Source organism: Kribbella sp. NPDC056951 (assembly GCF_042674205.1).
In the GTDB taxonomy this organism is placed as follows: Bacteria; Actinomycetota; Actinomycetes; order Propionibacteriales; family Kribbellaceae; genus Kribbella; species Kribbella yunnanensis.
The window spans coordinates 55,777-110,895 of sequence record NZ_JBHUQZ010000020.1 but is presented as its reverse complement, the minus strand read 5'-3'; the positions used below and the strand labels follow the sequence as shown (position 1 = coordinate 110,895).

55 protein-coding genes and 1 other RNA gene (1 of these 56 only partly in view) are annotated in these 55,119 nt (G+C 67.1%); 30 read left to right on the top strand and 26 right to left on the bottom strand.

Annotated features, from left to right (window positions below; all coding sequences use genetic code 11):
- Positions 1-1,286, top strand: partial view of an RNB domain-containing ribonuclease gene (locus tag ACFTSF_RS40790; protein ID WP_380160870.1) — the 3' portion only. Its footprint begins 151 nt before the window's first position; only the last 1,286 of its 1,437 coding nucleotides appear in the window; its start codon lies off the left edge, out of view; it ends in the stop codon at positions 1,284-1,286.
- On the opposite strand, the gene ACFTSF_RS40785 is transcribed toward ACFTSF_RS40790, so the two are convergent.
- Complete coding sequence (locus ACFTSF_RS40785) at positions 1,275-1,829, bottom strand: TetR/AcrR family transcriptional regulator (RefSeq protein WP_380160868.1); 555 nt, start codon at positions 1,827-1,829, stop codon at positions 1,275-1,277. The two genes, ACFTSF_RS40790 and ACFTSF_RS40785, sit on opposite strands and share 12 nt — an antisense overlap.
- Positions 1,830-1,881: 52 nt before the next feature.
- On the opposite strand from ACFTSF_RS40785, the gene ACFTSF_RS40780 reads away from it, so the two are divergent.
- Positions 1,882-2,358 carry a GNAT family N-acetyltransferase gene (locus ACFTSF_RS40780; RefSeq protein ID WP_380160866.1) on the top strand — a complete coding sequence of 159 codons (477 nt, stop codon included), beginning with the start codon at positions 1,882-1,884 and terminating at the stop codon, positions 2,356-2,358.
- Here the strand turns inward: ACFTSF_RS40780 and ACFTSF_RS40775 are convergent.
- Positions 2,355-3,512 carry a hypothetical protein gene (locus tag ACFTSF_RS40775; protein ID WP_380160865.1) on the bottom strand — a complete coding sequence of 386 codons (1,158 nt, stop codon included), beginning with the start codon at positions 3,510-3,512 and terminating at the stop codon, positions 2,355-2,357. The genes ACFTSF_RS40780 and ACFTSF_RS40775 overlap by 4 nt on opposite strands.
- Before the next feature lie 2 nt (positions 3,513-3,514).
- The gene (locus ACFTSF_RS40770) at positions 3,515-4,417 is read right to left on the bottom strand and encodes an aldo/keto reductase (protein WP_380160863.1); all 903 of its coding nucleotides are present in this window, start codon (positions 4,415-4,417) and stop codon (positions 3,515-3,517) included.
- 91 nt (positions 4,418-4,508) lie between these two features.
- Here ACFTSF_RS40770 and ACFTSF_RS40765 point away from each other — a divergent pair, with 91 nt between their 5' ends.
- Positions 4,509-5,006, top strand: coding sequence for an NUDIX domain-containing protein (locus ACFTSF_RS40765; RefSeq protein WP_344153752.1), 498 nt, complete (start codon positions 4,509-4,511; stop codon positions 5,004-5,006).
- 8 nt (positions 5,007-5,014) lie between these two features.
- On the opposite strand, the gene ACFTSF_RS40760 is transcribed toward ACFTSF_RS40765, so the two are convergent.
- Together ACFTSF_RS40760 and ACFTSF_RS40755 are read right to left on the bottom strand one after the other, a co-directional pair.
- Complete coding sequence (locus ACFTSF_RS40760; RefSeq protein ID WP_165952739.1) at positions 5,015-5,191, bottom strand: hypothetical protein; 177 nt, start codon at positions 5,189-5,191, stop codon at positions 5,015-5,017.
- Between the two features lie 63 nt (positions 5,192-5,254).
- A complete protein-coding gene (locus ACFTSF_RS40755; RefSeq protein WP_380160861.1) occupies positions 5,255-5,947 on the bottom strand; it encodes a helical backbone metal receptor in 693 nt (230 codons plus the stop codon).
- Between ACFTSF_RS40755 and ACFTSF_RS40750 the strand changes: the two genes are divergently transcribed.
- Both ACFTSF_RS40750 and ACFTSF_RS40745 read left to right on the top strand, forming a co-directional pair.
- Positions 5,898-6,191, top strand: coding sequence for a hypothetical protein (locus ACFTSF_RS40750; protein ID WP_344153760.1), 294 nt, complete (start codon positions 5,898-5,900; stop codon positions 6,189-6,191). The genes ACFTSF_RS40755 and ACFTSF_RS40750 overlap by 50 nt on opposite strands.
- 48 nt (positions 6,192-6,239) lie before the next feature.
- Positions 6,240-6,845, top strand: coding sequence for a histone H1-like repetitive region-containing protein (locus ACFTSF_RS40745; protein WP_380160859.1), 606 nt, complete (start codon positions 6,240-6,242; stop codon positions 6,843-6,845).
- A 70-nt stretch (positions 6,846-6,915) separates the two neighbouring features.
- Here ACFTSF_RS40745 and ACFTSF_RS40740 read toward each other — a convergent pair whose 3' ends face one another.
- Positions 6,916-7,113: a hypothetical protein gene (locus ACFTSF_RS40740; RefSeq protein WP_380160858.1), complete on the bottom strand. Its 198-nt coding sequence runs from the start codon at positions 7,111-7,113 to the stop codon at positions 6,916-6,918.
- Positions 7,114-7,160: 47 nt separating this feature from the next.
- Between ACFTSF_RS40740 and map the strand changes: the two genes are divergently transcribed.
- The 3 genes from map to ACFTSF_RS40725 are packed head-to-tail and all read left to right on the top strand — an operon-like array spanning position 7,161 to position 8,718.
- Entirely contained in the window at positions 7,161-8,009 is an 849-nt protein-coding gene (gene map, locus ACFTSF_RS40735; protein ID WP_380160856.1) for a type I methionyl aminopeptidase, read from the top strand.
- Entirely contained in the window at positions 8,006-8,389 is a 384-nt protein-coding gene (locus ACFTSF_RS40730; RefSeq protein WP_380160854.1) for a GNAT family N-acetyltransferase, read from the top strand. Before map ends, ACFTSF_RS40730 begins: the two co-directional genes overlap by 4 nt.
- Positions 8,390-8,418: 29 nt before the next feature.
- Positions 8,419-8,718, top strand: a complete 300-nt coding sequence (locus ACFTSF_RS40725; protein WP_380160852.1) for a hypothetical protein — start codon at positions 8,419-8,421, stop codon at positions 8,716-8,718.
- Here the strand turns inward: ACFTSF_RS40725 and ACFTSF_RS40720 are convergent.
- From ACFTSF_RS40720 to ACFTSF_RS40705, 4 genes are all read right to left on the bottom strand, one after another.
- Positions 8,693-10,186: a S10 family peptidase gene (locus tag ACFTSF_RS40720; RefSeq protein WP_380160850.1), complete on the bottom strand. Its 1,494-nt coding sequence runs from the start codon at positions 10,184-10,186 to the stop codon at positions 8,693-8,695. The genes ACFTSF_RS40725 and ACFTSF_RS40720 overlap by 26 nt on opposite strands.
- 67 nt (positions 10,187-10,253) lie before the next feature.
- On the bottom strand, positions 10,254-11,375 hold the full coding sequence (locus ACFTSF_RS40715; protein ID WP_380160848.1) for a ThuA domain-containing protein: 1,122 nt from the start codon (positions 11,373-11,375) through the stop codon (positions 10,254-10,256).
- Positions 11,376-11,385: 10 nt separating this feature from the next.
- Positions 11,386-14,202 (bottom strand): carbohydrate-binding protein, encoded by a 2,817-nt coding sequence (locus tag ACFTSF_RS40710; protein WP_380160846.1) that lies wholly within the window; start codon positions 14,200-14,202, stop codon positions 11,386-11,388.
- Between the two features lie 10 nt (positions 14,203-14,212).
- The gene (locus tag ACFTSF_RS40705) at positions 14,213-17,023 is read right to left on the bottom strand and encodes a hypothetical protein (RefSeq protein ID WP_380160844.1); all 2,811 of its coding nucleotides are present in this window, start codon (positions 17,021-17,023) and stop codon (positions 14,213-14,215) included.
- 212 nt (positions 17,024-17,235) lie between these two features.
- Here ACFTSF_RS40705 and ACFTSF_RS40700 point away from each other — a divergent pair, with 212 nt between their 5' ends.
- Both ACFTSF_RS40700 and rnpB read left to right on the top strand, forming a co-directional pair.
- Positions 17,236-17,604 carry a DUF952 domain-containing protein gene (locus tag ACFTSF_RS40700; protein WP_380160842.1) on the top strand — a complete coding sequence of 123 codons (369 nt, stop codon included), beginning with the start codon at positions 17,236-17,238 and terminating at the stop codon, positions 17,602-17,604.
- 8 nt (positions 17,605-17,612) lie between these two features.
- Positions 17,613-18,011, top strand: an RNA gene (rnpB, locus tag ACFTSF_RS40695) — RNase P RNA component class A.
- A gap of 397 nt (positions 18,012-18,408) precedes the next feature.
- On the opposite strand, the gene panB is transcribed toward rnpB, so the two are convergent.
- Together panB and ACFTSF_RS40685 are read right to left on the bottom strand one after the other, a co-directional pair.
- Positions 18,409-20,466: a 3-methyl-2-oxobutanoate hydroxymethyltransferase gene (gene panB, locus ACFTSF_RS40690; protein WP_380160840.1), complete on the bottom strand. Its 2,058-nt coding sequence runs from the start codon at positions 20,464-20,466 to the stop codon at positions 18,409-18,411.
- 176 nt (positions 20,467-20,642) lie between these two features.
- Entirely contained in the window at positions 20,643-22,415 is a 1,773-nt protein-coding gene (locus ACFTSF_RS40685; protein ID WP_380160838.1) for an NAD+ synthase, read from the bottom strand.
- Positions 22,416-22,541: 126 nt separating this feature from the next.
- On the opposite strand from ACFTSF_RS40685, the gene ACFTSF_RS40680 reads away from it, so the two are divergent.
- A complete protein-coding gene (locus ACFTSF_RS40680; protein ID WP_380160836.1) occupies positions 22,542-23,720 on the top strand; it encodes a DUF418 domain-containing protein in 1,179 nt (392 codons plus the stop codon).
- Here the strand turns inward: ACFTSF_RS40680 and ACFTSF_RS40675 are convergent.
- On the bottom strand, positions 23,672-24,328 hold the full coding sequence (locus tag ACFTSF_RS40675) for a peptidoglycan recognition family protein (protein WP_380160834.1): 657 nt from the start codon (positions 24,326-24,328) through the stop codon (positions 23,672-23,674). The genes ACFTSF_RS40680 and ACFTSF_RS40675 overlap by 49 nt on opposite strands.
- Positions 24,329-24,385: 57 nt before the next feature.
- Here ACFTSF_RS40675 and ACFTSF_RS40670 point away from each other — a divergent pair, with 57 nt between their 5' ends.
- A complete protein-coding gene (locus tag ACFTSF_RS40670; RefSeq protein WP_344153704.1) occupies positions 24,386-24,844 on the top strand; it encodes a hypothetical protein in 459 nt (152 codons plus the stop codon).
- Positions 24,841-25,752 carry a hypothetical protein gene (locus ACFTSF_RS40665; RefSeq protein ID WP_380160832.1) on the top strand — a complete coding sequence of 304 codons (912 nt, stop codon included), beginning with the start codon at positions 24,841-24,843 and terminating at the stop codon, positions 25,750-25,752. Before ACFTSF_RS40670 ends, ACFTSF_RS40665 begins: the two co-directional genes overlap by 4 nt.
- Here the strand turns inward: ACFTSF_RS40665 and ACFTSF_RS40660 are convergent.
- On the bottom strand, positions 25,678-26,079 hold the full coding sequence (locus tag ACFTSF_RS40660; RefSeq protein WP_380160887.1) for a hypothetical protein: 402 nt from the start codon (positions 26,077-26,079) through the stop codon (positions 25,678-25,680). The genes ACFTSF_RS40665 and ACFTSF_RS40660 overlap by 75 nt on opposite strands.
- Positions 26,080-26,199: 120 nt before the next feature.
- Here ACFTSF_RS40660 and ACFTSF_RS40655 point away from each other — a divergent pair, with 120 nt between their 5' ends.
- Complete coding sequence (locus ACFTSF_RS40655) at positions 26,200-27,540, top strand: glutamine synthetase family protein (RefSeq protein WP_132415057.1); 1,341 nt, start codon at positions 26,200-26,202, stop codon at positions 27,538-27,540.
- Between the two features lie 421 nt (positions 27,541-27,961).
- On the opposite strand, the gene ACFTSF_RS40650 is transcribed toward ACFTSF_RS40655, so the two are convergent.
- Together ACFTSF_RS40650 and ACFTSF_RS40645 are read right to left on the bottom strand one after the other, a co-directional pair.
- Complete coding sequence (locus ACFTSF_RS40650; RefSeq protein WP_380160830.1) at positions 27,962-28,537, bottom strand: peptidylprolyl isomerase; 576 nt, start codon at positions 28,535-28,537, stop codon at positions 27,962-27,964.
- Positions 28,538-28,582: 45 nt separating this feature from the next.
- Positions 28,583-29,116: a hypothetical protein gene (locus ACFTSF_RS40645; protein ID WP_344153690.1), complete on the bottom strand. Its 534-nt coding sequence runs from the start codon at positions 29,114-29,116 to the stop codon at positions 28,583-28,585.
- A gap of 159 nt (positions 29,117-29,275) precedes the next feature.
- Here ACFTSF_RS40645 and ACFTSF_RS40640 point away from each other — a divergent pair, with 159 nt between their 5' ends.
- Together ACFTSF_RS40640 and trmB are read left to right on the top strand one after the other, a co-directional pair.
- Positions 29,276-32,251: a bifunctional [glutamine synthetase] adenylyltransferase/[glutamine synthetase]-adenylyl-L-tyrosine phosphorylase gene (locus tag ACFTSF_RS40640; RefSeq protein ID WP_380160828.1), complete on the top strand. Its 2,976-nt coding sequence runs from the start codon at positions 29,276-29,278 to the stop codon at positions 32,249-32,251.
- A gap of 963 nt (positions 32,252-33,214) precedes the next feature.
- Entirely contained in the window at positions 33,215-33,919 is a 705-nt protein-coding gene (gene trmB, locus ACFTSF_RS40635; RefSeq protein ID WP_344153684.1) for a tRNA (guanosine(46)-N7)-methyltransferase TrmB, read from the top strand.
- Here trmB and ACFTSF_RS40630 read toward each other — a convergent pair.
- Positions 33,900-36,452 carry a family 78 glycoside hydrolase catalytic domain gene (locus tag ACFTSF_RS40630; protein WP_380160826.1) on the bottom strand — a complete coding sequence of 851 codons (2,553 nt, stop codon included), beginning with the start codon at positions 36,450-36,452 and terminating at the stop codon, positions 33,900-33,902. The two genes, trmB and ACFTSF_RS40630, sit on opposite strands and share 20 nt — an antisense overlap.
- A gap of 95 nt (positions 36,453-36,547) precedes the next feature.
- On the opposite strand from ACFTSF_RS40630, the gene ACFTSF_RS40625 reads away from it, so the two are divergent.
- From ACFTSF_RS40625 to ACFTSF_RS40600, 6 genes are all read left to right on the top strand, one after another.
- Positions 36,548-37,954 carry a M1 family metallopeptidase gene (locus ACFTSF_RS40625; protein ID WP_380160825.1) on the top strand — a complete coding sequence of 469 codons (1,407 nt, stop codon included), beginning with the start codon at positions 36,548-36,550 and terminating at the stop codon, positions 37,952-37,954.
- A gap of 52 nt (positions 37,955-38,006) precedes the next feature.
- Positions 38,007-38,120 carry a putative leader peptide gene (locus tag ACFTSF_RS40620; RefSeq protein WP_380160824.1) on the top strand — a complete coding sequence of 38 codons (114 nt, stop codon included), beginning with the start codon at positions 38,007-38,009 and terminating at the stop codon, positions 38,118-38,120.
- Between the two features lie 91 nt (positions 38,121-38,211).
- Positions 38,212-39,294, top strand: a complete 1,083-nt coding sequence (locus ACFTSF_RS40615) for an ABC transporter substrate-binding protein (RefSeq protein WP_344153675.1) — start codon at positions 38,212-38,214, stop codon at positions 39,292-39,294.
- A 24-nt stretch (positions 39,295-39,318) separates the two neighbouring features.
- Positions 39,319-40,125, top strand: a complete 807-nt coding sequence (locus ACFTSF_RS40610; protein WP_380160821.1) for an ABC transporter ATP-binding protein — start codon at positions 39,319-39,321, stop codon at positions 40,123-40,125.
- A complete protein-coding gene (locus tag ACFTSF_RS40605) occupies positions 40,112-40,987 on the top strand; it encodes an ABC transporter permease (RefSeq protein WP_380160819.1) in 876 nt (291 codons plus the stop codon). The genes ACFTSF_RS40610 and ACFTSF_RS40605 overlap by 14 nt, the downstream gene beginning before the upstream one ends.
- A 70-nt stretch (positions 40,988-41,057) precedes the next feature.
- Positions 41,058-41,471 (top strand): PLD nuclease N-terminal domain-containing protein, encoded by a 414-nt coding sequence (locus ACFTSF_RS40600; RefSeq protein ID WP_380160818.1) that lies wholly within the window; start codon positions 41,058-41,060, stop codon positions 41,469-41,471.
- Between the two features lie 46 nt (positions 41,472-41,517).
- On the opposite strand, the gene ACFTSF_RS40595 is transcribed toward ACFTSF_RS40600, so the two are convergent.
- From ACFTSF_RS40595 to ACFTSF_RS40575, 5 genes are all read right to left on the bottom strand, one after another.
- On the bottom strand, positions 41,518-41,808 hold the full coding sequence (locus ACFTSF_RS40595; protein ID WP_344153662.1) for a WhiB family transcriptional regulator: 291 nt from the start codon (positions 41,806-41,808) through the stop codon (positions 41,518-41,520).
- A gap of 188 nt (positions 41,809-41,996) precedes the next feature.
- Positions 41,997-42,362: a fluoride efflux transporter CrcB gene (gene crcB, locus ACFTSF_RS40590; RefSeq protein ID WP_380160816.1), complete on the bottom strand. Its 366-nt coding sequence runs from the start codon at positions 42,360-42,362 to the stop codon at positions 41,997-41,999.
- Positions 42,359-42,760: a fluoride efflux transporter FluC gene (locus tag ACFTSF_RS40585; protein WP_380160814.1), complete on the bottom strand. Its 402-nt coding sequence runs from the start codon at positions 42,758-42,760 to the stop codon at positions 42,359-42,361. Before ACFTSF_RS40585 ends, crcB begins: the two co-directional genes overlap by 4 nt.
- The gene (locus tag ACFTSF_RS40580; RefSeq protein WP_344153653.1) at positions 42,757-43,305 is read right to left on the bottom strand and encodes a histidine phosphatase family protein; all 549 of its coding nucleotides are present in this window, start codon (positions 43,303-43,305) and stop codon (positions 42,757-42,759) included. Before ACFTSF_RS40580 ends, ACFTSF_RS40585 begins: the two co-directional genes overlap by 4 nt.
- A 4-nt stretch (positions 43,306-43,309) precedes the next feature.
- Entirely contained in the window at positions 43,310-43,645 is a 336-nt protein-coding gene (locus ACFTSF_RS40575; RefSeq protein ID WP_344153648.1) for a hypothetical protein, read from the bottom strand.
- Between the two features lie 279 nt (positions 43,646-43,924).
- On the opposite strand from ACFTSF_RS40575, the gene ACFTSF_RS40570 reads away from it, so the two are divergent.
- Positions 43,925-45,004 carry a 3-deoxy-7-phosphoheptulonate synthase gene (locus ACFTSF_RS40570; RefSeq protein ID WP_380160812.1) on the top strand — a complete coding sequence of 360 codons (1,080 nt, stop codon included), beginning with the start codon at positions 43,925-43,927 and terminating at the stop codon, positions 45,002-45,004.
- Between the two features lie 88 nt (positions 45,005-45,092).
- A complete protein-coding gene (locus ACFTSF_RS40565) occupies positions 45,093-47,168 on the top strand; it encodes a phosphocholine-specific phospholipase C (protein ID WP_380160810.1) in 2,076 nt (691 codons plus the stop codon).
- Here ACFTSF_RS40565 and ACFTSF_RS40560 read toward each other — a convergent pair.
- Complete coding sequence (locus ACFTSF_RS40560; protein ID WP_380160808.1) at positions 47,158-48,156, bottom strand: LacI family DNA-binding transcriptional regulator; 999 nt, start codon at positions 48,154-48,156, stop codon at positions 47,158-47,160. The two genes, ACFTSF_RS40565 and ACFTSF_RS40560, sit on opposite strands and share 11 nt — an antisense overlap.
- A gap of 131 nt (positions 48,157-48,287) precedes the next feature.
- On the opposite strand from ACFTSF_RS40560, the gene ACFTSF_RS40555 reads away from it, so the two are divergent.
- The 3 genes from ACFTSF_RS40555 to ACFTSF_RS40545 are packed head-to-tail and all read left to right on the top strand — an operon-like array spanning position 48,288 to position 51,089.
- Positions 48,288-49,289 carry a substrate-binding domain-containing protein gene (locus tag ACFTSF_RS40555; protein ID WP_380160807.1) on the top strand — a complete coding sequence of 334 codons (1,002 nt, stop codon included), beginning with the start codon at positions 48,288-48,290 and terminating at the stop codon, positions 49,287-49,289.
- Between the two features lie 4 nt (positions 49,290-49,293).
- Positions 49,294-50,289 carry an ABC transporter permease gene (locus ACFTSF_RS40550; protein ID WP_380160805.1) on the top strand — a complete coding sequence of 332 codons (996 nt, stop codon included), beginning with the start codon at positions 49,294-49,296 and terminating at the stop codon, positions 50,287-50,289.
- Positions 50,286-51,089 (top strand): ATP-binding cassette domain-containing protein, encoded by an 804-nt coding sequence (locus ACFTSF_RS40545; RefSeq protein ID WP_344153631.1) that lies wholly within the window; start codon positions 50,286-50,288, stop codon positions 51,087-51,089. The genes ACFTSF_RS40550 and ACFTSF_RS40545 overlap by 4 nt, the downstream gene beginning before the upstream one ends.
- Here the strand turns inward: ACFTSF_RS40545 and ybaK are convergent.
- Positions 51,076-51,564, bottom strand: a complete 489-nt coding sequence (ybaK, locus tag ACFTSF_RS40540; RefSeq protein ID WP_380160803.1) for a Cys-tRNA(Pro) deacylase — start codon at positions 51,562-51,564, stop codon at positions 51,076-51,078. The genes ACFTSF_RS40545 and ybaK overlap by 14 nt on opposite strands.
- A gap of 185 nt (positions 51,565-51,749) precedes the next feature.
- On the opposite strand from ybaK, the gene ACFTSF_RS40535 reads away from it, so the two are divergent.
- Together ACFTSF_RS40535 and ACFTSF_RS40530 are read left to right on the top strand one after the other, a co-directional pair.
- Entirely contained in the window at positions 51,750-52,154 is a 405-nt protein-coding gene (locus tag ACFTSF_RS40535; protein ID WP_344151731.1) for a hypothetical protein, read from the top strand.
- Between the two features lie 59 nt (positions 52,155-52,213).
- On the top strand, positions 52,214-53,197 hold the full coding sequence (locus ACFTSF_RS40530; RefSeq protein WP_380160801.1) for a transposase: 984 nt from the start codon (positions 52,214-52,216) through the stop codon (positions 53,195-53,197).
- 9 nt (positions 53,198-53,206) lie between these two features.
- Here ACFTSF_RS40530 and ACFTSF_RS40525 read toward each other — a convergent pair whose 3' ends face one another.
- The gene (locus tag ACFTSF_RS40525; protein WP_380160799.1) at positions 53,207-53,881 is read right to left on the bottom strand and encodes a helix-turn-helix transcriptional regulator; all 675 of its coding nucleotides are present in this window, start codon (positions 53,879-53,881) and stop codon (positions 53,207-53,209) included.
- 75 nt (positions 53,882-53,956) lie between these two features.
- On the opposite strand from ACFTSF_RS40525, the gene folE reads away from it, so the two are divergent.
- On the top strand, positions 53,957-54,568 hold the full coding sequence (folE, locus tag ACFTSF_RS40520; RefSeq protein WP_344150130.1) for a GTP cyclohydrolase I FolE: 612 nt from the start codon (positions 53,957-53,959) through the stop codon (positions 54,566-54,568).
- 27 nt (positions 54,569-54,595) lie between these two features.
- Here the strand turns inward: folE and ACFTSF_RS40515 are convergent, their stop codons facing one another.
- Positions 54,596-54,907: a hypothetical protein gene (locus ACFTSF_RS40515; RefSeq protein WP_380160798.1), complete on the bottom strand. Its 312-nt coding sequence runs from the start codon at positions 54,905-54,907 to the stop codon at positions 54,596-54,598.
- Between the last annotated feature and the right edge of the window lie 212 nt (positions 54,908-55,119).

The following is a 55,119-nucleotide window of genomic DNA, read 5'->3' as shown; positions in this document are numbered from 1 at the left end:
CGGCGCTGGATCGGACCGATCTGGAGTTCGTGACGATCGATCCGCCGGACTCGATGGACCTTGATCAGGCATTGCACATCGAGCGTGCGGGCGACGGCTATGTCGTGCACTACGCGATCGCCGATGTCGCCGCGTTCGTCCAGTACGGCGATCCGATCGATGGCGAGACGCGTCGCCGGGGCGTCACGCTGTACGCGCCGGACAAGCGGACGCCGTTGCACCCGCCGGAGCTGTCCGAGGGCGCGGCGTCGCTACTGCCCGACCAGGTGCGGCCCGCGCTGCTGTGGACCGTCCCGCTCAACGCGCGCGGCGAGAGCACCGGCGTGACGTGCGAGCGGGCCCTGGTGAAGTCGCGCACCAAGCTCAACTACGCCGGTGTCCAGAAGGACCTCGATGCCGGTACGGCGTCCGAGTCGCTCCAACTCCTTCGTGAGGTCGGCAAGCTCCGCGAGCAGCTCGAGCTCGAACGTGGTGGCGTCAACCTGCCGATCCCCGACCAGGAGGTCGTCACCTCGGACGACGGGTGGAGCCTGGAGTTCCGCGCACCGCTTCCGGTCGAGGGCTGGAACGCGCAGATCTCGCTGCTCACCGGGATGGCCGCGGCCGACCTGATGGTCAAAGGCAAGATCGGCATCCTCCGGACCCTGCCGGAGGCCCGCAACGACTTGCGGAACAAGCTCGGCCACACCGCGAAGGCACTCGGCATCGACTGGCCGCACGAGACGACGTACGCCGAGTTCATCCACGGACTAGACCCGACTGTGCCGGCGCATGCGGCGATGCTCGCGGCGTGCACGGTGCTGTTCCGCGGCGCCGGCTACGTGACGTTCGCGGGGAGTGTGCCGGAGCATCCGCAGCATGCCGCGATGAAGGCCGAGTACGCCCATGTCACCGCGCCGCTGCGCCGCTTGATCGACCGCTGGGCCGGCGAGATCTGTCTCGCACTGTCAGCCGGGACCGAGGTCCCCGCGTGGGTGCGCGAGTCGATGGACGAGTTGCCGAAGATCATGGAGGAGGCGGACCGCCGCGCCAACGCCTACGAGCGCGCGATCGTCGGCATGGTCGAGGCCGGTCTGCTGCACGACCAGCTCGGCGCCGAGTTCGACGGCGTCATCACCGACGTCGACAACCGCGAACCGAACCGCGGCATCGTCGTCCTCTCCGCCCACGCGGTCGAAGGCCGAGTCAGCGGTACGGCGAACCTTCCGCTAGGCAAGGCGGTCCGCGTCAAGCTCGTCGAGGCCGACATCGTCAAGCGCAGTGTCACCTTCGAACTAATCTCGTAAGTAGTCCTCCACTGCGGCGGTCGTGCGATCGAGATCGCCGGTCGCCAGCAGGTCGATCAGCGCACCCCGCAACATCGCCAGTACGCCGGTACGTCGTGCCTCCGCAGCATCCGGCTCACTGGCCTTGAGCAGCTCAAGCCAATCCTCGACCGTCGACCGGCCATAGTCGGCCCACGGCCCGTCCGGCACGACCAGCGAGCGCCCGTACGCCTCCACCCAGAACGCCATCAGCGGCCGGCGTTCCGGGGCGGCCAACCACGTCCACAGTTCCCGCGCGACCACGGTCAGGCCGGGCGGTTCGTCGTACTGGCTCTCGATCTGTTGGAGCAGGTCGAGTTCGTCGGTGCGGGCGCGGGCGAGCAATGCCCGGATCAGACCGTCCTTGCTGCCGAACAGGAACAGCAGCACTCGCGGGCTCGAACCGATCGCGGTGGCGAGCGGACGCAGCGAGAGGTCGGCCAGCCCGTGGCCGAGCGAGTACTCGTAGGCGCGCTCGAGCAGTTCCTGCTGTCGCGCGGAGGGGGTTTCCTTCAAGGTCGGCACGTGCTTAGTATGGACTACTGAAACAGTCGTGTCAGTAGATAGGACGGGCTTGATGATCAGGAAGCTGGGTGTTCCGGGCGATCTGGGCTGGGTGGTGCAGTCGCATGCCGAGACCTATGCGGCCGAGTACGGCTGGGGGTTCGCCTACGAGACGCTGATCGCGCAGATCGTCGCGGCGTACGCGACCGACCACGACGACAGCCGCGAGGCCGCGTGGATCGCCGAGGTCGACGGCGAACGCGTCGGCAGCATCTTCTGCGTCCGCGGTCCCGACGAGACGACCGCCAAACTGCGACTCCTGCTACTGACCCCCGGCGCACGCGGCCGCGGTCTAGGCGCCGAACTCGTCGACACCTGCCTGGCCTTCGCCCGCGCGGCCGGTTACAAACGCATGGTCCTCTGGACGAACGACCCATTGGTTGCCGCTCGCCACATCTACCTGGCCCGCGGATTCCGCCTCACCGACTCCGAACCCCACAACGACTGGGGAGACGAACTCATCGGCCAGAACTACGAGCTGGACCTCTAGGACGCGCAGGCGGGGGCGCCCGGGGCGGGGGTGTTGCGGAGGGCGTGCGAGAGGAAGGTGGTGAGGTAGCCGTTCTGGACGGTGAGGGCGTGGCGGGGATCGACAGTGCCTAGTGCGAGGCGTTTTCGGAGGGGTAACGCCAGGTAGTAGGTGCCGTAGTCGGTGAAGTTGAGGTGCCGGGTGCCGGGGACGGTCGCGCACCACGAGGTGTTGGTGCTTGCCTTGAGCAACGATAGGGCTCGGGCCCGATCGGTGTCGGACTTGGCGTCCGGACCGCAGATGCTGGTCATGCACGAGTCGTCGGCACCGAGCAGCATGATCGGTGCCTGGACGCCCTTCTTCAGCACCTCACCGAACTGCCGGCCGTCCACGTCGACCGCGGCCGCGCAGCGCGCATCGGTCCGGCAGGCTTCCAACGCAGCCGCGCCGCCGAACGAATGTCCGACGTACGACGGGCCGAAGTCCGGGTCCACGCTGTCCGGGAACTCCTTCGCCACCTCCGCCGCCGCGAACCGCGCGTCGGCTGCCCAGGTGCCGACGAGATGATCGCCGGTCTGCAATCCACCCGGTGAGTTGTCCTCGGGCTTCGGCGGTACGGCGGCCGGCATGCTCTCGATCGTCTGCCCGCCGAGGACAGTGAGCTTCGCACTGTACGTCGGTGTGACGCCCGCGACGACATATCCGTGGCTCGCGAGGTTCTCGGCGAGTGTCGCGTACATCGGCGCGGACAGTCCCTCGCCGGGCAGCAGCACCACGACCGGGAACCGGCCCGGCGCGACCTCGGCATGATCGAGCGCAGGATCCCGCACGCTGTCGAATGGGCTTTGCAGGATCGAGAACGGCGCTTTCTCCCGCAGGCCGCTCCATTGCCCGGGCGCGTACGCCGCCTTGCGTCCGCTCACGCCCTTCGCCACCGGGTACCAGACCCAAACGGCCAGCCGCCGCGGCCCTGCGACGTACGGGTCCTTGCGGGCCTTGTCGGTCCACTCGAAGGTCTGCCGGCCCACCTGTAGCTTGCCGGTGGGTGTGGGCAGCGACACCGCTTCGGATCGCTGGACGAGCACCCAACCGATGTACCCACCGCCGCCGACCACGACTAGCAGCACCAGGATCACGAGCCCGGTGCGCATCTTCCGCAACCCCCTGCGCGCCATGGCTAGATCCAGGGGAGTGCTGAACGCTCGGTCCAGTACTCGTCGGGTTGCTGGACAAACTCGGTCAGCGGCCCGTCGAGACGGAATGTCAGATTGCTCTCGAGTTGTTCGGCGGTCGTTGCGCCACTGAGCACGACGTCGGCCCAGGGCTGCGCGGCCGCCGCACCGATCGCGAGCGAGTCCGGGGCGATGCCGTGCTTGCGAGCGAACACATTGAACGGCGTCTCGCCCGCCTTCGCGGTCAGTCGCCCGTTGGCGACCGCCTCCTTCACCACCACGAACCAGCCGGCGTCATGCGCTTCCGCCAGCGCGCCGCCGACCGAGGTCTCCAGCACGTTCCAGGTGGACTGGACCGCCGTGAACGGCCCGTCGAGCTCAAGTGCCTTCCGCAACGCGGCAGCCTGATGCGGTCCGCTCGTCGACAAACCGATCCGTACGCCGGTGTCCGCAAGCTCGCGTAACCGGTTCAGCAACTTCTCGTCGCCGAGCGCCGGGCTGTCCGTCGTCAGGCTGTGCACGAGATAGAAATCCGGTGCGCCACCCAATGCCTGCAGGGTCTCCGGCCATTGCCGCTCGAACGTCGCGAGCGCGTGATCCTTCACCTCGTGCGTCTCGGCGTCGTGCTGCCAGCCCGCGACGTACGTGTAGCCCCACTTCGAACCCACGGTCAGCTGGGAACGACGTTCCGGAGTCAGCCACTCACCGAGGAACTCTTCGGCAAGCCCGTACGAACGCGCGGCATCGAAGTAGCGAACACCCGATCGCCAGGCCAGTTCGAGCAGTTCGTGCGTGCGCTGCCGAAGATCCTCGACCGCCCTTCCGGCGGGCAGATCCTCGTCGTGACCGAGGTTGATGTACCCCGGCCGACCGAGCGCTGCGAGGCCTAGACCGATACGTGCTCCCATAGGTTCGATCGTAGATGTCAGCGGCAACAACTCGTGAGACTCGCCGCATTGCGCGGCACGAGGTGCCGGAAGTCGTCTAGCGTTTTGTGGTGTGAGTGAATCTCGGTTGCCACCTCCAGGTACCGTCGTCCGCCGGACGACGGCTCGTGTGCTGCCGGTGCGTCCGGACGGCAAAGTCCTGTTGCTGCACGGCTGGGATCCGCTGAAACCCCACGTTCCCTACTGGTTCACGATCGGCGGCGGCGTCGAGGCCGGCGAGTCGATCGCGGACGCCGCCTGCCGCGAGTTGCGCGAGGAGGTCGGCATCGTGCTGCCCGCCGACGCACTCGGTACGCCGGTCGCGTCGAACACGATCGAGTTCGAGTGGGGCGGTGCCCGGATGATTCAGCAGCAGACGTTCTTCGCGGTCGCCGTCGACACCGTCGACGTCACGTTCGCGAACCAGGAGGAGCTGGAACTGCAGACGATCAGCGCGCACGGCTGGTGGTGGGGTGACGACCTCGAGGCGACCGGCCAGGCCGCCCACGTCACGATCCCCGGACTACTCCGGCAGGCGGCCGACGCGATCACCCTGCGGCGCGCCTCGTAAACCGACCGTCAGCGCGAGCGCGCTTCCTTCAGGACCTTCTTCGGAACCTTCTTGTCGACCTTGTAGTGCACCCGGTCGAGCCGCTCCGCGCAGCCGGCATCAGCCAGCCGCTTCAGGACCACCGGGCACTTCTTACACCTCGGCTTGTCCTTGCAGCATTTTTTCTTCGCGGTCATCTCCGGCACGGGCCGAGCGTAGGTGAGGCAAACCTAACTGTCTAGTTGAGACGGCAGGGATCGTGTCGCATGTCACTCCAGCTGTCCGCTGAGTACTGAACGCGCCTCGACGAGTGACGGTCCGTACCAGGTCAGGTGCCGGCCCGAGACGCACTTCGCGGGCTGCTGAAATGCCTCCGGCCCGTCATCGGGTGCAAACGCATAAGGCTCGTCCGGTAACACCGCGACGTCGTACGGCGGCAATGTTTCGGGGTCGAACCGCGGATAGCGTTCGCCCGATTCCGCGAACACGTTGTCGACGCCGATGCGACTGAGCACATCACCGGCGAACGTGTCCCGTCCCAATGCCATCCACGGTCGCCGCCAGATCGGTACGACGGCGCGACGACGCGGACCGGAGTACGGCGTACTCCACACTGCTCGCGCATCGCGCAACCACTGCGGTACGTCGGCGGTGATCGCGACGAGTAGTTCGTCGAGTTGATCGAGTGCTTCGTCGACTGTCGTCGGTGATGTCATCCACACGTCGATGCCGAGTGCGCGCAACGCGTCGACATCGACCGCGCGATTCTCTTCGGCGTTCGCGATCACGAGGTCCGGTGCGAGCTCTTGGATCCGTTCGAGGTCAGGATTTTTGGTGCCGCGAACACGTGTCACGTCGAGCTCTGCAGGGTGTGTGCACCAGTCCGTTGCACCGACGAGAAGGTGTGCGTGCGTGACCGCGATCGACTCCGTCAACGACGGCACGAGACTCACTACACGCATCGCTTCGACACTCCCTCTCAACTCCGTTGCCAACGACAACACTGCGCCAAACGGCCGTTCGACACGACTTTTGCGCGCGTGTCGTGAAGAAATTCTGGAAGCCCTTCGGCGTACAGCAGGTGTCGCAGAAACCCTTCTGCACAACGCTTTTCGGAAATTCTTCGCAGTCGCGGCCGTGCGTCGCCTTGACCCGAAGGTGTTTCGGGTGCTTTACGAAGCCACCAAGTGTTGTCATCATCGTTGACGACGAGGAATCCACCGTGGTTTTCCTCAGCCGCACAAGGAGGCAGAAGTGCCAGCCAAGAAGGCAGCCGCAGGGAAGGCGACAGCCAAAAAGGCTTCTCCCGCCAAGAAGACTGTCGCGAAGAAGACCACCGCCGCGAAGACGACGACCGCGCGGAAGGTTGCAGCGAAGAAGACAGTCGCCAAGAAGGTGAGTGCGGCAAAGAAGACCGCCGCCAAGAAGACGGTGGCGAAGAAGGCCCCGGCGAAGAAGGCCACCGCCAAGAAGACTGTCGCGAAGAAGGCTCCGGCCAAGAAGGTCGCCGCGAAGAAGACGGTGGCGAAGAAGGCCGCCGCCAAGAAGACCGTGGCGAAGAAGGCTCCGGCCAAGAAGGTCGCCGCGAAGAAGACGGTGGCCAAGAAGGCTCCGGCCAAGAAGGTCGCCGCCAAGAAGACCGTCGCCAAGAAGGTGGCGAAGAAGGCCCCGGCCAAGAAGGTCGCCGCCAAGAAGGCCCCCGCGAAGAAGGCCGTTGCCAAGAAGGCTCCGGCGCGGAAGGTCGCGGCGAAGAAGGCTCCGGCCAAGAAGACGGTCGCCAAGAAGGCCCCGGCCCGCAAGGCCCCGGCCCGTAAGGCACCCGCACGGAAGGCACCGGCCCGGAAGGCCACTGCCCGCTGATTCCGTACCCGAAAACCCGAAGGGCACCGCCGTCACGGCGGTGCCCTTCGGTGTGTTCACGCACCTGGATTCAGTCGTCTTCCCAGTCCTTGTTCTGCTTCTCCCAGGCTTCGTTGCGTTCCTGGGCAATTTCCAGCGCCCGGGCCGCTTCTTCCGGTGAACTGTAGGGACCGAGCCGGTCGCCGGACTTGGCGCCCTGGTACGGCTCGACCTGGCCGGTCTTGGTGTTGTAGTACCACTCGTTCTCGTGATCGTCGCTCTTCGGCATGACCACCTCCCGGGAGTCTTGGCGTTACTCACTAAGATGTTCCCACCATGTCGATCCTCACTCCCGGCACCATCTCGCCGCGCCGCGAAGTTCCTGCCGCCATTCCGCGCCCCGAATACGTCGACAAGCCGGCACCGACGCCGTACGAGGGTTCGTACGTGACCGCGCCGGAGCTGGTGGACAAGATGCGCGTCGCGAGCAAACTCGCCGCGCAGGCGCTGCAGGCGGTCGGTGCGGCCGCGAAGCCGGGTGTGACAACCGACGAGCTCGATGCGGTCGGCCACGACTATTTGGTTGAGCGCGGCGCTTATCCGTCGACCTTGGGTTACCGCGGTTATCCGAAGTCGTTGTGCACCTCGGTCAACGAGGTGATCTGCCACGGCATCCCGGACGACCGCCCGCTCGAGGACGGCGACATCCTGAACGTCGACATCACCGCGTTCCTCGACGGCGTGCACGGTGACACCAACGCGACGTTCTTGGTCGGTGAGGTCGACGAGGAGAATCGTCTGCTGGTCGAGCGCACGCACGAAGCGCTGATGCGCGGGATCAAGGCGGTCAAGCCCGGCCGCCAGGTGAGCATCATCGGCCGCGTGATCGAGTCCTACGCAAAACGCTTCGGGTACGGCGTGGTCCGCGACTTCACCGGTCACGGCATCGCGACGTCGTTCCACTCCGGCCTGATCATCCCGCACTACGACGACGAGCGTTTCGACGACGTCATCGAGCCCGGGATGACGTTCACCATCGAGCCGATGCTGACGCTCGGGACGTACGACTACGACCTGTGGGACGACGGCTGGACCGCCACCACCAAGGACAAGTCCCGCACCGCGCAGTTCGAGCACACGCTGGTCGTCACCGACACCGGTGCCGAGATCCTCACCCTGCCGTGAACATCCAGCAGTACCAGCGCACGCATCTCGACGGCATCGTCGCGTTGTGCGAAGCCGAGGGCTGGCCGAGTTTCGGCGCCGACCTCGACCGTGCGCACGCGACGCTCACCGCGCCGGGCGTGACGAGTGTGGTCGCGCTGGACGGTGAGCTGCTGATCGGTTTCGCGTATCTGCTCAGCGACGGGCACATCGCGTCGTACCTGTCGATGATGGCGACCCACGTGAACTACCGCCGCAAGGGTGTTGGTCGTGCGCTGATCGACTACGCGCACCCGCTCACCGGTGCGCAGCGTATCGACCTGGTGACGGACACGGCCGAGGACTTCTACGCGTCGTACGAGCACCACCGCACGTTCTCGGGCTTTCGCATCTACCCGTAGAAGAACCCCTCGGCTGTCACACTGCGCTGATGAGCGAGGGTGGGGAACAGGCGAGCGCGCTGACCGTTTCGCGCGTGCTGCGCGGGTTGTTCGACTTCAACACGATGTACGAGGGCGAAGGCAAGCGGTGGTGGGCGTGGTGGATCGCCCGCATCGCGTTGTTCGGCATCGGCAGGTTCGTCGGGGGCATGTTCTGGGAACTCACCACCGGCGAACCTGCCGACCAACGCTCGTTCTTGGAGCAGATCCTCACCAACGCCTACATCTGGGCCACGCTGCTGACCAGCGGGGTCCTCGCACTCGTCAGCGGTTCGAAGAACCGTCGATAAAGGCCGCTAGGTCGGCGGATTGCTGGATGCGGGACTCGTCGTGGACGTACATCATGTGGCCGGCCGGGTAGTACTTGACCTCGATGTTGTCGATGAGCTCGCGGGGGATCTTCAGTCGCGCGAGGGTGTGTTCGGTCGCGAAGTACGGCGTGGCGCCGTCGTAGTGGCCGGAGGCGACGTGGACCTTGAGGTGCGGGTTCGTGCGGAGCGCCTCGGCGAGTTTGTCGGCGACGGTGATCTGCTGGCCTTCGAACTCCTTGTAGGACCAGTTCTTCGCGGCTTCCCAGCTGAGCGTCTCGTACGGCAGGTCGTTCTCGTAGCCGAGCTCTGAGCGCACGTAGTGGTTCAGTGCGGCCGAGTACGGACCGATGATCGCGGCGAACGACGGGTCGTTCGGGGTCGCGTCGATGGCGTAGTCGACCTCCCATCCGGTGAACCGGCCGTCCAACCGACCGACCGTACGGCGTTGGGATCGCAGCAGCTCGGTGTAGAAGCGCTGGTGCTCGATCCGCAGATCGACGCGGTCGATGTAGTCCTCGCTCAACCCGGTCAGCGCGGCCAGCCGGGTCACCACCTCGGCGCGGTAGTCGTCCGGGATGCGGTTGCCCTGGGCAAGCGCATTCGGGTAGCGCCCGGCCGCGAACCGCTCGGCGTCGGCGAGAACCTCCTCGAGCGTCCGGTCCGGGATCAGCCCGTGATAGTGCGCAATGGCGGCGTACGTCGGGAGGAACAGTGTGTACGGCAGGTCGTTGCCGGGGGAGAAGTCGAGAGTGCCGAACTCCAGCACCGACGAGATCAGCATCACGCCGTTCAGGTACATCCCGTAGCGCGTCTGCAGGTGCGCGGACAGCCCGGCCGCGCGCGTTGTGCCGTACGACTCACCGGCGAGGAACTTCGGCGAGATCCACCGCCCGTTCCGCGAGGTCCACAGCCGGATCACCTCGCCCACGGACTCCAGGTCGCGCGTGAAGCCGTGGTACTCGCCCGGCTTCTCACCCTCGACCGCCCGCGAGAACCCGGTCGACACCGGGTCGATGAAGACCAGGTCGCTGTGCAGCAGCAGGCTTTCATCGTTGTCCACCAGCTCGTACGGCGGCGCTGCCACCGCACCGGCGTCACCGGAGACGACGCGGCGCGGTCCCAGCAGCCCGAGGTGCAGCCAGATGCTCGACGAACCGGGACCGCCGTTGAACGCGAACGTCACCGGCCGATCGGCCGCCTCGGCGTCATCCAGCGTGTACGCGGTGAGGAACACCTCCGCCTTCGGCTTGTACCCCTCGGACTTGCCGTCGGTGAGCACCTCCTCCCGCAGCACGATCCGCCCGGTGGTCGCGGTGTACTTCAGCTCACGCCCGCCGATGGTCAGCGTGTGCTTCGTCGCCACCAGATCGTCCACCGGCGGCGCCGGCTTCTTCTCCTCGGTCGCAGGCTTGTCGGTGCTGTCGGCGGTCGTCTGCTCATCGGCCATGCCGAGCACCCTAAACAATGTCCGAAGGATCGGAGACCACGCCCTCCGATCCTTCGGACGTTAGCGGCTAACTGAGCGTGAAGGTGTCGATGTCGAAGAGGGCGCCGGATCCGCCGGTGAAGGTGAGGAAGAGGGGGCCGGTGCCGGGGGTGAGGGTGGTTGAGATGGTTTGGAAGTTCTCCCAGCCGCCGGTGACCGGTACGGCGACCGTGCCGAGTACCGGGCCGGTTGCTGAGCCGGAGCGGATGCGGATCGTGCCACCGGCACCACCCGAGGAGATTCGGGCGCTGAAGCTGGTCTTGCCGGCGGTGTTCACCTGGGAGTACCCGGCCCAGTCGCCGTTGTCGATGTAGCCGAGCGTCCGGCCGCCACTGGCGCCGTTGTGCGCGGCCACCTGCACGCCTGACTGCGACGTGAACGCCTCACCCTCGATAGGGATGACTGGCGGCGTCGACGTGGCACCAGCGGCGTACTGGATGCCGCCCAGCAGGTGCTGACGGAACGCGGGCTCGGAGTACGACGCGATCGTGTGCCCGAAGCCGGTGTAGAACGAGCGGCCGGAGCCTTGGGCGTGGTACCAGGCGATCGGGTGATCACCCATGTTCCCACCGGTGTAGGTCGATTCGTCGAGGTTGATCAGCACCTTCACGTTCGGCCGCGGGTTGGTGCGGTAGTTGTACAGCTCGTCGGTGCGCACCCACGTCGCACCGAGATGGGCTGTCGACTGATGCGTGCGGTCCTCGACGCGTGCGGTCACCTGCTGGATCGCGGGGTGACTGTGGAACCACGCCCCGCACAGTTGCCCGTAGTACGGCCAGTCGTACTCCGTGTCCGCGGCAGCGTGCACGCCGACGTACCCGCCACCGCCGTTGATATACGACTCGAAGGCCGCCTGCTGCGTGGCGTTCAGAACATCCCCGGTCGTGCTCAGGAACACCACCGCCTTGTACGCCGCCAGCGACGCCGCGGTGAACACATTGCTGTCCTCGCTCGCAGTCACGGTGAACCCGTTCGCCGCACCCAGATCGCGGATCGCCTGGATGCCGGCCGGGATCGAGTCGTGCCGGAAACCGGCCGTCTTACTGAACACCAGCACCTGGTACGGCGCCGCGAACGCGGGAAGGTTGTTGGCGCCGGCAACGAGCAGTCCACCGGCGATCAATGCGGTACGACGTGTGAAAGTAGTCATGGCAGGCCCCTCAGGGAGTCACGGTGAAGGTGTCGACGTCGTACAGATTTCCGGCGCCGCCGACGAAGGACAGGAACAACGGACCACTCGCTGACGCGTTCAAGGTGGTCGAGACGGTCTGGAAGTTCTCCCAGCCGCCAGTGACCGGTACGGCGACCGATCCGAGCAACGTGCCCGTCGCGGAACCGGCGCGGATCTGCAGCGTGCCGCCGACCCCGCCCGACGAGATTCGTGCAGTGAAGCCGCGCATCCCGGCCGTGCTCACTCCGGAGTACCCGGCCCAGTCGCCGTTCTCGATGAAGCCGACTGTCGCGCCGCCACTGGCGCTGGCATGTGAGGCGATCTGGACACCGGACTGCGACGTGAACGCCTCGCCCTCGGTCGTGGTCCCGCCCGAGCTGGACGTGTTGAGCGTGAAGGCATCGACGTCGTAGAGGCTGCCTTGACCGGTGACGCCCTTGAAGACCAGGAACAACGTGGTCGTCCCGGCCGGCCTGTTACTCAGGTTGGCGTTGATCGTGGTGAACGTGTCCCAGCTGCCGGTGTTCGGCACGGTCGCCGTACCGAGCAGCGTTCCGGTCGCCGAGCCGGCGCGGACCTCGAGCGTGCCACCAGGACCGGCCGAAGAGACACGTGCGGTGAACGACGAGGCATTGCCAACCGCGTACGGCGTGTAGGAGATCCAGTCGCCGTTGTCGATGAACCCGGCCGTCTTTCCGCCTTCGGCTGCCCCGTGATCGGCCAGCTGGATTCCGGACTGGGCGGAGAAGTGCTCGCCCTGGCGATGCCGCGGCTGCAGCTTGTGCTTGTCGACCGTGGTCAGTCCGCCATTGTCCGTGTACGACGCGGTGAAGACGCCGTACACGTTGGCCGCCGGATCGTGCTCACCATCCACCGGTACGGCGATGGATCCGCTGCAACCGGTCTTCGACGTGATCTCGTGTTCGTGGGCGTCGTGGCCGAGCCAGTAGGTCACCTTTACTCGGGAGCAGTCGATCGTGCCGTCCTCCGGATCTGTGACCGTCGCCTGGAACGGAACCGTGTCGCCGAACGAGAACAGTTGCCCGTCGATTGGTGTTTGAAGCGTGACGGTCGGGGCGGTGTTGCCGACGCTGATCTGGACGTTCGCCGAGCCGGTCAGCCCGGTTGGGTCGGTCACGGTCAGAGTCGCGGTGAAGTTGCCGGCCGTGTTGTAGGTGTACGACGGGTTCGCCTGCGTGGAGGCGCCTCCGTCTCCGAACGTCCAGCGGTAGGTCAACGCGCCACCCTCCGGGTCCGAACTGCCCGCTGAGGAGAAGGCCACCGTGAGCGGACGCCCGCCGGAGGTCGGCGTGCCGGCGGCTTTGGCGATCGGGTTGCGGTTCTGGGCGCCGATGTATTCGATCCGCCACAGTGCTTGGTTGTTCGAGCCGGTGCCGTAGTCGAGGACGTAGAGCGCGCCGTCCGGTCCGAAGGCCATGTCCATCACCTGGGTGCCGTTCCACGGGAACGCGCCGATGTCGCCGACGCCACCGCTGCCGGTGACCTCGATCGCCTTGATCCACTGGCGACCGAGTTCACCGGCGAAATAGCGGCCGTTGAGTGAGGCCGGGAACTTCACCGGCGAGTTGAGGTTGGCGTCGTACCGATAGACGGGGCCGCCCATCGGTGACTCCGAACCGCCGTTGCCGAACTCGGGCGGCGTACCGGCATCACCGGCGTACCTGATCCAGGCCGGCTGAGCCGGCGGCAAGGTGGTCCGGCCGGTGTTGCGGAAGGAGTTGTTGGTGGCTCCGCCCGCGCAGTTGTACTTCGCTCCGGACGGGCCGCTGGGGAACTGGTAGTCGTTGTAGGTCTCGGTGGTGGTGTTCGTGCCGGTGCAGTAGGGCCAGCCGTAGTTGCCCGGCGCGGTGATCCGGTCGAACTCGACCTGGCCGTTGGGACCGCGGTTCGGGTTCGTGACACCGGCGTCCGGGCCGTAGTCGCCCAGGTAGACGATGCCGGTCGCCTTGTCGACACTCATACGGAACGGGTTCCGGAAGCCCATCGCATAGATCTCCGGCTTGGTCTGCGCGGTCCCCGGCGCGAACAGGTTGCCGGACGGGATCGTGTAGGTCCCGTCGGGCTGTGGCTTGATCCGGAGCACCTTGCCGCGCAGGTCGTTGGTGTTGCCCGAGGTGCGTTGCGCGTCGAACTGTGGGTTGCGGTTCGTGCGCTCGTCGATCGGCGTGTAGCTGTCGGACTGGAACGGATTGCTGTCGTCACCGGTCGTCAGGTAAAGGTTGCCTGCAGCATCGAAGTCGAGATCGCCGCCGACGTGGCAGCATTGACCGCGATCATTCGGTACCCGCAGGACGATCTTCTCACTGGCCAGGTCGAGGGTGTTGTTCGCGGCGAGCGTGAAGCGTGACAGGTGCAGCTCGCCCTTCCAGGCGTCCCAGGTGGCTTGTGTGCCCTCGGTTGGTGCGTCGCCGTCGGGTGTGCTCAGTCGTGGTGAGAAGTACAAGTAGACATAGCGATTGGTCGCGAAGTTCGGATCGACCGCGACGCCCTGCAGTCCTTCTTCGTCGTGGGTGTAGACGCTGAGCTTGCCGGCCAGGCTCGTCGTACCGTTCACGTCGGTGATCCGGACCGAGCCGTCGCGGGCGGTGTGGATGACCGAGCGGTTGGGCAGCACGGCGAGCGACATCGCCTCGCCGAGTTCGTTGCCGCCACTGGCGAGCGAGATCTGCTGGTAGTCGCCGGGTGGGATGGTCGACCCGGCTTGGGCGGATGCGGTGAGGCCCACCGCGGCGGTCAGGACGGCGGCGATCGCTAAAGAGATCCGCCGGAGAGTTCTAGTGCGCATGAGTACTCCGTCAGTTGTAAGTCAGATCGAACGATTCCCAGGGGCCGATCGCCGTGCGGTTGGCGATCAGGGCGGCGGCACCGGCGTTCTCGGCGCAGACCAGGTTGTTGTTCACCTGCGCGCGGAAGCTGACTGTGCCGTCTGGATTGCGGATCAGCTGGAAGGTCTCCCACGAACCCACGGCCGCGTTCTTGGCGAGCAGTGGGGCCGCACCGGCGTTGTCGGCGGCAACGAACAGGCCGTTGGCTCTGGCCTTGAGCGACACGTTGCCGTTGCCGAGATCCGCCAGGTCGAACTGTTGCGCCGTACCGATCGTGGTGCTGTTGGCGATCAGCGGCGTACCGGTTCCGGCGGTGACGTATTTGCCGTTGGCACGGGCCTTGAGACTGATCGTGCCGGTGCTTTTGGGGAGGCCGATGGTGGCCTTGTCGTAGCGCCGGGGTGTGGTGGCCGGCGTACCGGACAGAGCTTGGAAGGGTTGGATTGCCGAGCCGGTCTTCTCCACCAGGTAGGACCGGCCGGCCTGAGCCGGGATCGTGAACGTCGCGTTGCTCTGGGGTGCGACGACGGTCGCCCGGGTTTGTCCGTCCAGGACAGTGACACTCTGGCCGGGCCACGGACTCCGTACGGCGAGTTGCTGGTTGGCGCCGGACGTGATTGCGACCGTGGTCGGCGTACCGGCGGTGATCTGGACGTGGACCTTGGATTTGTGGCCGATGGCAACTGTTCCTTCGCCGGTCCAGTCGCTTGGCCAGGCTGGGGCGATGCGTAGCAGGCCGTCGTAGTCCTGGGCGAGTGCCTCGGGGACGGCCACGGCTAGGACGCCGGATTGCTCGATGTACGGCTCGGACGCCGGTTGGGCGGTGAAGCTTGCCATGCCGGACGGGTAGACCTGGAACTGCCTGATCGCTGCCAGCAGCGAGGTCTTGACCTCATTCGCCATCCCGAGCCGGGCGGCGTGCAGCGAGTCGTAGCTCCAGGTGTGGCTGTTGACGTAACTGCGTGCGGTGAAGGTTCGGCGGCCCAGAGCCGAGTTGTCGCCGATCAGGTTGAAGGGCCAGACCGCTTCGAGGCCGATGTTCTCGAAGTTGCGGCGCTGTGCGGCGGGTTGGGTGGACGGGCCGATCATGGTGTGGCCGTTGGCATCGTCCGCGGGGGTGAGGAGCTGCGTCTGCGTGGCTGTGTCGGTTCGCGGCAGCGTTTGGATTTTCGGGATTGCTGCGTTGAGTTGGCTGACCAGGGCCGCGTCGACGTTGAGGAGTTGGGCAGCCTTCACCGCGGCTGGGAAGAAGGACTGCATCGCTGCGATATCTGTGGCCGGGTTGGTGACGTCCCACTGGGTTTCGTGAGCGTTCGACCGGGTGTGCAGCTTGCCGTCCGAACCGGTGGTCGCGTGCGAGAGCAGGAACTGCGCTGCGCCTTTGATCAACGGGTAGTGCCGTTCGAGAAAGGCTCGGTCGTCGGTCATCCGGTAGTGCTCCCAGACCCACAGGCCGACCTCGGCGCCGGTGGTGACGTTCAGGGAGTTCCACATCGGCGGGATGGTCGAGTCGCAGGAGGCGTTGTCGTTGCCGCCGTTGTAGGTGCCGTTGCCGTTGAAGCGCATCGTCTCCGGGACGCAGAGGCCCTGCTTGCCGGGCATGTGCGCGCTGGTCCAGGCCGCGATGGCGTCTCGGTTGTCGTTGTAGAGGCGGAACATGGGGTCGTTGAGGGCGGGTAGTCCCGCGGCCAGGTTGGCGGCTACCTGCATCCTGAGGTTCCAGAACCAGTAGCCGGCCGGGTACCAGTCGCGCTTGTCTTGGGAGAACGTGAACAGGTCGGCGACACCGGCTTGCGATCCTGGTAGTACGCCGCGACTCTGCGCCGCGCTTGCGTAGAGGAAGATCGCTCGCAGGTTCTCGACGTAGTCGCCGGTGCCATCGGCGGAGCTGATCTTGATCAGGCCTGCCGAGCTCCAGTAGTTGTGCCACCACTGGAGATGCGCGTTGCGAACTTCGCCCTGCGCTGCACCGTTTAGGACTGTGTTGGTCGTGGCGATTGCGTCGCCACCCGTCCAGGTCGGCGCCGCGACGACGACTCGGAACGAGCCATTCGTGTTGGGTTGGAAGCTGACTTGGGCGGTGAGATTGTTCGGGGTGCTCGCGACGACATTGCGGCCGCCCGCGGTGATTCCGGCCAGCGATCCGAACGTTCGGCCGGAAGCACCGGCGCCATTGTTGTCGACCCACGTTTCGGCGAGGGCCGCCGTACCGCCGGATGCCCGGGCTTGGGGGGAGCGTCCGCTCCACAACTTCACCTGGGCGGTCTGCGTGCTGTTCGGATCAGCGCCGGTGACGTCGACGACGAGCTGCTGGGTGTCGGCTCGCACGAACGCGGTGAGCGTCATGCCACCGCCCGACTGGCGCAACATTCCGTCGTACAGGTCGAGTTTGGCGGTGAAGTCGGGCGCTGTCGTGAGCCGGGAGAGGCCCGGGATCACTAGGTGGCCAAGGGATTTGCGGTCGGGGAAGGTGTCGGTGCGGTTGAGTTGCGCGGTGAAGCCGTCGGCCGCCCAGACGGCTGCGCCGAGAGCGCCGTTGCCGAGCGGGAGGGATTCGGTGGGTGCGGTGTTGGGGCGTTGGAGGACGATGTCCGAGCGGCGGACGACGTTCGGGGTGTCGACGACGAACGAGCCGTTCTGCCAGGCCGTCGTACCGGGTGCGGCGGTTGCCGGCGCGGGGACGAGCAACGTTGCCGTGAGGAGGAGGGCGAGCAGGATACTGAGCCGGATTCTGGGTTTCGGCCGAATTCTGGGCAGGGCTGAGTGCACGGGGGCGTGCATGTGACCTCACTGATGAGCTTTAGGGGCGGACCCATCGGCCGGGCACGGAAGAACCCTGGGTGCTATCGGATATTTCCTGCCCCGGAGCGTCACGTCAAGACTTCGTTGGGCGACCATCCGAACTAAAGGCCAACTTCTTACAAACATCCGCCCAGATCTTGCGGGCGGCGTGCTGGCGGGATTGTGCGGCGGGGGCGATTTAGGGTGTGCGCATGGCGACGATCTTTCATCTGGCGTTTCCGGAGGACTGGGCAGCGGCGGTCGAGGCCGGGTGCTACCGGTGGTCGACGCGGGGCAAGTCCCTCGACGACGGGGCGACGTTCATTCATGCGTCGCGGTACGACCAGGTCGCGATGGTGGCCAACTTCGTGTACGACGACGTGGCCGGCCCGCTGGACCTGCTGGTGATCGACACCGAGCGGCTGGTGTCGGCGCTGTGCGACGAGGACCTGGACGGGATCGGGATCAGCTTCCCGCACGTCTACGGCCCGCTGAACCTGGACGCGGTCGTCGACGTCCGCCGCTACCAGCGTGCCGCCGACGGCCGATGGCCGGAGGTGGCCGCCGAAGCCGTATCCTGATCACGGAACGGGTCGGTCGGGCGATCGCGTCGTCCACGCGAGTGGGCGCCGAGGAAAGTCCGGACTCCACAGGGCAACGTGGTGGGTAACACCCACCCGGGGCAACCCGCGGGACAGTGCCACAGAGAACAGACCGCCAGCGGCTTCGGTGAACCCCGTGGTTCATCGAGGTGCGGGTGAGGGTGAAACGGTGGTGTAAGAGACCACCAGCTCCGCAGGTGACTGCGGAGGCTCGGTAAACCCCACGTGGAGCAAGGCCAAGAAGGACGACGGGCAACCGCCGTCCGCGCGAGCGTTCGAGGGCTGCCCGCCCGAGCTCGCGGGTAGGCCGCTAGAGGCGCCTGGCAACAGTCGTCGTAGATAGATGATCGCCACAACAGGATCCGGCTTACGGACCGACCCGTTCCCACTCGTACGCCGCCTGCCGCGCGGGTGTGCGGGCTCATCGCCCGCGGCCCCCGTTTGTAGCTTCCGGCGGACCCCAAGCACTCCACAATTGCTGTCGTCGGCCGTGCTCAGGCGTGAGCCCCGGGGCGACAACCCAGTTGTGATGGCCTGCAGGTCCGGTGATTCCAGTGCCCGGTTCCGCCGGTGAGCCTTTCGCCAACTAACCCGTGCCTCGCCGCCCCGCGCGGCAGCGTCTGCTGGCGGCGGTAGCCGCACATCGCAGGCGGCAGCCTGCAACTGAACCCAGGGCGCGTGGGGGAGCGTGCAAGGGCGAAGCCCGCACGCGGGGGCGCGGGCGATGAGCCCGCACACTCGCGCGCGGTAGCGCGCACGTCCCCGGCGGTAGCCGGGGAGGGGTTAGAACGTGTGGTCGTCGGTGGGGAAAGTGCCGTTGGCTACGTCGGCGGCGTACGTGGTGGCGGCGCCGGTGAGGATGCCGCGGAGGTCGGCGTACTGCTTGACGAAGCGGGGCATGGGGCCTGAGCGGAGGCCGGCCATGTCTTGCCAGACGAGGACTTGGGCGTCGGTGTCGCGGCCGGCGCCGATGCCGACGGTCGGGATCGGGATGCGTTTGGTGATTTCGGCGGCTACGTCGCCGGGGACCATTTCGAGGACCAGGGAGAAGGCGCCGGCTTCGGCGAGGGCTACTGCGTCGTCGATCAGGCCGGCGGCTTGGTCGCCTCGGCCTTGGACTCGGTAGCCGCCGATGCTGTGTTCGCTTTGCGGGGTGAAGCCGATGTGCGCCATCACGGGGATGCCGGACTGGGTCAGCTTCTCGACCATCGGTACGACGGTTCGGCCGCCCTCGAGTTTGACCGCGTGCACGCCGGCTTCCTTCATGAAGCGGACTGCGGTGTGGAAGGCCTGTTCCGGCGACGCCTGGTACGAACCGAACGGCAGGTCGGCAACCACCAGAGCACGGTCGGCTGCATTCGCGACCGCACGGGCGAGCGGGATGAGCTCGTCGACCGTGACACGAAGCGTCGTGTCGTAGCCGAAGACGTTGTTGGCGGCGGAGTCGCCGACGAGGAGGACGGGGATGCCGGCCTGGTCGAAGATCTCGGCGGTGTACTGGTCGTACGCCGTGAGCATCGCCCACTTCTCGCCGCGGTTCTTCATGTCCCGCAGGTGGTGGACCCGGTACCGCCGCGGCCGCTTCGGGGCGTCCCCCGAGGGTGCGCCGGCGCCGCCGGTGCTGAGCGCACCGGTGTCGGACGAGACGTTCTCGGACGGCGCCGACGAGTTCGCGACCTCCGGCGTACCGGCGGCTGCGGCCTGGGCTCGACGCGCAGCGCGGTGCGACGCGACGTGCTCGGCATGGACCTGGCTGGGGGCGTCCTGCTGTACGTCGGCCCGCCGGCGCGCGCCGATCCGCGACCGCGGCTCGCTCACTGGGGTGTTGCTCTCATACTCCGCACTCGGATCCGACAGATAGCTCTGCTCCGGCGACGACGGCTGCGACTGCGCCGGCTGCCCGGACTGAGGCGACGGCGCAGGCGAAGGTGAAGGCGCGGATGCCTGTGCCGGCGTCGGTGCGGGCGGCCGGTGCTGGCTGGCCTGGTCGTCGTTGCTGGTCTGCGGCTGGGCCGGCACCCGCGGCGGGTTCGGCGGCTGCAGCGGCGCATGCTGTGACGGCGCCTGCTGCTCCGGCTGCCGACCGGGCGGCGGCTGCAGCGGGGCCAGGCCGTTGCTCGGCGCCGGCTGCTGCTGCGGCAACGCACCGGTCGTCGGCGGTACGCCGTTCTGCTGCGGGGCCGGGCTGCTCCAGTTGGTCGACCCGTTCGACGCAGGCGGCGCGTGTTGCGTCAGCCCGTTGCTGCCCTGCGACGCGGCCGGGGGCCGCGGGGGCTGCTGCTGAGGTGCCTGCTGCTGGGGCTGCTGCGGCGGTGGAGCCTGCCGGTTCGGCGGTACGCCGTTGTTCCCGTTCCCCGGAGCGAACGGACTAGGCCGATTCGGCGCAGGCGGCTGCTGCGGACGGAACGGGCTCTCCTGCGGGTACGCCGGCTGTCCGTACTGCTGCTCATCACCCCGCGACTGCTCCCCGTAGTACTCCGGGCGCTGCGGTGGTTCGCCGTACGGCGAACGTGGCGGCTGCTGAACCGGCGCCTGGGGCTGCGTGGGCGGCTCGGCGAACCGCTGTTGCTGCGGCGGCTGGGCCGGCGGCGGGCCGGGCAGGTACGGCGGCTTCGGCACGTACGGCTGCTGCGGCACGGGGCCGCGCTCGAACTGCCGCGGTGCGTTCGGCAGCGACGGCGACGGGTCGAGGCCGAGCCCGTTGGGCCGGTCCCGCCAGGGGTCGCTGTCGTAGTCCGAACGGCGGTGCTCTTCGGTTGTCCGGTTCGACGGTCCGGTCCCGTACGGCGAGGGCAGCTCGTCGTCGTCCTGGGTACCGGCCGACATGAAGTTGTCAACCATGCCCTCATCGTCCCACTGATGCGGAGGGTAAGCGCCACCGCCTGTCGCTGAGTGGTCAGTCACATTGTCCCGGGACCGGTCGGAGTCACGGTCGCTGGACGTGCTTGAGTCACCGCCGACCTCTTCAGGAGAGCCCCACGGTGTGTCCTCGGATGGGCGGTACCGCCAGGAGTCGCTCAGTGCTCGGCTGCCTTCCGTGCGTCCTCACGCCATGCATTGGTGATCGGCAACCGGCGGTCCCGGCCGAAGGCCTTGTGGGTGATCTTCGGGCCCGGTGGGTACTGCCGGCGCTTGTACTCCGCGCGGTCGACCAGCTGGATCACCTTGCTCACCAGCTCGGTCTCGAAACCGGATGCGACCAGCTCGGCGCTGCCGCGGTCCAGCTCGACGTAATCGTCCAGCATGTCGTCGAGCAGATCGTACGGCGGCAGCGAATCGGTGTCCTGCTGTCCCGGGCGGAGCTCGGCGGACGGGGGTTTGGCAATCGAGTTCTCGGGGATCGGCGGTTGCTTGCCGCGGGCCTTGGCGTCTTCGTTGCGCCACTTCGCCAATCGCCAGACGACGGTCTTCGGAACGTCCTTGAGGGGTGCGTAACCACCGACCGCGTCGCCGTAGATGGTCGAGTACCCGACGGACAGTTCGGATTTGTTGCCGCAGGCAAGTACCAGGTGACCGTCGGCGTTCGACAGGCCCATCCAGATCACCGCGCGGACGCGGGCCTGCAGGTTCTCCTCGGCCAGACCGGTCAAGCCGAGGGTGTCGATGAACGGCTGCACCATCGGCTGGATCGGGATCACTCGGTAGTTCAGGCCGGTGCGCGCGGCGAGCTCGGCGGCGTCGTCCTTGGAGTGCTCACTGGAGTAGACGCTCGGGTTGGAGATGCCGAAGACATGCTCGGCGCCGACCGCGTCACAGGCGATCGCCGCGACGAGTGACGAGTCGATGCCGCCGGACAGCCCGAGCAGGACCGACTTGAACCCGTTCTTCTGCACGTAGTCGCGCAGGCCGGTGACGATCGCGCCGTACATCTCGGCCTCGTCCGCCAGTCGGGGAGCGACCGCGGCCGGGATCGGCTCGTACGACGGCAGTGCGTCCTCGTGGATGACCGTGTGCACGATCTCGATGCCCTCGTGCGTACCGGACGGCGTACTGGTCGCGGCGGGCAGATCGAGGTCGACGACCATGCTGCCCTGCTCGAACTGCGGTGCGCGCGCGAAGATGTTGCCTTCGGCGTCGGAGATCAGCGAGTCGCCGTCGAACACGAGCTCGTCCTGACCGCCGATCAGGTTCACGTAGGCCAGCGCACACCCGGCCTCCCGAGCACGCCGCGTGACGAGCTCGCCCCGTACGTCGTCCTTGTTCGCCTCGTACGGCGAACTGTTGATCACCAGAAGCAGTCCCGCCTCAGCGGCCTTGGCCACCGCCACCGGCCCACCGTCCTGCCACAGGTCCTCACAAATCGCCAGCGCGACATCGACCCCGTGGATCCGAACCACCTGCAACGTGCTCCCCGGAACGAAGTGCCGGAACTCGTCGAACACCCCGTAGTTCGGCAGGTGATGCTTCACCGCACTCGTCACCACCCGCCCCTGGTGGATCACCGCAGCCGCGTTGGTCGGCGACCCCTTCGGACGGCCGAGCCGATCGACCCCCATCGCCGTACCGGTGGCGCGGTCCAGATACCCACACACCACCACGATGTCGCCAAGCCCCTCATCGGCAAGCCGCTTCGCCAGCCCCTGAATCTTCCCCTGCGACGCATCCACGAACGACCCCCGCAACGCAAGGTCCTCCACCGGATAACCAGTCAGCGCCAACTCCGGAAACGCCACCACATGAGCCCCCCGCTCAACCGCGTTCCGAGTCCAGGCAACGATCTTCTCGGCGTTCCCGTCCACATCACCGACAGTCACATTGAGCTGAGCAAGAGCCACCCGAAGCTGAGACACGAGAGCACACTACTGTCTCCGCTGGTCTTTCAGCTGCCTGCCCGGCGGAATAGGTAGCGACGAAGGTTGGTGGGGTGGGGACTTTTGGTGGATGTGGGGTACGGCGGGGGTGGGTTGAGTGTGGGTATGACGATGAGTGGTGGGCCTACTGGGGTGGGGGAGCGGGCGCTGGGGCCGGACTTGGCTCGGGGGTTCATGTTGTTGTTCATTGCGCTGGCCAACTCGCATTACTTTGTGGCGGGGGAGCGGGCGTTCGGGGGGTTTCCGGTGGGTGGGTCGGTGCTGGATCGGGGGATCGGGACCTTGATCTCGACGTTCGTGGACGGGCGGGCGTTTCCGATGTTCGGGGTGTTGTTCGGGTACGGCGTGGCGCAGATCGTGCGGCGGCAGCGGGAGTCGGGGCGGGCTTGGTGGCCGATTCGGAAGTTGTTGTGGCGGCGGAGTCTGGTGTTGGTGGTGCTGGGGTTCGTGCATGCGATGTTGCTGTATGTCGGCGACATCCTGGGGGCGTACGGCGTGCTGTTGTTCCTGGGGGTTTGGGCGATCAACTGGAAAGGCGTCTGGCTGTTCCTGGTGGCGGGGCTCGCGTTCGTGCTGACGGCTATGCCGAGTGATGACTCCTTCTCGACGATGACCGAGGGGGCGGATCCGGCGATGCTGCCGCACAACCTCGCCGAGCAGTTCTCGACGCGGATCATCGCGCATCCCTTTATCGCGATGCTGGGCTGGATCGGGTTCGTGACACCGTTCCTCATCGGCCTGTGGGCTGGACGTCGACGCATCCTCGAGCGGCCGGCCGAGCACCGCACCCTGCTGCGTACGACGGCGATCGTCGGACTCACGATCGCGGTCCTCGGTGCGCTGCCGGTGTCGTTGGTTGTCGGCGGCATCATCGATCGGCCGAGCGATCACGCCCTCACGTACCTCGGCCCGTTGCACGATGCCAGCGGTGTCCTCGGCGGTTTCGGGTACGCCGCTCTGATCGTGCTGATCGCACACCGGCTGAGCAATCGCCAAGGCCCGTTCACCCTGGCGATCGCCGCCGTTGGTCAGCGGTCGCTGACCTGCTACCTCAGCCAGTCGGTCGTCTGGGCGCTCGTCTTCACGCCGTACCTACTAGACCTCTCCGGCACTCTCACCACCACGACAACCGCGCTACTCGCTATCGCAACCTGGCTGGCGACCGTCGCAATGGCCGACCGGATGCGCAAAGCCAACTACCGCGGGCCGTTCGAGAAGCTGATCCGCTGGTTCACCTACAGGGCCGCGGCCACGCGATCCCGGAGTTCCGGCAGCCTCGCGTAGAAGACGTCGCCTGGGCACTGGGTCGCGTTGTAGTCCCGGTGCCCGACGATCGCCACGTGCGGATCGAGACCGTACTTCGTGCACAGCCACGCACACGTCAGCACGGACATGTCGAACAACTTCACCGGCACGTTCGCGTTGACGTAGATCCCTTCGTGCTCGATCCCGATCGTGTGGCTGTTGTGGTTGGCGGTCTGGGCGCCGAGCACGTTCTGCCCGTTGTTGATCGACGACAGCGACTTGCTGCGGCCCTCCATCAGGTATCCGCCGCGGCTGATCGTCAGTTGCTGCCCTGCGTCGATCCAGCCGTTCGTGTCCATGTGCAGGTCCTGGATCCAGTGCGAGACCTTGTACGCCGCCGCCAGCGAATAGTCCGTGACATTCGGCGAGGCGGTGTGGTGGATGACGATGTGGTCGGGTTTGGCGATCACCGAGGTGGCGGATTTCGGCGGCCGGGCCGACCATTCGGAGCGGGTGTAACAGCGAGGGGCCGGGGCGCCGTACGCCGCGGTCGTGGGGAGCGCGATCCCGCCGAGCAGGACCCCGGAGGCGGCCGCGCCGCGCAACAGGGTCCGCCGGGACGGTTGGAAACTTTCGGGGGCGGTCATGTCATAGAAAATCCCCTACCGACGAGCTCGCCAAACCGCTCTGGTCTAATACGTCGGGTGACGGAAGGTGACCTCAAACTCGGGCGGGTCGGCAAGACGGCCCGGGTGCTGATCGCGGTGCTCGGCATCGTGCTGCTGATCAACGGCTCGGTGCGCGCGACCGACGACGCGTGGCCGTTCGGCCCGATGTCGCAGTACGCCGGCTGGATCGCCGACGACGCCTCGGTCACCTTCACCCGGGTCAGCGCACAGACCGACGCCGGTACGACGGTCGACGTACCGCTGAACATCGAGGGCGCAGGCGTCGCCCGGGCCGAGATCGAGGCGCGCACCGGCGAGATCGAGAAGGACCCGTCGCTCCTGCAGCAAGTCGCCGACGGCTGGAAGAAGAAACACCCCGACCAGCCGCAGTACGTGAAGCTAGAGCTCATCCGAGACACGACTCAGTTGGTGAAGGGCCGAGTAGTAGGCCCACCCACTCCCGAGGTACTCGCGACTTGGCAGGTACGCCGATGAACCGAGTAGCAAACTGGTTCACTCCCAAGATCGCCCTCGCCCGGGTTGCTTGGCTGCGGACTGTCCTCTACCTGTTCGTCATCCTCGACATGCATGCGTTCGTCCGCGACACCCGCCTCAAGGGCGAACACCCCGGCCTTTACCAACCGCTCCTCCTCGCCCGGATCTTCGACCTCCCCAAGCCCTCGGTCGCCAACACCACCGCCCTGTACGTCGTCCTGATCGTGGCCTGCCTCGTCGGCGCGACGAACTGGTTCCCCCGCACGGCCGGGTGGATCGTCGCCCCGGCGTTCACGTGGTGGGTGCTGATCGGGATGAGCGACGGCAAGGTCGACCACGACCACCTCGCGCTGGTAGTCGCGCTCTGGGTCCTTCCGACGGTCAAATCCACGGTCCGCGGCAGAGCGGCGTACGGGGATCAGACTCGGTCGGAGGCGGCCGGGTGGGCGGTGCGGTGCGTGCAGATCTCGGTGATCGCGACGTACTTCCTGTCCTGGGTGGCGAAGGTGCGCAGCCCAGGATGGAATTTCAGCTGGCCGAGCAGCGCGATCCTGACCTGGGCGATCGTCCGGCGGCCGCATCCGGTCGGGGAGTGGCTGCTGCACCACCCGTGGATGCTGCACGTGATGCAGTGGGTCGGGTTCATCGCCGAGTTCTTCTCGCCGGTGATCCTTTGGCTCAAGGGCCGCTGGCAACTGCTCGGCGCGCTGTTCTTCCTCGGTTTCCACGTGGCGAACACGGCGATCCTGCTGATCCACTTCCTGCCGACCGTGGTCTGCTGGCTCGCCTTCGCGCCGCTGGAGCGGATCGTGCCGTGGTTCAAAAAGCGCAGGTCAGACCGCGATACCCGACAGACCGAACACGAGCCCGAAAGCAGCGGGCAGGCCCAGCAGCAGGCCGGCGCGTAGCCGGAAGCGGCGGCCGCCCGGGCCCGGAGTACGAACCACCCGGGACAGGACAGCACCGGCGTACCCGAAAACGAACGCGACCAGCAGGATCTGCCGGGTCGGCAGGTTGTCGGCGTCGTGCTGGGTCAGCCCGAGCGTGATCAGCCCCGGGAAGCAGAACGCGCACATCCCGAAACCGATCTCCGGCAGCGGCAGCCAGCGCCGCCCGAGCACGTCGCGCTCGGCCGGTCTGCGGTGCCGGATCGACTGCACGAACCGCGCTGTGGAGAGCAGAAAATCGCTCAGACACAGGATGGCGGCCACGATCAGCGCGACCCGGAAGGTCATCTGCACGAGGACACGGTAGGGCCTGATAGGTGCCATGTCTCCTGCAGCACGTAACGTCTGCTTAACAGAGGCGGGGCACACTGTGTGAGGGCCGCACAACCTGACGATCGAGGTGGACTGATGGACAAGCAGCAGGAGTTCGTACTGCGCGCACTCGAGGAGCGCGACGTACGCTTCGTGCGGCTCTGGTTCACCGATGTGCTCGGGTTCCTGAAGTCGGTGGCGGTGGCGCCGGCCGAGCTGGAGGGCGCGTTCTCCGAGGGGATCGGGTTCGACGGTTCCGCGATCGAGGGGTTCGCCCGGGTGACCGAGGCGGACATGCTGGCCAAGCCGGACCCGTCGACGTTCCAGATCCTGCCGTGGCGCGGCGAGACCATGGGTACGGCGCGGATGTTCTGCGACATCAACATGCCGGACGGGTCCGCGTCGTTCGCCGACCCGCGGCACGTGCTGAAGCGGACCCTGTCGAAGGCGGCCGATCTCGGCTTCACCTTCTACACGCACCCCGAGATCGAGTTCTACCTGTTCAAGTCCCTGGTCGGCGCGGTCGGTACGACGCCCGAGCCGGTCGACTCGTCCGGGTACTTCGACCACACGCCGCAGGGGATCGGCAACGACTTCCGCCGCGAGGCGATCACGATGCTGGAGTCGATGGGCATCTCCGTCGAGTTCAGTCACCACGAGGGTGGTCCGGGTCAGCAGGAGATCGACCTCCGGTACGCCGACGCGCTGTCGACCGCGGACAACATCATGACCTTCCGCGTCGTGGTGAAGGAGGTCGCGCTGTCCCAGGGCATCTACGCCTCGTTCATGCCGAAGCCGCTGAGCGACCAGCCCGGTTCCGGGATGCACACCCACATGTCGCTGTTCGAGGGGGACCGGAACGCGTTCTTCGAGGGCGGCGCGCAGTACCAGCTCTCCAAGACCGGCCGCGCCTTCATCGCAGGCCTCCTGCACCACGCAGCCGAGATCACCGCAGTCACGAACCAGTGGGTGAACTCCTACAAGCGTCTCGCGGTCGGCGACGAAGCCCCGTCCTTCGTCTCCTGGGGTCACAACAACCGCTCCGCGCTCGTGCGCGTGCCGATGTACAAGCCGCACAAGGGCCAGTCGTCGCGCGTCGAGTTCCGCTCGCTCGACTCCGCCGCCAACCCGTACCTAGCCTTCGCCCTGATGCTCGCCGCCGGTCTCAAGGGAATCGAAGAGGGCTACGAGCTCCCACGCGAGGTCGAGGAAGACGTCTGGTCCCTCACCCCGCGCGAGCGCAAGGCCCTAGGCATCAAGCCCCTCCCCGGCAGCCTCGCCGAAGCCATCCACGCGATGGAGGAAAGCGAACTCGTCGCCGAAACCCTCGGCGAACACGTCTTCGACTTCTTCCTCCGCAACAAACGCGCCGAATGGCAGGACTACCGCCGCCAAGTAACCCCCTTCGAACTCAACAAACTCCTCCCAGTCCTCTAACCCGGCCTCGTCTCGGGGGTGTGAACAGGAACTGGGGGGCTTGAACAAGGCATAACTTGTTCAAGGCCCCCGCAGGGGGTGCGCACCCCCGAGAAACGGGCGCGTGGCAGGGCGCGAAAGGACTCGGCCGGGGGCGTTGCGCTGTGGCTGAGCTTGTTTTCCGGCCGACTCGAAAGACAGGGTGGCTGGGCGCCGCGGTGGCTGGCCCGGATGACGAGGCTGGTGACCGCGCTCTCCGTCGCCTGCGGCTGACGGCCTTTGGTTGCTGTCCGGGAAGGACGCCGCCTGGCCTCCGGGGCTAACGTCCGAAGGTTCGGAGGCGGGCCGTCCGGTCTTTCGGACGTTAGCCGGGTGGGCGTTGTAGCGTCCGAAGGATCGGAGACGGGCCCTCCGGTCTTTCGGACGTTAGGCCGGTGCCCGGTTAGCCGATGAGGACTTCCAGTACCTGGACGGGTTGCCGGGGGTCGGCGGCTATGCGGTCGAGGATGGTGAGGCCGTTGCTGACGACACCGATGATGGTGGAGCCGGCTGGTGCGCCGTGGACGCCGTGGACCAGGAAGAAGGCGCTGCCGTTCATGGCGCCTTGGTTGCTGAGGGCAACCACGCCGCGGCGGTACTGCTCCTTGCCGGTGAGTTCGACCGGGAAGCGGTAGCCGGGCCGCCCCGCGCCGCACTCGAGGATCGCCCGGGTACGGCGCGGGCACGGGGTCCCGTGGTAGAAGCGCTGGAGCGCGAGATGGGTGAAGCTGTGGACCGCGCAGGGTGCGTTCTGGCGATCGAGGCGTAGTTCGAGGGTGCCGCGGTCGGTCTTGAGCGTCACTTTCACCGAGCCCAGGACCGGAGTCAGCGAGAACGGCGGCCGGATGCTGCCGTCATCGGTTCGGGTGTAGGTGCAGTTCTTGAACATCGTTGGGGTGGCGTGCACCGTCCAGCTTTCGAGGGCGAGCACGATCGCGGCGACCAGCAGGATGACGACAACCCGTTTCCAACGGCCCATGCCATCGAAAATAACACTGAGTAGCCGGATTGCAACAGGGTGTGTTCAGAGTGAGGTGGCGGCCTTCAGTAGCTCGTCCGGGTCGGGCTCGGCCGTGAGAGGTTCGGCCGGGACGCTGTCGGACGAGTGGGTCGAGGTGAAGCGGGCCGTTGCCGTCGAGTGCCGGTACGGCGCCTCGATCGGATCGGCCGGTGGTGGCGCCGGCTCGACCACGGGTCTGGGCGGGATCGCCGGCGTACCGTCGTCGGCCATCGCGTGCACCTCCTCGACCGTGAGGAACGCGACCGGCCGGACGCCTTCGGTGATCACCACCAGACAGCCGGGGATCACCTGCTGGGCCCGATTCCCCTGTCCAGGAACGAGAATCCCTTCGACCGGTGTCCGCCAGGCGCCGGGCGCGAAGCGGCGCAGGCAGACTCCCGCCTGCCCGTCCTCGGCGGTCCGCGGTGGGAGAAAGGCTGTGCCCGTGTAGTCGTAGTCGTAGTCCGGCTCGGGCGGCCCGGACACTCGCCCACCCTGCTGGGGCGTCAACCAGACCACCGTGCCCCGAACAGCGAGCGACCCCGTCATCATGACCATGGAGACTCATCATGCCGACTACAGCCCGAATACGCCAGGCAACTCCGTGTGTTTACCGCAATCCCTCCGCAACCCGCTCGCGCGCTCCTCGAAATTCTGTCACGCGACGTGGCCGACAGCCCTGCAACGGCACGCACCCAACTAGGTAGCCTGACGGTCGTGGCGGATGCGCAGAGGGGCTCGGGCGAAGGGCGGCTGGTTCGGCTGGGGTTCGGGGATCCGCAGCGCGCCGCGCAACTACTGCAGCAGCTCGACGCGCTGCACCCGTTCGCCACTGAGCCGCTGATCACCACGCTCTCGGAGTCTGCCGATCCGGATCTGGCGCTCTACAGCCTGCTCGGCATGGTCGAGGCGCTAGACCGCAATCAGTACGACGTCGCCGGTTTCGCCCGCACACTCGAGATGGACGGCGACTTTCGCCGCCGGCTGATCTTCGTGCTCGGTGCGAGTGAGGCGTTCGGTCGGCACCTCAACGTCCACCCGCGGCACTGGTACGACCTCGCCGATCCGACCCTGACCGGTTCCCGTCCCTCCGTCGAAGACGTCGCCGCGAAACTCGCCACCGCCGTCGACGCGGACAAGCCGATCGATGCGCTCCGGGTCGAATACCGCCGCCTGCTGCTGCGACTCGCCGCTCGCGACCTGGCCGAAGGACTCCTGGTCGACGAGGTGGCCGCCGTACTGGCTGATCTGGCCGGGGGAGCGCTGGAGACCGCGCTGCGGATCGCGCGCAACAACCACTTCGCCGTTCATCCCGACGCCGCGGATTGTCGACTCGCAGTCATTGCCATGGGCAAGTGTGGTGGCCGGGAGCTCAACTATGTCAGCGATGTCGACGTTCTGTTCGTCGCCGAACCACTCGATGGCGAACCCGAAGCGCCGGCCCTGAAGACCGCTTCCCAGCTTGCCGCAGCCGCGATGCGGATCTGCTCCGACCACACCGGCGAAGGCACGCTCTGGCCGGTCGACGCGGCGCTGCGCCCGGAAGGCAAGTCCGGCCCACTCGTCCGCACGCTCGAGAGTCACCTCGCCTACTACCAGCGCTGGGCGAAGACCTGGGAGTTCCAGGCGCTGCTCAAGGCGCGCCCGGTCGCCGGTGATGCCGACCTCGGCCGCGAGTACGTCGAGCGGATCGGCAAGCTGGTCTGGTCGGCGGCGGACCGCGAAGGATTCGTCGGCGACGTGCAGGCGATGCGGCGCCGGGTGATCGACCACATCCCGGCCGCCGATGTCGATCGCCAGCTCAAGCTCGGGCCGGGCGGTCTGCGGGACGTCGAATTCGCCGTACAGCTGCTGCAACTCGTCCATGGGCGCAGCGATGAGGCGGTCCGCAGTGGTACGACGTTGATCGCGCTGGAGTCGCTCACCACCAGCGGGTACGTCGGTCGCACGGATGGCGCCGTACTGGCCGATGCCTACCGCTTCCTGCGCTCGATGGAACACCGCATTCAGCTGTACCGGTTGCGGCGTACGCATCAGGTCCCGGAGGACGATGCCGACCTGCGGCGGCTCGGTCGCTCGCTCGGCTTCACCAAGAACCCGGTCGCCGACCTGACCGCGGCGTGGAAGAAGCATGCGCTCGAGGTTCGGCGGTTGCACGAGAAGCTCTTCTACCGGCCGTTGCTCGCGGCGGTCGCGCGGATTCCTGGCGTCGAGGTTCGGCTCACGCCGCAGGCAGCGAAGCAGCGGCTGACCGCGCTCGGATACGCCGATCCGGCGTCCGCGCTGCGGCACATCGAGGCGTTGTCCGAGGGCGTGTCGCGGCGGTCGTCGATCCAGAAGGCGTTGCTGCCCGCGATGCTCGGCTGGTTCGCCGAGTCGCCGGATCCCGATGCCGGTCTGCTCGCGTTCCGGACGATCTCGGACAGTCTCGGTTCGACCCCGTGGTACCTGCGGCAGCTCCGCGACGAAGGCGCCTCCGCTGAGCGCCTCGCGCACCTGCTCGCCAGCGGCCGGTACGCCGTCGATCTGCTGCAGCGTGCTCCCGAAGCGACCGCGATGCTGGCCGATGAACGCGAACTCGTCCCGCGCACACCCGAGGGTTTGCGGACCGAGATGTCAGCTGCCGCTCGTCGGCAGGATCAGCCGGAAGCCGCCGTAGCCGCGATTCGTGCGGTACGTCGCCGGGAGCTGTTCCGGGTCGCAGCCGCGGATCTGTCCGGTCTGCTCGATGTCGAGGCAGTCGGCAACGCCCTGACCGGGATCTCGATCGGCACCCTCACCACCGCGCTCGAGGTTGCGCGCAAGGCTGTCGCCAAGGGCGAGCCGGAGCCGACGCGGATGGCGATTGTGGCGATGGGTCGCTTCGGCGGGCACGAGCTCGGGTACGGCAGCGATGCCGACGTCATGTTCGTCCACGACCCGCTACCCGGCGCAGACGAGAAGGCCGCCACCGACTTCGCCACCCAGGCCGCCACCGAACTCCGCCGTCTGCTCGCCTTGCCGGGTGCCGATCCGGCGGTCGCCATCGATGCGGACCTCCGCCCCGAGGGTCGCCAGGGACCGCTTGTCCGGACACTGGCGTCGTACGCGTCCTACTACGCACGCTGGTCTGCTGTCTGGGAAGCCCAAGCCCTGCTGCGCGCCGACCCGCTCTGCGGAGATCCAGACCTCTGTACGGCGTTCCGTGCGCTGATCGACCCGCTGCGCTATCCGGCGAACGGCGTCGGCGAGCGCGACGTGATGGAGATCCGCCGAATCAAGGCCCGCGTGGATGCGGAACGGCTGCCGCGCGGAGCGAACCGCAGTACCCACACCAAGCTCGGTCGTGGCGGGCTGGCCGATATCGAGTGGACCGTCCAACTGCTCCAACTCCGCGAAGCCCACCGCCTCCCCAGCCTGCGCACCACCCGCACCCTCGCGGCCCTCCGCGCCGGCGTCGAAGCCGGCCTGGTCGACCCGACCCAGGCCGAAACCCTCGAGACCGCCTGGGAATTCGCCTCCCGGATCCGCAACGCGATCATGCTCGTCCGCGCCCGCCCCGGCGACTCCCTCCCCACCGACCCCCGCGACCTGGCCGCGGTAGCCCAGATCTGCGGCTACCCACCCAGCGAATCCAGCCGCTTCTCCGACGACTACCTCCGCATCACCCGCCGAGCCCACAACACCGTCTCCCACCTCTTCTGGGACGACTAACGTCCGACCATCCGGAGACCGGTCCGCCTCGGCCGCGGGTTCTTCGGGTTGCCTATCGAGTTGGGGGGTTGCCCACTCAGATTCTCGATGGGCAACCCCCCAACTGAGGGGATAACCGCTGAGCGGGGGGGGGGGGGGGCCGGGTCGAGCTCTCGCGGGAGCTGGGGCGTTCTAGCCGTCGTTTTCGGGGGGTGGATCGTCCCCACATCCCCTCGCGGATGGTGCCAGCTCTCCCCAAACCGGTTTGGGGAGAGAACACGGGCCGGTCAGGGCGAATATCCACCCCACCCTCCAGCAGCGGGTCACTTGTCAGGCGACGGGAACTCAACTGCCCCAGCCAGAGCCCGTCAACCTCAAGCGACGCGAAGCCGCGGTCGCCGACCTCGCCATCCGGCTCGGCCACGGCGGCGTCCAGCCACGTTGTCCTTCAGATCGGCCGGAAGTGGTGATCGGCCACAGCGCACGTCCCCGGCCGAGAACGTTTCGGTCTGCACCCCCACTCGACCGCCAAAGGCGGCCGACAAAGACCAGCGGGCGAGCCGAGCGGATGGCTGAGCCGGATGGCGAGGCCGGTGACCGCGGTTGCACGTTGCCTGGGGCTGACGGGCTGTGGCTGAGGTGCGTGATGCCGGAGATCTGCGTTATCCGAGGGATCTTGGGGACTCGGTGACGAAAATCCATCGACTAACGCACCCGGCAGCCCCGGGACCTCGAGATCGCGACGCGAGTCACCTTGAGCACCCATCAACCACACGAGCCCCTCCGAAATGGTCGAACGGTGCTCAAGGTCGCCCGGCCGGCTCACCTTGTGCACCCGTCAACCACCGTTCGGCCGCGCACGTGGTTGAACCGTGCTCAACGTCGTACCGGCACGTGTGGAGGGCGCTTGGCTGAAGGGGCTGGAGGCCTGCTGTCGACGGACCGGCGGCGGCCTGTGGATGGGGTTCTTTTAGGATTGACCTGGTGGAGACGACGGAGCGGAAGAAGCGGCGGGGTGTGTTGAGCACCACGCAGCGTGGGGTGCGGATGACTGCCGGTCAGCGGCGGGCGTGGGATGCGCACTGGGCCGAGCTGGGGTCGAAGCTGGAGGATCTGCCTGCGGGGCCGACGGATCTGGTGAAGTGGTTCGGGCGTGCGGCGCCGACTGTGCTGGAGATCGGGTCGGGGATGGGCGAGGGGACCGCGCAGCTCGCGGTCGCGGCGCCGGAGGTCAATCACATCGCGGCTGAGGTGTATACGGCCGGGCTCGGGCAGTTGATGATGCTGGCCGAGAAGTACGACCTGGAGAACCTCCGGCTGCTGCAGGGTGACGCGATCGCGTTCCTGACCGATCATGTCGAGCCCGCGGGGCTGGACGGCGTACGGATCTATTTCCCGGATCCGTGGCCGAAGAAGAAGCATCACAAGCGGCGGTTGGTCGCGCCGGCGTTCATCGCGCTTGTCGCCTCCCGGCTGCGTCCGGGCGGAACGCTGCACTTGGCAACGGATTGGGCGCATTACGCCGACCAGATGCTGGCGGTCTGCGACGCCGAGCCGACGCTGCGGAACCAGTACGACGGCTGGGCCCCGCGACCCGAATGGCGACCGGTCACCAAGTTCGAGTCACGGGCCCAGGCGGAAGGGCGCGAGGTTCGCGACCTGATCTACGTCAAGCGGTCCGGCTCGTGAAGTTCCAGATGCCCGCGCCCACCGTGTAAATCGTGTAGCCGTCCTCGTACGTCGCCTCACCCGCCAGCGACTGCGGTACGGCGGCAACGTCCGACGCCGACTCGGATGGCACATGAACGACTGCGGTCACGCCGACTGGCACATGCACCTCCACCGAGAACACCCGGCTGACCCGCCGCCACTGAACAGTCACCTGCCCGCGAATCGTGGAGGTCCGGATGCTCGCCGACGCGGTCTCGCCACGCGCATCCGGCCGGACGATAATCCGCTCCCAGCCGACACCCGCGTTCCGCAGACCGGCGACGTTCTCGAGGATCCACTGCACGACCGTGCCCTGGAAGTAATGGTTGCGGGAACGCGAGTCCGCCTCCCACATCTCCCACATCGTGTCCGCGCCGAGGTCGAACCAGTAGCCCCAACTGGGGTAACTCCGCTGCAGCGCCACCTTGGTTGCCGCATCGCCATATCCGTACGCCGTCAGCACCGGCAGCAGCACACCGACCCCGAGACACCCGGTGTTCAAGTGGAACCCGCGGGCTTCGACATCCGCAGCCAAACTCGCAGCGACCCGCTCGGCGAGCTCCTCGGGAACGATGCCGAAGGCAAGCGGTACGGCGTTCGACGTCTGCCGGTAATCCGGATCGTCGGCGCTCCGGTACACGGCCAGATCCCGATCCAGGAAGGTCCGGTTCAGCCCGTCCGCCAGTTCGGCGGCAGCCTTCCGATAGTCGTGGGCCTTGCCCAGAAGGTCCCCGATCTCCGCAGCCGCGAGCACCGCGCGATACAGGTACGCCGTACCGGTCAGTCGACGGTCCTCCGGAGCTGGGCCGTCGCTGTAACCGGGCGGGAGCCAATCGCCGAGCACGCTGACGGACAGACCGTCCTCGACCCGGTCGAGTTCCCAGGCGAGGTAGCGGGTGAGCGAATCCCAGTGCTCGCGCAGTAGCCGCTCGTCGCCGTACGTGCGATGCATTTCGTGGAGCAGGATCGGGTAGACGGTCGGCCATTCGGTGGCGGGGGCGAGTTCGGCGAACCCCCAGCCGTTGGTCGGGATGATCACCGGCAGCTGCCCGGATTCGGCCTGACTGTCGCGGATGTCGCCGAGCCACTTGGTGAAGAAGCGCGCGAGATCCAGCTGAGCCAGCATCGTCGGCGCACCGACCTGGGCGTCGCCAGTCCAGCCGTTCTTCTCGTAGAAGGGTGTGTCCGTCGGGATGCCGTGCAGATTGCTCAGCACCGTCCGCCGCATCGCCTGCTCGAACTGCTCGTACGCCGGCTCACTCGACGCGAACGCGGTCACCGATCGGACGTCCGAATTCACGACTCGCAACTGCACATCCGGCCGCGCTCCGGAGATCTGGACATAACGGAAGCCCTTGTAGGAGAACCGCGGTTCCCATTCCTCGACACCCGACCCGGCCGCGATGTATTCATCCCGCTGGATCCGATCGCCCTCGACATGCCCGTTCACCGCGACCACGTTGCCGTCGGCAACCGTCTCGCCGTACGTCAGACTGATCGTGGTCCCGGCCGGCGCGCTCACCCGCAACCGCGCCCACCCGGCCGTCGTGCGGCCGAAGTCGGCGATCCAGACACCGGGCCGCACCTCGTCGAGAGTGACCGGATCGACTGTTTCGATGACGCGGATCGGCTCATGCTCCTGCGCCCGCAGCCGACCAGCCGGTGCATCGACGACCGAGACAGTGGACCAGGCGGAGTCGTCGAAATCGGCCGTGTCCCACCCGGGCAGTGCGCGACGAGCGTCGTACGTCTCGCCGGTATAGAGCGAGTCCGAGATGGTCGGCCCGCCGGTGATCCGCCACGAAGGATCGCTGACCACCTCGGCGACGCGGCCGTCGTCGTACTCGATCACGAGGCGGGCGATCAGCCGGGGCTCGGAGGTCCACGGTGCTTGGTGCCAGCGCCAGACGTTAGGCGTGTTCATGCCGAAGAACCCACGGCCGAGCTCGGCGCCGACCGCGTTGTCGCCGGTCTGCAACAGCGCGGTGACGTCGTGCGTGACGTAGAGGACCGTGCGGCCGTAGTCGGTGAAGCCCGGATCCAGTACGGCGTCGGTCACCGCCTGACCGTTGATCCGGAGGTCGGCGTACCCAAGGCCGCTCGCGTACAACCGCGCACGCCGGACGGACCCGTCGACGCTGAACGTCCGGCGGAGCAGGGGAGCCCCGGAGGTCTCGCCGCCGATCCACTGCGAAGAGCCGAACCCCTCATCCAGCAGACCGGTCTCGAACCACTCCTCCGGAGCCCACTCAGTCTCCTGATCGGAGCCGTCCCACAGGCGGACCGACCAGTTGTACCGCGTCCTCGGGGTAAGCGCCGGACCGTCGTACTCGATTCCGAAGCACTGCGAAGAAGCCACCTTGCCGGAATCCCAGGACCCGACCCGCAGTTGGTACGCCGTCTGAGTCGCGCCGTACCCGGGAGCTTTCGCGATCCAACTGAACCTGGGCCGATCGACATCGGTCCCCAGCGGACGAACGGCGTACTCGGCCTTCAGTGTTCCGACGAGCATCGGCGGCGGCTCCTCAGCAAAAAGTCAACGGGGACGATATGCCCTCCCTGATTACCTGCTGACCAACCCATCAGCAAGTCTGAGGAGGAATGCTCATGCAGATCGGCCGGAAGTTTGGCCTCGCGGCGACATCCGGGGTGATGCTGTTCACCTCGATATCTCCTGGTTCACCGAGTGCCGGCGAACGTTTGATGCCGACGCTCGGCAACGGCGGGTACGACGTGCAGTCGTACGCCGTCGCCTATGACTACTACCCGGGCAAGTCGCAGATGCCTGCCTCCGCGGACATCGTGGCGCAGGCCGAGCACAGCCTGTCCAGCTTCACCCTCGACGCGGTGGCCCGGCAAGTGAAGTCGGTGACCGTTAACGGACTTCCGGCCGGGTTCAACTTGGACAACAAGAAGGAGAAGCTCGCCGTCACCCCGCGGATCCCGCTGCTGCAGGGGCTGCCGTTCCGGGTGCGGATCAGCTTCGTCGCGGACCGCTCGCTCGAACCGAGGTCACCGGTCTTCCCGGAGCAGGACAAGTTCGACCACTGGACGGACTGGGCCGGCGGCTTCGAGTTGATGGGCCAGCCGAACCGGTCCCACCTGTTCTTCCCGATGAACGACGTCCCGAGTGACAAGGCCCGGGTCAGCTTCCGGGTGAGTGTGCCGAAGGGCTACCAGGCGGTGGCGAACGGGACGCTCCGATCGGAGCGGACGAAGGCCGGACGGACGACGTACGAGTTCGGAACGCGGGACCCGATCCCGACGCATGTTGCGCAGCTCGCGGTCGGGCATCTGACCGAGATCAAGGGCAAGGGACCCCATGGACTGCCACTGCGCAGCTTCGTCGACAGTTCTAAGGCGAAGGCGGCCGGACCGCGCGTGGCACTCGTCCCCGAGCAGCTGAAATGGGTCGAGCAGGCGATCGGTGCGCCGTACCCGTTCGAGACGTACGGCGTCCTCGGTGTCGGCGGCGTCACGGGGTATGCCCTCGAGAGCGCGACGCTGTCCATGTTCAACGCGGACTATCTGGCCCAGCCCGGGACCGACGGGGTCGGCACGATGATCCACGAGCTGATCCACCAGTACTTCGGGAACGCGGTGTCGGTGAAGACGTGGGACGACATGTGGCTGAGTGAGGGGCACGCGGCGTACTACACCGGTCTGTACCACGACTCGAAGGGGCAGACGAAGCTTGCCGACTTCATGCGGGACGCGTGGCAGTTCGATTCCGAGGAACGCCCGAAGTACGGGCCGCCCGGGCGCGTGACTGATCTGAACGGCGTCCTGTTCGGCACCAACCCGGGTGGCGCGGTCACGCTCTACGCGCTGCGGCAGAAGCTCGGGGTGCCGACGTTCCAGAAGATCGAGAAGACCTTCTTCGAGCGGTTCCGGAACAAGGCTGCCTCGACCCAGGACTACATCGACGTCGTGAACGAGGTCTCCGGCCAGGATCTGGCGTCGTTCGTGAACAGCTGGATCTACGGAGCGAAGACTCCACCTTTCCCCGGTTGATTCGTCTCACATCGCGATTTGTTGTCTCGCACTGTGAAATGCAGGGCGATCGATGGACTTTGTACGCTTTCATGGACACATGCAGGTCACCGCCAACCGGCCAGCCGACGCGCTCACGCGCCGTCGGCATGTGGACCTGCTCCGCGTTGCCTCCGCAACCTGTTGACCTTCTGCGTCGCTCTCAGCCCGTTCTGAAATCTCGCTGATCCACGCTCGCCCGTGGTCCTCACGACCACCCGCATCCCCGAAGGTCTCCTGTGCGCATCTCCAGCTTCCGTCCTGTCCGTCGTCGTCTGCTCGCCGCGTCCGCGGCCGCACTCACCCTTGCGGTCGCGGCCGCCGGCTGCAGCCGGGCCGAGGGTAAGGACACCCCGGCTCCCGCAGCCGGCAAGGGTCCGGCCGCCGAGCTCCGGCTCGGCTACTTCCCGAACGTCACGCACGCCGCCGCCCTGGTCGGCCTCGAGCAGAACCTGTTCAGCAAGGACCTCGGCAGCACCAAGCTGGTCCCGACCAAGTTCAACGCCGGTCCGGAGGCGGTCGGCGCACTGCTCGGCGGCTCGCTGGACGCGACCTTCATCGGCTCGGGCCCAGCCATCAACGCCTACGCGAAGTCGAACGGCGAGGCTGTCCGCCTGATCGCCGGTTCGACCTCCGGTGGCGCGCAGCTGGTCGTGAAGCCGGGGATCAACAAGCCCGAAGATCTGATCGGCAAGCGCGTGGTCACCCCGCAGCTCGGCAACACCCAGGATGTGTCGCTAAAGAAGTGGCTGGCCGAGAAGGGCCTGACCGGCAAGGTCACGGTCACCAACCTCGAGAACGCCCAGACGCTGGACGCGTTCAAGCAGGGCAAGGTCGACGCAGCTTGGGTTCCGGAGCCGTGGTCGTCGCGGCTCGTCCTCGACGCCGGCGCGAAGGTGCTGCTCGACGAGAAGAGCCTCTGGCCGGACGGCAAGTTCCCGACCACGGTGCTGATCGTGCGGACGCAGTTCCTGCAGGAGCACCCGGAGACGGTGAAGGGGCTGCTCAGCGGTCTCGTCGCCTCGATCGACTTCGCGAACAAGGACCAGGCCGCGGCGAAGACCGCGGTGAACAAGCAGCTGAAGACGCTCACCGGCAAGGACCTCAAGCCGGCCGTGATCGACCGTGCGTTCGGCAACATCGAGCTCACCGCCGACCCGCTGGCCGCGACGTTCCCGCAGCTGGCCAAGGACCAAGTCTCCGCGGGCATCGTCAAGGAGGCCCCGAAGGTCGCCGGATTCGCCGACCTCGGCCCGCTGAACGCCGTACTGACTGCAGCAGGAAAGCCGACGGTCGACGCCGCCGGTCTCGACACCAAGTAGTTCCCGACCGATCGAGGAGCAGACATGACCGCGACAGTCGAGGTACCCCGCAGGGTGAGCGAGCACGGCGCGCGTCCGGTGCGTTTCCACCAGGTTGGCAAGGCCTTCGGGTCGGGCCGCAAGGAGGTGGTGGCGCTGGACGGCGTCGACCTCGAGGTCAAGGCCGGTGAGTTCGTCTGCCTGCTTGGTGCTTCCGGTTGCGGCAAGACGACGCTGCTGAACCTGGTCGCCGGTCTGGACAAGCCGACCAGCGGGCGGATCGAGCTGAGTTCGTCGCGGCCGGCGGTCGTGTTCCAGGAGGCCGCGCTGATGCCGTGGCTGACGGCGGCCGGGAATGTCGAGCTGCCGTTGCGGATGGCCGGCGTACCGAAGACGCAGCGGCGGGCGAAGGCGGCCGAGCTGCTGGAGCTGGTCCGGCTGGCCGGGCTTGGTGACAAGCGTCCGCACGAGCTGTCCGGCGGGATGCGGCAGCGGGTCGCGTTGGCCCGCGCGCTCGCCTCGACCACCGACAACACCGGTTCGGGCGCGGGCAAGCCGTCGCTGCTGTTGATGGACGAGCCGTTCTCCGCGCTGGACGCGATCACCCGCGATGTCCTGCAGGGTGAGCTGCTGCGGATCTGGCGAGCCACCGGTACGGCGATCCTGTTCGTCACCCACGATGTCCGGGAGGCGGTGCGGCTCGGTCAGCGCGTCGTACTGCTGTCGTCGCGGCCCGGCCGGGTCGTGCGCCAGTGGGATGTCGCAGGGCTGGCCGGAACCGACGAGTCCGGTGCGGTCGATGAGATCAACAGTGAACTGCGCAAGGTGATCAGCAGTCATGCCGCAGCTTGATGTGAAGGAAGGCTCGGTCGAGGCCGGGCTGGATGCACTCGATACACCGATCGCCGCATCCGAAGGCTCGCTGGTACGGCGGATCGCGGCGCGGGCGTTGCCGCCGATCGGTGCGATCGTGCTGCTGGTGCTCGTGTGGCAGGTGTTGTGGGCGGCCGCGTTCTGGCCCGAGTTCAAGCTTCCGGCGCCGGCCGCGGTCTGGGCCCAGATCTGGGAGCTCGTGACCTCGGGCAAGATCGTCGAACTGTTCTGGGTCTCGGTGCACCGGGCGGTGATCGGCTTCGCGATCTCGCTGCTGATCGCCGTACCGCTCGGTCTGGCGATCGCGAACATCCGCGTCGTACGGCGGGGGATCGGACCGCTGGTGTCCGGTCTGCAGAGTCTGCCGTCGGTCGCGTGGGTGCCCGCGGCGCTGCTGTGGTTCGGTCTGACCGACGGCGCGATCTACTGGGTCGTGCTGCTCGGTGCCGTGCCGTCGATCGCGAATGGCCTGGTCTCAGGTCTTGACCAGGTGCCGCCGATCCTGCCGCGCGTCGGCAAGGCGCTCGGGGCCGGCCGCTGGGGTGGCATCCGGTACATCCTGTTGCCGGCGGCGCTGCCCGGCTTCCTCGGCGGGCTCAAGCAGGGTTGGGCGTTCTCGTGGCGGTCGCTGATGGCCGCCGAGCTGATCGCGACCTCACCGGATCTGGGCGAGGGCCTTGGTCAGTACCTGCACAACGGGATGTCGCTGTCGGACATCTCGATGGTGTTCGCCGGCATCCTGCTGATCTTCGTGGTCGGCGTCGGTATCGAACTGCTCGTGTTCCGCCCGCTGGAGAACTCGGTCCTGAAGGCGCGCGGACTGACCAGCGCTGCCCGTTGACCGGGTTACGGCTCGGCAACTGGGGCCCGCGTCGCGGCCGGGGTTCGGCCGCGCGCCGTACTGTGGGGATGTGGTCCGATTCCTTCCGTTCCTGATCAGCCTGGTGCTCAGCGTGTATGCGCTGTTCTCCTGCATCCAGACACCCGACGACGAGGTCCCGCACCTGCCCAAGCTGGTGTGGATCCTGATCATCGTGTTCGTCCCGTTCGTCGGGCCGATCGTCTGGCTGCTCGCCCAGCGCACATCGCGCGCCGGGCGTGAGCGACCGGTGCGGCCACCGCGGCCCGCCGGACGATCGATGGCGCCCGATGACGATCCGGACTTCCTGAAGTCACTGGACCGCTACCGGGACCCGCGAACGACGATCAAGCCGCCGGTCGACGAGCCGCAGGACACACCGCGTCCCAAGGATCCGGAAACGCCGGCCGACGAAACTCCGACCGGTGACTCGCCCTCGGCCGAGACCGACGACGGTAAGTCGTGAGACCGCGCCCGCAGTCGCTGCTTCCAGGCGACGGGGGCGCGGTTTCTCAGGCGGACTTGCGGTGCTCCAAGGGGGCGTTGTCGCGCTCGGATTCCGTGGTGCCGCCCCAGACGCCGTACGGTTCTCCGACCGCTAGGGCGTGCTGACGGCACTCGGGCTGGACCGGGCAGGTCCCACAGAGCGACTTCGCCACCATCTCGCGGGCGCGTTTACGGACGCCACGCTCCGATTCGGGCGAGAAGAACAGCTCCGGGTTGACATCGCGGCACGCAGCCTGCGACTGCCAGTCCCACAGATCCATGAGCGGGCGGGGTAGGCGAGGCATCCCTCTCGACATGGCAACCTCCTATGACTCACCGTGAGCGCGGACGGGCGCTCGGTGAAAACTATGCTCAACTCATGCCGAGTTCAACCCTTGTTGTCTCGAACTTCGGTCCATTCGTTATCGGCGCGTGGCGTTGCAGCCTGTGATCACGGCGTTTCACGCGGAGAGCGTGACCACGGGCCTACTCACTGTGACATGGATCACTTAGTGAGCGATGCACCAAAAACTGCGGCCAGCAGGCCGATTCCGAGATTGAGCAGCACCGAGAGCAAAGCCTTTGCCCGATGCCCCGAACTCACGAGCGCGGTCGTCTCGGCCGCGAAGGTGCTGTACGTCGTGAACGCTCCGCAGAACCCGACGCCGATCAGCAGCGTCCAGTTCTGATCGGTGACACCGGTCATCAGACCGAGGATGAAACTGCCGACGACGTTGACGGTGAAGGTGCCCCACGGCAACGGGACCTGTTGGCCAGTGGTCTGCAAAACCCTTGCTACAAAGTGTTTGTCGACAATAAACCGCAGCGGCGCGCCGATCGCGGCGCCGACGGCGACGAGCAGTACGTTCATCGTCGCCGGCCCAGCCACTCGCCGAGCGTTGCCGCCAGCAACGCCGCAGCGACCGTGCCGAAGAAGTAGGCGAAGGCAACCACCAGATGCGCGTGCATCTGCGCGTGCAACAACTTCTCTGTGTCGACCGCGTACGTCGAGAAGGTCGTGAAGCCGCCGAGGATCCCGGTGCCGAGGAACGGCCGGAGCAGCGGATGGGATCCCGGGGTCAGCCGCGCGAACAGCACGCCGATGGCCAGGCAGCCCGTCACGTTCGTCAGGAACGTGGCCCAGGGAAAGCCACCCTCGGCGTGCGGAATCGCCGCTGCGAGCCCGTAGCGGGCCAATGAGCCGACAATCCCGCCAAGGGCCACCACGCCGAGCACGCGCGGCAGCCCTGGCTGCACAACCTCGGTCACACCGCCGGAGCGTAGCGGTAGTACTCGTGAGCGCCATGGGCAGTCCCGGTCTCGCCGGTCAGCGCTCGGATGACCGTCGCGTGCGTGATCGCGAGCACCGGACCATCCGTGCCAGCCGCATGCCGGGCGAGCGCCGTCTCCGCTCGCTCCCGCACCTGGGACAACGGCTCCCACGGCCTCCGGATGCCGTCCGGCCACTCACCGCCGTACGCCTCGAACTCGGCCTTCGCAGCCAGTACGTCGGCGTGGCCGCGCCAGCTGCCCGAGTGATCCGGCAGCCAGTCGCGCAGGTCGTGATCGACCCGGACGCCGAGCGCCAGCCGGTGACCGACGATCGCGGCGAACTGCAGCGCCCGCGTGAACGGCGAACTGACCAGGTACGTCGCGCCGATCCCGCCGAGCAGGTCGGCCAGCTCCTCGGCCTGCCGCACCCCGTCCGGTGTCAGCGGGGCCGAGTCGGCCGCGGCTCCGCGCAGCCCCTGACCGTCGATCCGGGCATAGTCCGGCTCCCCATGGCGAACCAGATAGATCTGCGTGACCGGCATGGGCCTAGCGAAGATGTCGGGCCCCGGCCCACCCCTGAGGAGCGGACGGTGGCCGGATCTGATGTAGCTCGTCGAAGAGTTGATCGATGCCTCCGGGCGGTTGGGGGCTTGTCGTCGTCGGGGGTTGGGTGTCGATCCAGCGCACCTCGGTGGCGCCCTGGTGGCCGTGCACGGCGAGCACAGCCTCGAGACCGGGCCAGACCGCGGTCGCGGGGTTGTCGCCCCGCCACCGCAACGCGACTGACCCGTCGCTGAACTCGCAGCCCTCCGCGACCACACCGGTCCCGGAGACGCCACTCGGATCCCGGTACCGCACCAGCTCGAAGACCCGCGGCCTCACTGTCCAGCACCCCTCAGATGTCGACCCGTTGTTGCAGCGCTCAACGAGCCCGGAGCCGGGTTGGTTACTAGGGAGGTGCTATCGTCTGGTCTGTGAAGCGTTGCTATTGGCGATTTTTTGAGTGGCCGGCCGTGGTGCCGGGCGACTCAGCCGATCGCTGACGCCCACCCAACACTCCACAGCCGGCCCGAAGGCAAGGACATCCGTCCTTGCCTTTTCTTGTTCCCAGCCGGCTGACTGCGACCTTCCGCGGTGCTCCGGCGGAAAGGTCCCACCACCATGAACACCCTCCCGCGACGATCCGAACAGGCCGCAGTTGTCGACCGGCGGATCGAGAAGACCGTCCCGTTGATCACGCCGCTCGCGCTGCACGACGAGCTGCCGATGAACGACGACCTCGCGAAGACGGTCATCGACGGCCGCCAGGCGGTCACCGACGTACTGAACGGGGTCGACGACCGGCTGCTGGTCGTCGTCGGCCCGTGTTCCGTGCACGACGCCGACGCGGCCCTCGAGTACGCCGAGCGCCTCCGCCCGGTCGCCGAGCGGCTCTCCGACGGTCTGCTGGTGGTGATGCGGGTGTACTTCGAGAAGCCGCGTTCCACGCTCGGCTGGAAGGGCCTCATCAACGACCCGGGCCTCGACGGCTCCGGTGATGTGAACCGCGGTCTGCGGCTCGCCCGGAAGCTCCTGCTGCAGGTGACCGAGCTGGGTCTGCCGGTCGGCTGCGAGTTCCTCGACCCGATCACACCGCAGTACATCGCCGACACGGTCGGGTGGGGTGCCATCGGTGCGCGGACGGTCGAGAGCCAGGTCCACCGCCAGTTGTCGTCCGGACTGTCGATGCCGATCGGGATGAAGAACCGCCCCGACGGCAGCATCGGTACGGCGGTCGACGCGATCAAGGCGGCCGCCGTACCGCATGTGTTCACCGGTATCGACCACGACGGCGCACCGGCCATCCTGCACACCCGCGGGAACCCGGACTGCCACCTCGTCCTGCGCGGTTCCGACGCCGGTCCGAACTACGACGCCGAGTCCGTTGCCGCTGCCACCGACCTGCTTCGTACGGCGGGTCTCGCGGAGCGCGTCGTCATCGACGCGAGCCACGGCAACAGCCGCAAGGACCACCGCCGTCAGCCGGTCGTCGCCGGCGAGATCGGTGCGCAGGTCGCGGCCGGCAACCGGGCGATCGTCGGCGTGATGCTGGAGTCGTTCCTGGAAGAGGGGCGTCAGGATCTTGACCCGACCCGCGAGCTGACCTACGGGCAATCGATCACGGATGCCTGTATGGGCTGGGAAACCACCGAATCAGTACTCGCCGAGCTACGGAATGCAGTGCTGGCGCGGCGCGGATAACGACCGGGGTGGTGGGGCGGGGAAGGTATTTGGTGCTGTTCATCTGAACGTCTTGCGGCGGATACGAGGCTCTGTCATGGTCCGGACCATGACAGAGATCTCCAGGCGTCTTGTTCTCGGTTCAGCGGCCGGCGGAGCAGCGTTGTCACTGCTCCCGCCGTCGCTGCATACCGCGATGGCGCAACCGGCACGGCGTGGGGGACTGCGGGCCATCGAGCACGTGATCGTGTTGATGCAGGAGAACCGTTCGTTCGACCACTACTACGGGACACTGCGCGGAGTCCGCGGGTTCGGCGATCGCCAGCCGCTGCGGTTGCGCAACGGGCGGAGCGTCTTCCATCAGCCGAAGACCACGGGCGGTGAGGTGCTGCCGTTCTCGATCCGCACCGCCGCCGCGGCGGCCGGGCGCAACCCCGACGACATCCAGTACCTCGGCGCCCTCGCGCACGGATTCACCGACGCGACCCAGGCCTGGAGCAACGGCTGGAACGACAACTGGGTCCAGGCCAAGACGGCCGCGACCATGACGCACTACGACCGTCGCGACATCCCCTTGCAGTACGAGCTCGCCGAGACATTCACGATCTGCGATGCCTACCACTGCTCGGTCAACGGCTCCACCAACCCGAACCGCAACTACCTGTGGTCCGGCACCACCGGCTACGAGCCCGGCACGACCCAGCGCGCGGTGACGAACGCGGCGTACGACTACAACCACAAGGGCTACGACTGGACGGCGTACCCGGAGCGGCTCGAGCAGGCCGGTGTCTCCTGGAAGATCTACCAGGAGTGGGACAACTTCACCGACAACGCGGTCGAGTACTTCCGGACCTTCAAGGACCTCGGGACCCGGATCCTGGCGTCGGTACCGGGCGGGTACCGGACCACCGAGGAGTTCTACGACAAGCTCTTCGAGAAGACGCCCGAGCAGCAGACCGAGGCGCTGCAGCAGCTGGCGGCGGCCGTGGCCAAGCAGCCCAAGGCCGACCAGAAGCTGTTCCACCAGGCGATGTACCGGTCCGAGCCGGAGTCGCTGGTTCCGCGGGTGAAGGCCGACATCAAGGCGGGCAAGCTGCCGCGCGTCAGCTGGCTGGTTCCGTCTGCGGTCGACTCCGAGCACCCGGGCTCGTCTACTCCGGTGGCCAGCGCGAACCTCGTCTATGAGTTGCTGGACGCGATCGCCTCCGATCCCGAGACCTGGTCGAAGACCGCGCTGTTCATCAACTTCGATGAGAACGACGGCTACTTCGACCACGTGCCGCCGCCGGTCGCGCCGCGTCCGCCCTCGGGGAACGGCGATGACTGGTACAACGGTCAGCCGATCGGGCTCGGCCCGCGCGTCCCGATGACCGTGGTGTCGCCATGGACCGTCGGCGGTCACGTGAACTCGCAGACCTTCGACCACACGTCGGTGATCCGGTTCCTCGAGCGTTGGACCGGCGTCCAGGAACCGAACATCAGCAAGTGGCGGCGGGCTGCTTGTGGTGACCTCACCTCCGCCTTCGACTTCGACCGCTCGTACCGGCAGCCGACCGTCGAGGCGCCGGGCTCGATCCCGGCGCCGATCGCGCGCTGGAAGCCGACGCCGCCCGTCGACCAGGCCGTCCCGCAGCAGGAGAACGGCCGGCGTCCGGCCCGCCCGCTGCCTTACCGGCCGGCGGTTTCAGGGTTCGTTGCTGACGGCAAGCTGAAAGTGGCCATCAGCAACGAAGGTGCCGAGTCGGCGCACTTCGCGATCTATCCGTACGGCGGTGAACTGCCCGCGCCGGCGCATCTCGACGTACGGCGGGACCACGCGGAGGCCATCGCGGTCGCGGGTCCGTACGAGATCGCCGTACAAGGGCCGAACCGGTTCTGGGTCGAGCTCGCCGGGTCGACCGATGGTGTCGCGGCCGGGCTTGATGTGCGGACGTGTCAGCGGGGGAGTGAGCTGGAGTTGGCGTTGGTCAACACGTCTCGCAAGCCGCTCACGCTGAAGCTGAAGGCTCGTGGCTACGGCAGCAAGACCGTCACGGTCACGCTGCGCGGCAAGCAGACCCGCGAGGTCGACTGGCCGACCGACCACGGCTGGTACGACGTCGAGGTCACGGTCGTCGAGGACACGACGTACCGGCGCCGGTTGAGTGGGCACCTGGAGACCGGCCGGGCCGGGCTCACCGGCTGACGCAACCGCACGACTGACGATGCATGATCTCCGCAGGCAACCGGATTGTCTGCGGAGGCGCATCGGGATCGTTCATCCGGCGCAGCAGTAGCTGGACAGCTCGGGCACCGATCGCCGCGGACGGTTGAGCCACGGTGGTCAGGCCCGGGCTGAACAGATCGGCCCAGGCGAAGTCGTCGAACGCTGTGAGAGCCATGTCCTTCGGTACGGCGATCTTGGCGGCGTTGAGCGCGGCCAGGGCGCCAATCGTCATGCTGTTGTTCGCCGCGAACAGTGCGGTCGGCGGGTCGTCGAGTTGCAGCAGCTCCCAGGTCGCCTTGCGGCCGCCGTCGCTCGACGACGAGCCGACCCGGACCAAGGCGTGATCGACCGGGAGGTCGGCGCGTTGGTGAGCCAGTTGGTAGCCGCGCAGCCGCTCGGCGCTGGTCGACAGGCCGGGGATGCCGCTGAGCATGCCGATCCGGGTATGGCCGAGCGAGATCAGGTGATCGATGATCGCGGTGGTCGCCGCCTCGTTCTCGACGCCGACTTGGTCGACGCGGAGCTCGGGCGTGATCCGGTCGACGAGGACGTAGGGGAGGGCGTGGTCGCGGAGCATCGGCAAGGTCAGATCGCGCCACCCGTCGGCCGGGGCGATGATCAGGCCTTCGATGCGGTGGGCAAGTAAGTTCGCGACCGCCACCGACTCGTGCCGGGCGTCGTCACGGGTATCGACGATGATCACGTTCAGGCCGGCGCGGGTGGCCTCGCGGTCGATGCCTTGGATGAGCTCGACCCAGTACGGGTTGGTCGCGACGGTGATGGCCAGGCCGATGGTGCGGTTCGTTCCCGCGGAGAGCGAGCGCGCAGTCGGCTGGTGTTTGTAGCCGAGCAGGTCCATCGCGTGCTGGACGCGTTCGCGGGTTGCGGGTGCCACCAGGCGGGTCCCGTTGACGACATGGGAGACCGTACTGACCGACACTCCGGCGGCGCGAGCGACCTCGGTCATGGTGACCATCCGTCGTATCGTCGTCGCCGCCGGTGCTTTGCGCAAGGTTTTGCGCAAAGCAGGAAACCAGTGTGTCGACCGGTCTACCTTCGCGTCTCAGACCGACCCCATTCGCTCGGGAGGGCCGAGGCGTGAGAAGAACCATCCCCGTCGTACTGCTGTCCGTCGCACTGATGGCCACCGCGGCGTGTACCCAGACCAAGTCCGGCAGTGGCGGCGGTGGTGAGAGCACCGGCCCGGTCAAGATCGGGCTCGTCACCAAGACCGACACCAACCCGTACTTCGTGAAGTTGCGCGAGTCGGCCAAGGCGCACGCCGAGAAGTCGGGTGCTCAGCTAATCGCCGTGGCCGGCAAGTTCGACGGCGACAACGAGGGCCAGGTGGCCGCGATCGAGAACCTCGTCCAGCAAGGCGTGAAAGGCATCCTGATCACGCCGAGCAACTCCACCGGTATCCTCGGCGCGCTCAAACAGGCCAAGGAGAAGGGCGTTCTGGTGATCGCCCTCGACACCGAGACCGACCCGAAGGACGCCGTCGATGCGACCTACGCGACGAACAACGTGACCGCGGGTGAGCTGGAAGGCAAGTACGTCAAGGCGGCCCTCGGGTCCACCGCGCCGCGGCTGCTGATGATGGACGGTACGCCGGGCGGCACGGTCGACGAGCAGCGCCACCGCGGCTTCCTGCAAGGCATGGGCCTGAAGGACGGCGACCCCGCCATCATCGGCGTGGCCCCGACCAACGGCGACCAGAACAAGGCGCAGGCCGCGATGGAGAACCTCCTCCAACGCGACGCCACGGTCAACTCCGTCTACACCATCAACGAGCCCGCCGCCCGAGGCGCCGTAGCCGCCCTCACCGCCAAGAACCTGGCCGGCAAGGTCGCGGTCGGCTCGATCGACGGCGGCTGCCAAGGCGTCGCCGACGTCAAGGCCGGCAAGTACCTCGCCACCGTCATGCAGTTCCCGAAGAAGATGGCCGAACAAGGCGTAGACGCAGTAGTCGCCTTCGCCAAGGACGGCAAGAAGCCCACCGGCTTCCAAGACACCGGCGCCCAACTCATCACCGACAAACCCCTCGCCGGCCTGGACAGCAAGGACACGGCATGGGGCTCCCAGAACTGCTGGGGCTGAGTTGATGAGCTCTGTTGAGGCTCGGGCGACGCAGTCGTTCCGGAATCGTTCTGCTGAAGCGTTCCTGCACAATCCCGCGCTGGGACCACTCGCCGCGTTGATTTTGGCGATGGTTGTGTTTTCGGTGACTACTTCGACGTTTCTCACCGTGGACAACCTGAGTTTGGTGGTGCAGCAGTCGTTGGTGGTGGCGACGCTGGCGTTGGGGCAGACGTTGATTGTGCTGACCGGCGGAATCGACCTTGCGAACGCGGCCGTCATGGTGCTGGGGACGATGGTGCTGGCGCGGCTGGTGACCGAGGGCAGTAACTCGGTGGTCGCGTTGGTGGCCGGGTTCTTGGTGTGTGCGGTGCTGGGGGCGATCTCCGGTGGGCTGGTGACGATGCTCAACCTGCCGCCGTTCATCGTCACGCTCGGCATGCTGACCGTCGTGCTCGCGGCCGGGCGCCTGTACTCCGAAGGCAGCTCGTACCCGGTCACCGACAACCTGCTCGGGGTTCTCGGTGAAGGCGGTTACCTGTTCGGGCAGATCAAGGTGACGCACGGGATGACGCTGGCCGTGGTGATGTTCGCGATCACCTGGTATGCGCTCACCCGGACCGCCTGGGGGCGACATGTGTATGCCCTGGGCAACGATCCGGAAGCTGCCCGGCTGACTGGTATCCACGTCGGCCGGACTCGCTTCAGCGTCTACCTGATCGCCGGCGTGATCTACGCGTTCGCCGCCTGGCAGGCGCTCGGCCGGATCCCGAACGCGGACCCGAACGCCTTCCAGACCGGCAACCTGGACAGCATCACCGCGGTAGTCATCGGCGGCACCAGCCTGTTCGGTGGCCGGGGCAGTGTGATGGGAACCGTGGTCGGCGCGCTGATCGTCGCCGTACTGCGCAGCGGTCTGACCCAGGCCGGGATCGACAGCCTGTACCAGGATGTCGCAACCGGTGTCCTGGTGATCGCCGCGGTCGCCTTCGACCAGGTCGTTCGGAGGAGGTCGCGATGACAACTCCCGCACTGCAGGCACGCGGTTTGGTGAAGCGCTACGGCCGGGTGACCGCGATCGACGGCGCCGACTTCGACCTGTACGCCGGTGAGGTGCTGGCCGTGGTCGGCGACAACGGCGCCGGCAAGTCCAGCCTGATCAAGGCGCTGTCCGGCGCGCTGATTCCGGACGAGGGCACGATCCTGCTCGACGGTTCGGAGACGCATTTCCATTCACCACTCGACGCTCGGCACGCCGGGATCGAGACGGTCCATCAAACGCTGGCACTGGCGCCCGCGATGGACATCGCCACGAATCTCTTCCTCGGCCGCGAAGTACGCCGTACCGGGCCGTTGGGCAGTGTGTTCCGGCTGCTCGACCGGGGTGCGATGCGCGAACAGGCGCAGAAGCAACTAGATGCCTTGGGCATCGAAACCGTGCAGCACATCGGCCAACTGGTCGAGACGCTGTCCGGTGGTCAGCGGCAGGCTGTCGCGGTTGCCCGGGCGGCGATGTTCGGCAGCCGGATGGTCATCATGGACGAGCCGACGGCTGCACTCGGCGTGAAGGAGTCGCGGCAGGTGCTCGACCTCATCCGGCGCATCCGTGATCGCGGGCTGCCGGTGGTCCTGATCAGTCACGACATGCCGCAGGTGTTCGAGATCGCCGACCGCATCCACGTCCACCGCCTCGGTCGCCGGACCGCCGTCGTACGGCCGGCGGACGCGTCGATGAGCCAGGTGGTCTCGCTGATGACCGGAGCCCTCCGACCCGGCGACCCGGACGCACCGCCGAACCTGGTGGACGTCAGCGTGCGATAGCCGCGGTCCGGGCGTTCGTGACCGCGATCAGGTCGGCGGGGGCGAGACCGATGTCGAGCCCCCGCCGACCACCCGACACATAGACGGTCGCGTGGTCGGTCGCCGTACTGTCCACGACCGTCGGCAACGGCCGCTTCTGACCGATCGGGCTGATTCCACCGACGACGTACCCGGTCGTGCGTTCGGCCGTGGCCGGGTCGGCCATCACGGCCTTCTTCCCACCGGCAGCCGCCGCGATCGCCTTCAGATCAAGCTGCTTGTCCACCGGCACGACGCCGACCGTCAGCTTGCCGTCGACCTCGACCAGCAGCGTCTTGAACACCTGCTCAGGCTCCAGCCCGAGTGCCTCAGCCGCCTCCAACCCGTACGACTTCGCCGCCGGATCATGCTCATACGCATGCGAGCTGAACTGAACATTCGCCTTAGTCAACGCCACCGTCGCCGGCGTCCCCACCGACTGCTTCCCCTTAGCCACCCCCCGACCCTAACCACCCCGTCCACCCGCGTTCCGCCCGCGCCCCCAACACCCCGCCGTACCGGGCTCCCGCCCACCAGCTCAACACCATTTGCCTGGCTAGGCACCCATATTCGGGGTTAACCCTCTGCGCCAGGCTGGTCGTGAGTCGGTTGGTGATTGGTGATTGGTGAGGAGCATGGGTGATGACGGTCGGTGTGGGGTTCACGGCGGTGGAGATTCGGGAGTTCGTGCACGAGTATTACGTGCAGCCGCGTGGGCAGAAGTTGTCGTGGCTGGCTGCGCAGGGTGTCTCGTACGACCGGTTGAAGCGGTGGCGATCGACGGTGTTCGAGGGTGATCTCGACCGGGCTCTGGTTCCGCGAGAAGGTAGTCCTATGACTGTGCCACCGACCAAGCGGACTGCGTTGGAGAAAGCGCGGGCGGCGGAGCGTGCGGCGCATGCGGCCGAGGTCGCGAAACTGACCGAGCGGATCCATGAGCTGGAGGGCACGAACGACACGCTGGGAAAAGCTATCGGGCTCTTGCATGCGATGAACGAGCAAGAGCCCGGCGACGACCCGCAGACCAGCGATCCGTCGACTTCCTGATCGCCGAGAACGAACTCGTCGTCGACCTGACCGGTTGGCTGGGGTCACAGCGTGAAGCGTTGAAGATCACTGGGGTGTCGCGCTCGACGTGGCATTACCGGGCCTGCCCGCGGGAGCCGGTGGCTGATCCTGTTGCGCACAAGGACCGGGCTTATCGGTCGCGGATCTCGACGGCCGATCGTGGCCTGATCGCGGACAAGATCACGCTGGCCTGGGCGGCCGGGAATTCCGTCGATCACGCGTTCGCAGTTGCGTGGGACGACGGTGTGATGCTGGCCTCGCGGCGGTCGTGGTGGCGGATCGCAGCCGACATTCATGACCAGTCCCAGCGGCCGGTCGCGCCGACGCGCCGCGGCTCCACGACACCGCGTGAAACACCTGTGCTGGAAGCGACCGGGCCCGGTCAGGTCTGGTCCTGGGACATCACCGATCTGCGTTCCCCGTGGCGCGGCAAGGCGTTCAAGGGCTACTCGGTCATCGATATCTACTCCCGCAAGATCGTCGGCTGGAGGGTCGAGGACCGCGAGGTCGACGTCCTGGCCGTGGAAATGTTCCAGCACGCGTTCGCCTGCCACGGAGCGCCGCGGGCAGTGCACGCCGATTCCGGATCTTCAATGCGCTCGAACGTGCTCAAAGAGCTCCTCGCCGAGGCCGGCGTTGCTCAGACCCACAACCGGCCCCGGGTGTCCAACGACAACCCGTTCTCCGAATCAGAGTTCCGCACGATGAAGTACCGGCCGAACTACCCCGGCACCTTCGAAGACCTCGAGCAGGCGCGTGCTCACATGGGCACCTACGTGCCTTGGTACAACAGCCAGCACAAGCACTCCGGCATCGCGCTGTTCTCACCCGACCAGGTCCACGACGGCACCTGGCTCCACCGCTGGAACCAACGCGACCAGACCCACCAGGACTACTACGCAGCCCACCCCGAACGCTTCCGACACCGGCCCCGCACCCCCGCACCCGCCAGGACCGTCGGCATCAACCTCCCCCAGACCAACCCCCCAGCAAAAACCACCCAACGACTCCAAGCAGCTTGACAACGCCCGCTAGCCAGCGAAATGGGGGTCGGGCGGGGGCGGTGGGGTGGCGACTAGGCGGACGCAGCAGTGGCTGGGGTGTGGGGTTAGGCGGGCTTCGAAGGCGGCGTTGGTGGCGGTGGTCAGGCCGGCTAGGAGGTTGAGGTTCATGTGGCAGACGAGGTGGGGGTGGTCGGCGGCTAGGCGGCGGAAGGGGCAGTTGGCGAGGGAGATGTCGTTGCCGTCGGGGCGGGGTTCGAAGCCGTGGCGTTCGAGGATGTCGAGGAGGGGGGCTTCGGTGCGGCCGAGGGTTTCGCCGTACTCGTGGGCTACGCGGTCGAGGGCGGTTCGGGGGGAGGTCCCGGTGGACTCGGCGGCTTCGATGGCGGCGGCGAGGAGGCGGCCGGCGACGGCGTACTGGCGTTCGGGGAGGCTGATCTCGATCTCGGTGTCGGAGCGGTGGTAGAGCTTGGCGGGGCGGCCGGCGCCGGGGCCGGTGCGGCCGGTGCGGCGCTCGAAGCAGAAGGCGAGCAGGCCCTCATCGGTGAGGCGGTCGAGGTGGAAGGCCGCGGTGGTGCGCGGGATGGCGAGGGCGGCGGCCGCGTCGTCGCGGCTGACCGGGGTGGGCTGGGCGACGACGTACTCGTAGAGGCGGCGCCGGGTGGGCTCCTCGAGTACGGCGATGGCCTTCCAGTGGTTGTCCACGGGATGATTCTATCGACAACTTCGGTTGGTGAAACAGTATGATGGCCCTTCGTTGAATTCTCAGGGAGTGTGCAGATGGCGATTTCGGCCGATCTCGAAGCGGTGCCCCTCCATATCGTGGCCAGCCGGGCCCAGATCGACCTGCCGGCCGCCGAGCGCGCGGTCGCGGACCTGCTGAAGGCGCTCGGCCGCGACCCACAGAGCTCACACCTGGCCGAGACCCCGCGCCGGGTGGCGAACGCGTACGCCGAGATGCTGACGCCGCGCGAGTTCGCGCTGACGACCTTCCCGAACGACGAGGGGTACGACGAGCTCGTGCTCGCCAAGGACATCCCGGTGCAGTCGTTGTGTGAGCACCACCTGCTGCCGTTCCAGGGGGTGGCGCACGTCGGGTACCTGCCGGGGGAGCGGATCCTCGGGCTGTCGAAGCTGGCCCGGGTGGTCGAGTTGTTCGCGCGCGATTTCCAGGTGCAGGAGCGGTTGACCAAGCAGGTCGCCGACTGGCTGCAGGACCACCTGGCGCCGCAGGGTGTCGGGGTCGTGATCGAGGCCGAGCACCAGTGCATGTCATTGCGTGGAGTGCGCGCGGTCGGTTCGAAGACCGTCACGTCGGCACTGCACGGCATCCTGCGGGACAAGCCCAGCTCCCGGCAGGAGTTCTTCGCGCTGACCGGCCTCACCCCGTAGTCCGGCGGCCAGCCGAAGCCTTTCAGGTCAGGCGGACACCGCCTTGTGGGTGAGCCGCCCGGTGGCGAGGATGTGCGCCACCTCGCCGGGCAGCAGGTCGGTGCCAGGGACCGTTTCCATCTCGGAGACGTCCAGCCAGCGCACGACGGTGGCGCCGCAGTGGCCGTGGACGGCGAGGATGGAGTCGAGATCCGGCCAGACGGCCGTGGAGGGGTTGGCGCCGTGCCAGCGCAGCGCCACCGAACCGTCGGTGAAGACACAGCCTTCAGCGACGATGCCGGTCCCGGAGACCCCGCTGATGTCGGTGTAGCGCAGGAGTTCGAAGGTCTGCGGTTTCATAGTCCTTTCCCCGTGATGAGCCCGGAACGGGCGCGGTTGGGCGCTCGCCACAAACCGGGGACAAGAACCGAGTGTCAGCGGGGAAGAACGATCTGTAGCGACTCTGGTGCTGCACAACAAGCTAGAACCAAAGTGCCCGACACGCCAGAGATGATCAGGCGTGTCTCAACGTCCGATCGGTAAAAGGACAACGGCTTTGAACGCTTGACATG

What these genes read in the sequence shown, in the direction of transcription:
- ACFTSF_RS40780 (WP_380160866.1), top strand. Translation starts at nt 1,882, where the DNA reads ATGATCAGGAAGCTGGGTGTTCCGGGCGATCTGGGCTGGGTGGTGCAG.
- ACFTSF_RS40775 (WP_380160865.1), bottom strand. Translation starts at nt 3,512, where the DNA reads ATGGCGCGCAGGGGGTTGCGGAAGATGCGCACCGGGCTCGTGATCCTG.
- ACFTSF_RS40770 (WP_380160863.1), bottom strand. Translation starts at nt 4,417, where the DNA reads ATGGGAGCACGTATCGGTCTAGGCCTCGCAGCGCTCGGTCGGCCGGGG.
- ACFTSF_RS40755 (WP_380160861.1), bottom strand. Translation starts at nt 5,947, where the DNA reads ATGCGTGTAGTGAGTCTCGTGCCGTCGTTGACGGAGTCGATCGCGGTC.
- ACFTSF_RS40740 (WP_380160858.1), bottom strand. Translation starts at nt 7,113, where the DNA reads ATGCCGAAGAGCGACGATCACGAGAACGAGTGGTACTACAACACCAAG.
- map (WP_380160856.1), top strand. Translation starts at nt 7,161, where the DNA reads ATGTCGATCCTCACTCCCGGCACCATCTCGCCGCGCCGCGAAGTTCCT.
- ACFTSF_RS40725 (WP_380160852.1), top strand. Translation starts at nt 8,419, where the DNA reads ATGAGCGAGGGTGGGGAACAGGCGAGCGCGCTGACCGTTTCGCGCGTG.
- ACFTSF_RS40720 (WP_380160850.1), bottom strand. Translation starts at nt 10,186, where the DNA reads ATGGCCGATGAGCAGACGACCGCCGACAGCACCGACAAGCCTGCGACC.
- ACFTSF_RS40715 (WP_380160848.1), bottom strand. Translation starts at nt 11,375, where the DNA reads ATGACTACTTTCACACGTCGTACCGCATTGATCGCCGGTGGACTGCTC.
- ACFTSF_RS40710 (WP_380160846.1), bottom strand. Translation starts at nt 14,202, where the DNA reads ATGCGCACTAGAACTCTCCGGCGGATCTCTTTAGCGATCGCCGCCGTC.
- ACFTSF_RS40705 (WP_380160844.1), bottom strand. Translation starts at nt 17,023, where the DNA reads ATGCACGCCCCCGTGCACTCAGCCCTGCCCAGAATTCGGCCGAAACCC.
- ACFTSF_RS40700 (WP_380160842.1), top strand. Translation starts at nt 17,236, where the DNA reads ATGGCGACGATCTTTCATCTGGCGTTTCCGGAGGACTGGGCAGCGGCG.
- panB (WP_380160840.1), bottom strand. Translation starts at nt 20,466, where the DNA reads ATGGTTGACAACTTCATGTCGGCCGGTACCCAGGACGACGACGAGCTG.
- ACFTSF_RS40680 (WP_380160836.1), top strand. Translation starts at nt 22,542, where the DNA reads ATGACGATGAGTGGTGGGCCTACTGGGGTGGGGGAGCGGGCGCTGGGG.
- ACFTSF_RS40675 (WP_380160834.1), bottom strand. Translation starts at nt 24,328, where the DNA reads ATGACCGCCCCCGAAAGTTTCCAACCGTCCCGGCGGACCCTGTTGCGC.
- ACFTSF_RS40665 (WP_380160832.1), top strand. Translation starts at nt 24,841, where the DNA reads ATGAACCGAGTAGCAAACTGGTTCACTCCCAAGATCGCCCTCGCCCGG.
- ACFTSF_RS40660 (WP_380160887.1), bottom strand. Translation starts at nt 26,079, where the DNA reads ATGACCTTCCGGGTCGCGCTGATCGTGGCCGCCATCCTGTGTCTGAGC.
- ACFTSF_RS40655 (WP_132415057.1), top strand. Translation starts at nt 26,200, where the DNA reads ATGGACAAGCAGCAGGAGTTCGTACTGCGCGCACTCGAGGAGCGCGAC.
- ACFTSF_RS40650 (WP_380160830.1), bottom strand. Translation starts at nt 28,537, where the DNA reads ATGGGCCGTTGGAAACGGGTTGTCGTCATCCTGCTGGTCGCCGCGATC.
- ACFTSF_RS40645 (WP_344153690.1), bottom strand. Translation starts at nt 29,116, where the DNA reads ATGGTCATGATGACGGGGTCGCTCGCTGTTCGGGGCACGGTGGTCTGG.
- ACFTSF_RS40630 (WP_380160826.1), bottom strand. Translation starts at nt 36,452, where the DNA reads ATGCTCGTCGGAACACTGAAGGCCGAGTACGCCGTTCGTCCGCTGGGG.
- ACFTSF_RS40625 (WP_380160825.1), top strand. Translation starts at nt 36,548, where the DNA reads ATGCAGATCGGCCGGAAGTTTGGCCTCGCGGCGACATCCGGGGTGATG.
- ACFTSF_RS40620 (WP_380160824.1), top strand. Translation starts at nt 38,007, where the DNA reads ATGGACTTTGTACGCTTTCATGGACACATGCAGGTCACCGCCAACCGG.
- ACFTSF_RS40610 (WP_380160821.1), top strand. Translation starts at nt 39,319, where the DNA reads ATGACCGCGACAGTCGAGGTACCCCGCAGGGTGAGCGAGCACGGCGCG.
- ACFTSF_RS40605 (WP_380160819.1), top strand. Translation starts at nt 40,112, where the DNA reads ATGCCGCAGCTTGATGTGAAGGAAGGCTCGGTCGAGGCCGGGCTGGAT.
- ACFTSF_RS40595 (WP_344153662.1), bottom strand. Translation starts at nt 41,808, where the DNA reads ATGTCGAGAGGGATGCCTCGCCTACCCCGCCCGCTCATGGATCTGTGG.
- crcB (WP_380160816.1), bottom strand. Translation starts at nt 42,362, where the DNA reads ATGAACGTACTGCTCGTCGCCGTCGGCGCCGCGATCGGCGCGCCGCTG.
- ACFTSF_RS40580 (WP_344153653.1), bottom strand. Translation starts at nt 43,305, where the DNA reads ATGCCGGTCACGCAGATCTATCTGGTTCGCCATGGGGAGCCGGACTAT.
- ACFTSF_RS40570 (WP_380160812.1), top strand. Translation starts at nt 43,925, where the DNA reads ATGAACACCCTCCCGCGACGATCCGAACAGGCCGCAGTTGTCGACCGG.
- ACFTSF_RS40565 (WP_380160810.1), top strand. Translation starts at nt 45,093, where the DNA reads ATGACAGAGATCTCCAGGCGTCTTGTTCTCGGTTCAGCGGCCGGCGGA.
- ACFTSF_RS40560 (WP_380160808.1), bottom strand. Translation starts at nt 48,156, where the DNA reads ATGACCGAGGTCGCTCGCGCCGCCGGAGTGTCGGTCAGTACGGTCTCC.
- ACFTSF_RS40550 (WP_380160805.1), top strand. Translation starts at nt 49,294, where the DNA reads ATGAGCTCTGTTGAGGCTCGGGCGACGCAGTCGTTCCGGAATCGTTCT.
- ACFTSF_RS40545 (WP_344153631.1), top strand. Translation starts at nt 50,286, where the DNA reads ATGACAACTCCCGCACTGCAGGCACGCGGTTTGGTGAAGCGCTACGGC.
- ACFTSF_RS40535 (WP_344151731.1), top strand. Translation starts at nt 51,750, where the DNA reads ATGACGGTCGGTGTGGGGTTCACGGCGGTGGAGATTCGGGAGTTCGTG.
- folE (WP_344150130.1), top strand. Translation starts at nt 53,957, where the DNA reads ATGGCGATTTCGGCCGATCTCGAAGCGGTGCCCCTCCATATCGTGGCC.
- ACFTSF_RS40515 (WP_380160798.1), bottom strand. Translation starts at nt 54,907, where the DNA reads ATGAAACCGCAGACCTTCGAACTCCTGCGCTACACCGACATCAGCGGG.